Raw genomic sequence first — 56,537 nt, 5'->3', positions numbered from 1 at the left:
GAGAATCGGCTCATTGCTCTCTTTTAACTTCTGGGCAATCTCGGTCAGTTTGCGGGTGCGAATGTACTGACCTAAAGAGTGTCCGGTTTCCTTTTTAAACATCCGTTGCAGGTGCCATTTGGAGTAACCCGAGCGCTCTGACACTTTTTCCAGCGACAGGGGCGATTCAAGGTTATCTTCGATCCAGTCCAAAATGCTATGAATGGTGATAGCGTCAGTGTTGCGTCTGGACATCGTCTTACCTCTTTCTGTTTACGGCAAAATCTTTTTTAACAGAAGTTCAAGCGTTGCAACTTCGTTTGCCGTTAAGTTTTTTGTTAATTCCTGGTGCAGGTCCTGCCCAACAAGCTGATGACATTTCTCACAAATTTCAGCGCCTTCTGGCGTTAACTGGATAAGTACGCCGCGTTTGTCATGAGGATTCGGCAAACGGGCAATCCAGCCCCGGCAAAGCAATCGGTCAAGCATTCTGGTAAGCGCGCCCAGATCGACCGAAAGGATTTTCTTCAGCTCTACCGGTGTAATGCTGCCTTTGCAGCGGATAGAGCAGAGGACCCTGAACTGAGAGGAAGTAATGTCTTCAGGCGATAGATGCTCGTTGAGTAAGCGATCTTTTTTCTGATTAACCATGTGAATCAAATGCCCAAGCGGGATGATTTCATCGAAGAGGTCGCTTGTGATGTTCACAATGGTTGCCCTGGCAAGTACTTTAGTTGCGGTGGATATTATTTCTCACGCAATCATAAGTCAACTGAATGGATTAAGGGATGCCACGATTTGCTAAAACTCTGAACAGAGACTATCCAACTACAATTAAGAGGAAATTCTGTACAACGGGGTGACATAGCAAGAGATGCTGCGAAAACGCTATACTGCATCGCGTAGACTGCGAACTTATTCGTAAAACAGAGAAGGCTAGTATCTCATATGATTGAACTTTTTCAGGCAATCGGGCTTGGTCTGGTGGTGCTTTTACCGCTGGCAAACCCGCTCACAACCGTTGCCCTTTTTCTCGGATTAGCGGGAAATATGAACGCGGCAGAACGTAACCATCAGGCGCGAATGGCCTCTATTTATGTCTTCGCTATTATGATGGTGGCGTACTATGCCGGCCAACTGGTGATGAATACATTCGGCATTTCTATACCTGGCCTGCGTATCGCCGGGGGATTGATCGTCGCGTTTATCGGTTTCCGCATGCTTTTCCCGCAGCAGAAAGCCCACGAATCACCGGAAGCCTCCAGCAAATCAGAAGAGCTGGAAGATGAGCCGACCGCCAATATTGCGTTTGTGCCGCTGGCGATGCCGAGTACCGCAGGTCCTGGTACCATCGCGATGATTATCAGCTCGGCGTCCACCATTAAACACGGGGTCAGTTTCCCGGAATGGGTGGTAATGGTTTCGCCGCCGATTATCTTCGCGCTGGTGGGGATTATTCTGTGGGGCAGCCTGCGCAGTTCCGGGGCGATCATGCGCTGGGTGGGGAAAGGCGGCATTGAGGCCATTTCGCGCCTGATGGGGTTCCTGCTGGTGTGTATGGGCGTGCAGTTTATTATTAACGGCGTGGTGGAAATCATTAACACCTGGCCGGGCGCGTAATACAGGGAGCCGGGATTTTTAAGCCCGGCTCCCGAAACATCACGAGCGGTGCGCCTGCTCTTCTAATGACGCCGCGGGCCAGCGGCGGAATATAATGACAGCCCAAATCAACGCCGCAATGGCCGGAACCGCCCCGACGTAACCAATAGAGGCCATTGAAATGTGGCTACTTATCTGGCTTCCCAGCAGCGCACCCGCGCCAATACCAATATTAAAGATCCCGGAAAACAGCGACATCGCCACGTCGGTGGCATCCGGCGCCAGCGACAGCACTTTCACCTGCATTCCCAGGCCGATAATCATGATCGCAATTCCCCAGAAGACGCTTAATACCGCCAGGTGGCTGGCCTGATGAGACGCAGGTAACAGCAGCAGCAGGCAAATCAGCAGCAGGCCAATGGCGCTGGTGATGAGGCCAGAAGCGTGCAAATTACCCAGTTTCCCGAACAGAATGCTGCCAATGATGCCCGCGCCACCAAGGATCAGCAGCAGCATGGTGGCGAAATTCCCGCTCAGCCCGGCGACGTTTTGCACGAAGGGTTCGATATAGCTATACGCGGTGTAATGGGCGGTCACCACGACTACGGTCAGCAGATAAATGCTGACCAGCGCCGGGCGACGGAACAGCACGGGCAGGCTTTTCAGGGAACCCGAATGCTCGCTCGGCAGTTTGGGCAGCAGTTTAATCAGCGCCACCATGGTCAGCAGCGCGCCGATACCAATGGCCAGGAAAGTCGTTCGCCAGCCAAAATATTGCCCAACGACGCGGCCAATCGGAATGCCAAAAACCATCGCCAGCGCGGTACCGGTGGCAATCAGGCTCAGCGCCTGAGCCCGTTTTCCGGCAGGCGCCATGCGGATAGCCAGCGACGCGGTGATCGACCAGAACACGGCATGGGCAAATGCGATACCGATACGGCTGGCGACCAGCACGGTAAAGTTCCAGGCAAAGAAAGAGAGGAGATGGCTGGCGATAAACAGAACAAACAGGCCAATCAATAACTTACGGCGTTCCATCTGGCTGGTCAGCAGCATAAACGGCAGCGACATCAGCGCCACTACCCATGCATAGATAGTCAGCATGATACCGACCTGTGCCGTCGTCATCCCAAAGCTGTCGGCGATATCAGACAGCAGGCCCACCGGCACAAACTCGGTGGTATTAAAGATGAAGGCCGCGATGGCGAGCGTCACCACCCGGAGCCATGCGATGTGGCGCGAGACTGTGTTCGTTGTCATAGAATTTTCTGGGGTAGTTTGGAAAGGATGAGACGTGCGATCTTAAAGCCATTGCTGGTTGAATGACAATCATTTTGTGACTTAGATCTCATTTTGTATTGGTTAAATCAATGGCAGTCCCCGTGATTTTTTTACATCAGACTGCCGCAGTCCGCAGATTTGTGTCATTTTAACGATTGAACAGCGACAGGAGATCAAAATGCGGGAAATTGATATTTATCTGGTGGATGCGTTCAGTGAGCGTCCTTTTGAGGGAAATGCGGCAGCGGTATGTGTGCTGGAGAGCTGGCTGCCCGATGCAATATTACTGAAAATGGCCCAGCAGCATAACCAGTCAGAAACCGCATTTGTGGTCCAGCAACCGAGTGGTTTTGCGCTGCGCTGGTTTACCACACGCCAGGAAGTCAACCTGTGTGGGCACGCAACGCTTGCCACCGCGCACGTTATTTTTCAGCAGCTGCATTACCCGGAACGCACAATTCGCTTTGAAACCGCATCAGGCCAACTGACGGTCACGCGCGATGGTGAGTGGCTGACGCTTGATTTTCCCGTGGGCGAGACGCAACCCGCGACACCGCCTGCCGAGATGCTTGCCGCGCTGGGGATTACGGAGTATCTGAATGCACGTAAAGGCCGCGCCTGGGTTATTGAGCTTGAGAATCGCCAGCAGGTTGAGGCGGTGACGCCGAATATTAGCGCCATGATCCCCGATGAACATAAAGTGGCGATCACCGCACGTGGCGACGGCGCGTATGATTTTGTCAGCCGGTTCTTCTCGCCAGGTGAAGCTGTGTGGGAGGATCCGGTGACTGGCTCGTCGCATACTATGCTCATTCCCTACTGGGGCGAAAAACTGGGTAAAACGCAAATGCTGGCGCGCCAGGTTTCCGCGCGCGGCGGCGATGTGCGCTGTGAATGGCAGGGCAATCGGGTATTGATGGGTGGGAAAGCGTCCCTTTATTTGAAAGGAACGCTTTATTTTCCTGAGGTTACATTGGGAAGATAAAGACAGCGCCTGCGCATAACGCCAGAATACGGATGAGATACATGGGGATGGTGAAAATCCAAAATTCGGACATTTTGTATTTGCCCATTCCCATAATCATTGCTGGCATTCCGTCAATAGGCATATAGCCGCCGTTCCAGCCTGATATCGTTATCGCGACAGCAGCTGCCATCGGGCTTATACCTAATCCTGTACAGGCGGCAATGGCAATAGGGCCGAAAATGAAAATAGAGCCTATTGTTGAGCCGGTGAAGGTAGAGCAAGTGCTGGTTAATAACGCCAGAACAAGAATAAAGATGAACGGTGAAACGTTTGTTCCCAGAACCCCGGCTACAGCGTTACCGATCATCGCCGTCACACCTGTTCCCGCGAGTGCGTCAGCAACACCGATAACACATGCCGTCATGATAATTACCGGAGCGCCCATATTATCGCGTACCTCCTTAAAGTCGAGGACACCGATAATCAGTAAAAAACCTCCCGCCAGGCCTGGAATAATATAAGCAATATCGCCTAATGTGCTGATAAGCATCATGCCAACGACGCTGACGAAAAAAGCGCCGACAGTGCATTTTTCTTTCCAGGAAGGAAGAACATTTGCTGCATTTACTGATTGCGAGCCATCATTCTCAACGGTATCCGCAGTAGGGTGGGTTGGCAAAAAGCGGTAAGCAATTAAACTCCATGCAAAATATGCCGCTGACATAATTAGGTTAACCAGGGCAAATTTGATCATCGAAATTTCCTGGTTGATACCTGATGACTGTAATACGGATACAGTGACACCAAAAAGTAACGCCACATTAATCGGAATCAATGGGTGATTAGTAGCAAAACCTAATGGCATAACAAGTTTTGAGGTCGGTAGCTTCTGGCTATAAGGCAGCGATGCGATAAGCGACAGGATTAACACGTAATATCCCGTCGCACCCGTGCCCGCAAGGCTCGCGCCAAGCATGACGATCATCAGCAACAGTATATAGCTTTTAAAACCCCCGCGATTCAGATGTGACATCATCGCGGTTTTAATGCCCATGATAAGTTGTGTTTTTTGCAGCCCGGCCATTACCACCATAAAACCAGCAAGCATAATAACGGTTGAGTTAACAAAACCGGCGAAGGCCTGCTGAATAGTTGATACCTTGCATAACACCAGCAGTAAACAGGCAAGCAAAGGTGGTGCACCAAAGGGCATTTTGTCCGACATGATCAGCACGATCATCAGAACCAGTATTCCTAGCGCCAACATCATATCCATTGTCATTTTTTCTCTCCTTTTAGGCTTCCAGCATGTCGCGCGGCACCTTAAAGACCGCTTTGCGTACTGACGTAGCCGCGTCAATCGCGCACAGCGCCTGATGGGGTTCTTCTGGCATAAAGACGGCAAAATCACCGGCGTGTAGGGTGATGGAGACGTTGTTCTCAGGGAGCAGGGCGATAAACAGATCGGGCTTACGTTCTTCATCGCCTTTGTGAGCGATGGGCCGCGTTCCCGCATTAATGCCCTCACACCCGGTAATCACCACCTGAATATCGGCCCACAGATGGTGATACTCCGTATGCCGGAGATCGGCGGGCTGCGTGTCTGAAAGGCCCAGCGTGCAGAACCACCGGCATCCTTCAGGTTGCCAGCGACCGTCCTCTCTGGCGGATAACGCCTGTAACGAACACTCCGGGCGCAGCAGAATATTTTTCACCCCGGCGGGAAGCCCCGCCTGCGACAAATGGTTGAGATTGCCGATAATCATGATGCCCGCCCCTTAACCCACTCGGGGGAGATGCGCACGTACTTGATAGCCTGACGCCACCAGGTGTAAGCGATATGCAGCGAACCGTCCGGGCTTTGCTTGATGCTGGGGTAGGAGAACTCGCGGTTTAGCTTTTCCAGCGAATTGTTGGTCATGCAGTAGCCGTCGCCTTCATCGAGATTGCGCCGCCACGGCCAGCTTTTCCCGCCATCGGCAGAAATCGCCACTGTCATTGGCGCGCGCGGGGCACCCCAGAAAGCGGAGCGTCCAACGGCGGTGGGTTCTTTGCGGCTATCGTCGCCATCGTCGATTTCGTCATACAGCGACGCGCGGCGTTCCACTGCGCCAGCCGCGCTCATTGCGTTGTACACCAGCGCCAGCTCGCCGCTGGCAAGCGTCGTCACCTGAATAGACGAATTGTTGTTGGGCAGTTCAGTTGCTTGTGGCACCGACCAGCTCTCGCCGTGGTCCGCAGAATGGCTGATGTAGATGTTGTCCGCCCAACGACTGCGGAAGAGAGCAACCAGCGTACTGTCGCGCAGCATTGTGATATTCATATGAACGCAGCCGAGACTTTGCGGTACCTCGACATCGCGCCAGGAGTGACCACCGTCAGCGGAAATTTTCACTGCGCTGATATCATCATTGCCGACCCATTTTTCGCCGGGTTGGGTACGGCAATAAAAGACGGGCAGCAGCCAGTTACCGTTATCAAGCACCGTGATCGGCTGGCGAATGAACGTGCCGGGTTTATCGAGCAGGGTGGCAATCTCGCCCCAGGTTTGCCCAAGGTCGGTTGACTTACGATAGCGGACGATGGCCGTGTCCTGATTACCGGATATTTGTGCGGTCCACAGCAGCCACAGCACGTTATCGGGCGCGAGAAACAGTACCGGGTTCTGCTCTGAACGCGTGTCGTCGTGGGAGAGCTTGACCGCATCGCTCCACTGCGTTCCACCTGCGGGCAGCCGCGATCCCCAGACGGAAATATCGGCAATACCTTCCTGCGTTCCACCAAACCAGACGCACATTAATGCGCCATCCGGCAATGGCAGAATATTCGCCGCGTGGTTTTGCGGGCAGGACGAGGGCAGCATGGCGGTATACACACGCGAATCGTTTTCGGATGGTCGGATGACCCCGTCACGAATAAGGGCTACAGACATAGTTAGACTCCATCTTAAGGTCGGTAATAGATTTATTAATGCGAGTGCGATTCATGCGTTTCGATCTTTGTCGAAACTTTTTTATGTCTTCTTTCACGGAAAATATTGAGTGTCTCCACGCTTAATGAGAAAAATATCGCGAAGTAGAGATACTCTTTGGCAATATGAATGTTGAGGCTATCGGCAACCAGCAATACGCCGACAAATAATAAAAAGGTTAAGGCCAGTATTTTTATTGACGGTGTGGCGTTAACGAAATCACCAATGGTTTTCGCCGCAAACATCATGATGCCAACGGCAATCATCACGGCGGCAATCATAATAAATATATGTTGAGAAAGACCGACGGCGGTGATGACCGAATCCAGGCTAAATACGATATCGAGCAGCATTATCTGCACAATAGCACCGCACAGCGACAGCTGCCGCGACCCGCTGCCATGCGCGTCTTCCTGCGCGGGCGACAGCTCTTCGTGTATCTCCTGTATCGCTTTATAAATCAGGAACAACCCGCCGCCGAGCAGAATCAATGTGCGGAAGGAAACCTCCAGCGCTAGCACCGTAAAAAGCGGCTGGGTAATATGTGAAAGCCACGCAATGGATATCAGCAATAATATCCGCATAATCATCGCGCAGCTTAAACCCAGTTTACGCGCCATATTTTGCTGCGATAACGGCAGCTTTGCCACTACCAGTGAAAGAAAAATAATATTATCCACCCCGAGAATAATTTCCAGAAAGGTGAGGGTAAGTAAAGTGAGCCAAATGTCTGGCTGCAATAACCACAGCAACATGTGTTAATCCTTTAGTCTCTTTAATCTAATCTTAATGGAAACAGGTTGGCGAGCTGGATAATATAATTATTTTATTTGATATTATAATTGCGAATAATTTGTTTAATCTCGCTGAGTTGTTCCGACGTGAAATTAACCGCGTATCGGCTATCACCCACATCATGCCCAATAAGCTGCAATGCTTTTTTCACCGCAGCCGGAGAAAACGCCACTTTATAGAGCTCGGTACGCAGGCCCGTCACACTCTCTTGCGCCTGATAAGACCCTTCAATATCACCGGCATGGAAGCGAGACCAGATGGCATTGATTTCTCGCGGCGCGACGTTGGCGAGCCCGGAGATGCAGGCTGAACACCCCTCGACAAATCCTTTATGGATCAGCGAGTCCGGGCCGTTAAGCACATTAAAGCCGTCAATGTCGCGCACCGCATCGAGAAAACCCTTCAGGCTTTCGTGGCTTCCTGCGCTGTCTTTAATCCCAATGATATTGGGGTGCGACGCCAGGGCGCGCGCGGTTTCCGGCTGAATCGTATTGCCGGTGCGGGCCGGGATGTTATAGAGAAACATCGGAATGCTCAGCGCGTCGGCAATTGCGGTGTAATGGGCAATCAGCTCTTCTTGCTTCAGCGGCACGAAGAACGGGGTAATGACCGATACCGCATCTACGCCCATTTTCTCAATCTGCTGGCCCAGATGAATTGTTTCGCGCGTCGAGATCTCACCAATGTGCGCCACGACCGGTGCGCGGCCAGATACTTCATCCACGCAGGTTTGCGTAACGCTGAGTTTTTCCTGCTCGTTCAGCACAAAAAACTCGCCGTTGGTGCCGCCGCAAAAAATCGCGTTACCGGCTTCCAGTTGGCGATTCACCTGGACTTTTAACGCCGGAAGATTCAGACCGCCGGTCGCGGTAAATGGGGTGACGATGGCGGTTAATACACCTTCAATGGTTTTCGGCATGATTTATTCCTTAAATTTATGTTGCGGAAACAGTGTTTGGTAAATGGCCTGCACGTCCTGCTGATCAAGCTGGCAGGGGGCATTGTTCATCAGGCGTTTCACGTTCAATGCCGCCTCGCTAAGAGACGCAATATCTTCGGGCGGTACGCCTAGATCCGCGAGATTGTTGGGCAGTTTGAGTTGATTGACTAATGCCTGTAGCCAGGCCACCAGTGCGTGAGATTTCGCTTCCGCGCTCAGGGAGGTATCCGCGTCAGGAATGCAATCCCAGACCCGGGCAAATTTCTCAACCGCGTAAGGGCGTACGACGGCCATGCATGGCGCCAGCAAGATGGCATTCGCCACGCCGTGCGGAAGGTGATATTTCCCACCTAACGGGTAGGAGAGCGCATGAACCAGGTGCGTGCCCGCATGGGTAATCGCCACGCCGCCATAGTAAGACGCCCACAGCATTTCCAGTTTTGCGCGCAGATCCTGAGGATCGTTCACGGCGGGCTGAATATGCCGGAAAAGCTTACTTAGCCCGGTCAGGGCAGCGTTATCACTGACCGGGTTTGCCACGGTCGCGGTAAAACACTCCAGTAAGTGACAAAGCGCATCTATGCCTGTGGACGCTGCAATATGCGCAGGCATGCTGGTGGTCAGCTCGGGGAAAAGCGCCACGTAATCCGGTAGCAGCACCGGAGAAATAATACCCACCTTCGTGCTTTGCTCAGGGATCGCCAGAATCGCATTCGGCGTGGCTTCTGAACCGGTACCGGCGGTTGTAGGAATCAACCATGATTGCACCCGCTGCGTCGGTTTTTCACCGGCAAGCAGCGCATCCAGCCCCGGTGAATCAGGGTGACAAAGCACCGACAACAGTTTTGCGACATCCAGCACGCTGCCGCCGCCGACGCCCACCACCACATCAAACGAAGCGTTGCCGAGGTTCGCCATTTGCTGGCGCACATCATGATGCGTAGGCTCTGCGGGCACATTATCGTTAACGCTCACCTGCGGGCAGTGCTTTTCCAGTAAGGCGCGAATCTGCTGCACACCGTTAAGCTGCGCAATATTGCTGTCTGTGACCAGCAGCAATTTTCTAATGCCGGGTAAGAGCGATGTCAGGGAAGGGATTGCGCCTGCGCCGCTCAGTATGGTGCTGTTGATGATTACCACAAATAACCTCTCTTCTGGTGATTGAATTCAATCATGAAAAATGCCGTCGTCTACGTACCATGGCCTAATTTTATAATTTATCCGGGTGGTTAATAACTTGAGCTTGCTCACATTTAATCAAATGTGATTGAATATAATCATTCTCAACATAAACAACCCGGAGTGATGATGGAAAAGGGAATCAGTAAGCCGAGCATTCTCGTCGTGGCCGATGATTTCACGGGGGCCAACGACGCGGGGGTAAGTCTGGCGCAGGTGGGGCATACGGTTGATGTGGCCTTTGAAACGCCTTATCGCGGTGATGCCAGCGTATGGGTGATTAATAGCGACAGCCGGGCGATGGATCCTAAGCAGGCGGCGATGAAAATGACCTCGCTGATGCGCCATCTTCCCATGGCGAATAACCCGCCGCTCATGATTAAAAAGATAGACTCCACGCTGCGCGGCAATATCGGCGCGGAAATTGAAGCCCTGATGAGGGCCTGCGGTCTAACGGGCGCAGTGGTTGCTCCCGCATTTCCTCAGGCGGGAAGGACCACGGTGGACGGTGAGTGTCGGGTAAACGGCGTGCGGCTAACGGAAACCGAGTTTGCCAGCGATCCGAAAACCCCGGTAATGAGTGCCCGAATTACGGACATCATCCGGCTACAGACGGCCATTACATGCCAGCCCGTTACGGTTTCTCAGCTCAGCCATTTGTCTTGTGAGCAACCGTGGATTGGCGTGATGGATGCGCAGACGGACAACGACCTGGATCGCATCGCTGCCGCCGTGATGCAGGCTAAACAGCCGCTGCTGCTGGTCGGCTCCGCTGGTATTTGTAATGCCGTGGCCCGGCGCTCGGCGATAATGCCGCCACGCACCGTGCTGGCCATTATTGGTTCAATGAGCGAAATCGCTCAACAGCAGATTGCCACACTGCATTCACATCCACGCACCACAAAGATATACGTCGATGTTGAACACATTCTGGCAGGCGACGCCAGTGGCTATGGCGTGCGTATTGCTCAGGCCTTGCAGAAAGGAGACCACTGTATTGTCCACACCTGTACCGATTCTGTAGCAAGGCACCATATCGACACCCTTTGTCAGCGTTGGCAGATGAGTCGTACAGCGCTTGGCGAAAAGATTTGCCAGTTTCTCGGCGAACTCACCCGGCAGGTTTTGCTTCACGCAACGCCCGATGCGCTTTATCTCTCAGGTGGCGATGTGGCAATGGCGACGGCCAGCGCGTTAGGTGCGAGCGGGTTTCGTATTAGGAGAAACGTGGCGCAATGCGTTCCATATGGTCACTTTTTGGGCGGCGTCTGGTCACGTCCGGTGATGACGAAAGCAGGCGGGTTTGGCGATGAGACCACGTTGCGTCAGGTTCTGAATTTTATCGAGGAGAAAATGAGTGAATAATATTATTGCGGTAACCATGGGCGACCCGGCGGGTATTGGCCCGGAGATCATTATTAAATCCCTGACAGATGCCGGGCTTTCGGGCGCGCCGGTAGTGGTAGTAGGGTGCGTCCGCACGCTGCGACGTATTCTGGCGATGAATATCACGCCGCAGGCTGAGTTACGGGTCATTGAAAAGGTAAGCGACGCCCATTTTGCTCCCGGCGTGATTAACGTGATGGATGAGCCGCTGGCTAATCCCGATGCGCTGACACCCGGTGTGGTACAGGCTGCGGCAGGCGATTTAGCGTATCGCTGTATCAAACGTGCTACGGCCCTGGCCCTGGCAGGCGAGGTGAAAGCCATTGCCACGGCGCCGTTGAATAAAGAAGCTTTGCATCTTGGCGGGCATAACTATCCGGGCCATACGGAATTACTGGCGCATCTGACGGGCAGTGAAGAGTACGCGATGGTGCTCTATACCGATAAGCTCAAGGTTATTCATATTTCGACCCATATCTCACTGCGTAAATTCCTGGATACGCTGAACGGTGACCGGGTGAAGACGGTCATTCGTGTGGCGAACCACTTCCTGAAACGGGTTGGCATTGCGCGCCCACGTATTGCTGTGGCGGGTGTGAACCCGCATGCAGGGGAACACGGTTTATTTGGCACTGAGGAAATCGAGATTATCGCACCCGCGATTAAAGCAATGCAGGCCGAAGGTATCGATGTTACCGGCCCGTGCCCGCCGGATACCGTGTTTATGCAGTGCCACGACGGGCTGTACGATATGGTGGTCGCCATGTACCACGATCAGGGGCATATCCCGCTGAAACTGCTTGGTTTTTATGATGGTGTCAATATCACCGCCGGGCTGCCCTTTATTCGTACTTCTGCCGACCACGGCACCGCGTTTGATATTGCCTGGACAGGAAAAGCCAAGTCTGAGAGCATGGCGGTCTCCATCCAGTTAGCAATGCAGATTTCGCGGGAATAAAATGAAGGGATATAACCGGTTAGAGCAGATAATGGATTACCTGAAGAGCCACAATCTGGTCACCGTTGATGAGCTGGTGGCGGTAACTGATGCTTCACCGGCCACGATTCGTCGAGACCTGATAAAGCTCGATGAGCAGGGTGTTATCAGCCGAACACACGGCGGCGTGACGCTCAACCGGTTTATTCCTGCCCAACCGACGACCCATGAGAAAATGCAGCGCAGCCTGGCGGAAAAACACGCCATTGCCAGTGCCGCTGCATCGATGGTGAAGGCGGGGGATTCCGTCGTTCTTGACGCGGGTACAACCATGATTGAGCTCGCGCGGCAGATTACCCATTTACCCCTTCGCGTTATCACAAGCGACCTGCATATCGCGCTCTTTCTGGCGGAGTTCAAACAAATTGAAGTAACGATTATCGGCGGACGTATCGATGACTCCAGCCAGTCCTGTATTGGCGAACACGGTCGCAAATTGCTGCAAAATACCTGGCCGGACGTGGCGTTTTTAAGCTGTAACGGCTGGGATCTTGAGAAGGGTATTACAGCACCCACGGAAGAGAAAGCTGCGCTGAAGCGTGACCTTATCGCACATGCATCACGCAAAATTTTGCTGGCCGACAGTTCTAAATACGGGGCATGGTCGCTGTTCAATATTGCGCATCTTAACGAACTGACGGAAATTATTACGGATAATCAGCTTGATGGGCAGGCGCGTAGTGCGTTGACGCCTTTGTCTACAAGACTGATCATCGCGGACTAATCTGCTGGTGGCTCATCCAACAATTCAATAAACGCCTCTAACTGGCGGCTTTTTGCGCCACGCCGCCAGACCAGCCAGGTCGTCAGCCAGCGCCATTTCTCTGCCAGCGGCCAGGCCTCGACCTGATGATGTCCAGGCATACTTTCCAGCATACTGCGCGGCATCAATGCTAAACCCGCTCCGGCTATCACACAGGCCAGCATTCCGTGATAGGACTCCATCTCGTGAATTCTGCCGGGCGTTGCGTGATCGGCCTGAAACCAGCTCTCGAAATGGCGACGATAAGAGCAATTGGCCCGAAACGCGTAAATACTCGTGCCGTTGACGTCGCTGGCGCGGGAAATTTTAGGGTGGCCATTCGCCGCGACGATCATCATCTCTTCCTGATAAACCGGCATGCCTTCCAGGCCTGGATGCATCACCGGGCCGTCGACAAAAGCTGCACTCAGCGAGCCTTCTAAAACCCCATCGATCATGGTCCCAGAAGGGCCGGTCGCCAGATCAAACTGAATCTTCGGATAACGCTGGTTATAACGCGCCAGCGTTTCCGGAATGCGCACGGCGGCGGTGCTTTCCAGCGCGCCGAGGGAAAATAAACCCTGCGGTTCATCCCCGGCGACCACCATGCGGGCTTCATCGACCAGCGCGAGGATCTGCTGGCTGTAGCGCAGAAAACTGTGTCCGGCGGGGGAAAGACGCAGGCGCTGGCTCTCGCGAATAAACAGTTCAACGCCCAGATCTGCTTCAAGTTGGCGAATACGGGTGGTGAGGTTCGAGGGCACGCGGTGCACAACCTGCGCGGCCTGGGTAATACTGCCGGTTTGCGCGACGGCGTTGAACATCTCAAGCTGCGTCAGGTCCATAGTATTCTCAATTCGTGAATGGTGAGCTTAATATTATTCAGTTTTCATAAAGACAACAAGCGTCCAGAATGACAGCATCACATCACCGGATAAGAGAGAAGAGAATGACTTCACCTGCAACTCACGCGATTTCCATCAACCCGGCTAATGGCGAAACACTGTCGGCATTGCCGTGGGCAACACCCGCAGAGGTCGATGAATCTATCGTCCTTGCCGACGCGGGCTATCGTCAGTGGCGTAATACGCCTGTTGCTGAACGCGCAGAGGCATTACGCGCTGTAGGACGCGTACTGCGTCAACGTGGCGAAGAGATGGCACAAATGATGTCCCGCGAAATGGGCAAACCAATTTCTCAGGCGCGCGGGGAAGTGGCGAAATCGGCCAGTCTTTGCGACTGGTACGCCGAGCATGGCCCGGCGATGCTGAATACCGAATCCACGCTGGTGGAGGATAACAAAGCCGTTATTGAATATCGCCCACTTGGGCCGATTCTGGCAATTATGCCGTGGAACTTCCCGCTGTGGCAGGTGCTGCGCGGTGCGGTACCGATTCTGCTGGCCGGGAATAGCTATCTGTTAAAACACGCGCCTAACGTTATGGGCAGTGCCGAATTGATCGGCAAGATCTTCAATGAGGCGGGGCTTCCTGCGGGCGTCTTTGGCTGGATGAATGCTACTAATGAGGGCGTGACGCAGGCGATTAACGACGTGCGTATCGCCGCTGTAACGGTAACGGGAAGCGTGCGTGCAGGTCGTGCTATTGGTGCTCAGGCTGGTGCCGCACTAAAAAAATGCGTTCTTGAGCTGGGCGGTTCCGATCCCTTTATTGTGCTGGACGATGCGGATCTCGATATCGCGGTGCAGGCGGCCGTTATCGGGCGCTATCAGAATACCGGGCAAGTTTGCGCTGCGGCGAAACGCTTTATCGTCGAAGCCGGTATCGCAGATGCCTTTACGCGCCGGTTTGTCGCGGCAACCGAGCAACTAAAAATGGGCGATCCACTGGACGAGCAAAACTATTTAGGTCCAATGGCGCGCTTTGATCTGCGCGATGAACTGCATCAGCAGGTGCAGGCTACGCTTGCCGAAGGCGCGACGTTGTTGCTGGGGGGCGAAAAAATGGCCGGGGCGGGCAATTTCTATGCGCCGACCGTGCTGGGAAATGTCACGTCAGAGATGACAGCGTTTCGTCAGGAGATGTTTGGCCCTGTGGCGGCAATCACCGTGGCGCGCGATGCCGACCATGCTCTTGAACTGGCTAACGACAGCGAGTTTGGTCTTTCAGCGACCGTTTTCACTACCGATGATGCACAGGCGCAACGTTTTGCCGAACAGCTCGAATGTGGCGGGGTATTTATCAACGGTTATAGCGCCAGTGACGCGCGCGTGGCTTTCGGCGGCGTGAAGAAAAGCGGATTTGGTCGAGAACTGTCGCATTTTGGTTTGCATGAATTCTGCAACGTACAAACGGTGTGGAAGGACCGTCGATAATCTCGACAAAGGGTTATTGATCAACGCGTAAACAGGGATGGCGCGGCGTAAGATGGTTGTGGGTGCTTGAGGCTATCTGTCTCAGGCATTTGCAGGATGGCAGATAGAGAAAAGCCCCGAGTGATTTTTCAATCAACCCGAGGCCCCCTATATGTCAGCACATGTAGAGTGCCTCTTACAGACCGTAAGGTCAAGGAAAAGAGCGCTATGAAACAGTACAAAGGGATGTTACTGGCCCTGGTCATTATCTGTATTTCCGCCAATGTGGCGGTGCTGGTGATGAGAAAAGATCTCTGTGAGGTCCACATCCGAACTGGCCAAACGGAGGTTGCTGTTTTCACAGCGTGCAGTTCCGCGTAAGAGCACCGGCGGGGAGCGATCCCCGCCACTCTTTGTGTGCAAGGCATATCCACAACGCACCCAATTTTTCATCAGCCCGCTTCGTGCGGGCTTTCTTATGTTTCATCCATCATGCTCTGTTATACTTGCAGGCCGGAAATAGCCTGCGGGCAAGGAGTAGTAAGTGACTACGGTCATCGATAATGACATGCTGGCGTCGATTTTAGCCGACGTCAGGCCGCTGATTGGGCAAGGTAAAGTGGCGGATTATATTCCGGCACTGGCCCAGGTGAGCGGCAACAAGCTGGCGATTGCCATCAGCACGGTGGATGGCCAGCACTTCTCGGCGGGTGATGCCGAAGAACGTTTTTCCATCCAGTCCATCTCGAAAGTGCTCAGTCTGGTGGTGGCGATGAACCACTATTCGGAAGACGAAATCTGGCAGCGCGTCGGGAAAGATCCCTCCGGTCAGCCCTTTAACTCACTGTTACAGCTGGAAATCGAGCAGGGTATTCCTCGTAATCCGTTTATTAACGCGGGCGCCCTGGTTGTGTGCGATATGTTGCAAGGGCGTTTAAGTGCGCCGCGCATGCGTATGCTGGAGATTGTGCGCACGCTATGCGGCGTTGCGGATATTACCTACGATACGGTCGTGGCGCGATCCGAATTTGAGCACTCTGCGCGTAACGCGGCGATCGCCTGGCTCATGAAATCCTTCGGTAATTTTCATAATGATGTGGCGACGGTGCTGCAAAACTATTTTCACTACTGCGCGCTGAAAATGAGCTGCAACGAACTGGCGCGGGCATTTTTGTTCCTGGCGAATCAGGGCCGGGCACCGCATATTCACCATCCGATTATTTCGCCGATGCAGGCGCGGCAGGTTAATGCACTGATGGCGACCAGCGGCATGTATCAGAACGCAGGTGAGTTCGCCTGGCGTGTTGGATTGCCGGCGAAATCCGGCGTGGGGGGCGGTGTGGTGGCGATCGTGCCGCACGAGATGGCGATTGCCGTCTGGAGCCCGGAACTGGACGATGCCGGTAACTCACTGGCGGGCGTCGCGGTTCTGGAAAGGTTAACGCACAAGATTGGACGTTCAGTGTACTAATGGTTCCTCTCGATAATTTGTTTACACGTCTGGCACGCTCGCCGTTTCGTAGCCGTTTTAAACTCGGCGTAAAAGAGCGGCAGTATTGCTATGACAAAGGCCCAGACGTTATCGACAGTCATGCGGCGGATTTTATTGCCTCTCGACTCGCCCCGGCGCAGCCCAAAAACGATGGCAAGCAAACGCCAATGCGCGGGCATCCGGCGTTTATCGCCCAGCACGCCACGGCGACCTGCTGTCGCGGCTGTCTCGAAAAATGGCACAATATTCCAGCGGGAACGGCGCTTGATGATGCTCAGCAACACTATATTGTCGGCGTCATTCACCACTGGCTGGTGATTCAAATGAATAAGCCGCAATCATAAGTAAATGCGATGACGGCACCTCTTGTGCCGTTACGCGCCGCCAGTGATAGTGACATGAAATTCACGAAGGAGAGTTTCATGAGCCCGTCTGTCACCCTGCGCACGCTATCGCGTGACGATATCCTGCTGCATCTCAACGATCTAGCCGACATCCTGATTAACTGTGTAGAGGGTGGGGCATCGGTGAGCTTTATGCTGCCTTTTAGCCGGGATAAAGCGCTGGCGTTCTGGCAGCGTACAGCGGCGAGCGTGGCGGCGAATGAACGTATCTTACTTGCGGCGGTAGACGCGCAGCAGCGAATTGTCGGTACCGTCCAGCTTATTATCGATCAGCCCGAGAACCAGTCGCATCGTGCGGATGTTGCCAAACTGCTGGTTCATGAAGATGCCCGGCGTTTTGGTATAGCAAGTCAGTTGATGTTGCATCTGGAAACGGTGGCTCGTGATGCAGGCAAAAATGTGCTCGTACTTGATACCGCCACGGGAAGCGGGGCGGAGACGTTCTACCAGCGTGCTGGCTGGGAGAAGGTGGGGGAAATCCCGCGTTATGCGCTGATGCCTGCGGGGGAATTAACCGCGACCAGTGTGTTCTATAAATTCCTCTGAATTATGAATTAGTCCTCACATTTTGATCAAAACAGGGTTTCATTGTCTAAAAATCTGGTAAGTTATTACACCAATTCCACCAGGTTGTATGACTAATTAAAAAGGAAACGATTGTGAAGACTCTGAACCGCCAGGACTTCCCCGGTGCGCAGTACCCTGAACGTATCATTCAGTTTGGCGAAGGTAACTTCCTGCGCGCATTCGTTGACTGGCAAATCGACCTGCTGAACGAACACACCGATCTGAATGCCGGTGTGGTGATTGTTCGCCCGATTGCCAGTGATTTCCCGCCGTCACTCAGCACGCAGGATGGCCTGTACACGACCATCATTCGTGGTCTGAATGAGCAGGGCGAAGCCGTGAGCGATGCGCGTCTGATTCGTTCGGTTAATCGTGAAATCAGCGCTTATGCCGATTACGACGCTTTCCTGAAACTGGCACACAACCCGGACATGCGCTTTGTCTTCTCGAACACGACCGAAGCGGGTATCAGCTACCATGCAGGCGATAAATTTGATGACGCACCAGCTGTAAGCTATCCGGCCAAACTGACGCGTCTGCTGTTTGAACGCTACACGCATTTTAACGGTGCGGCAGATAAAGGCTGGGTTATCATTCCTTGCGAACTGATTGACTATAACGGTGACGCGCTGCATGAACTGGTGCTGCGTTACGCGCAGGAGTGGGCGCTGCCGGTGGAATTCGTAACCTGGCTGAATGAGTCCAACACCTTCTGCTCCACCCTGGTTGACCGTATTGTTACCGGTTACCCGCGTGATGAAGCAGCGGCTATTGAAGCGGAACTGGGTTACAAAGACGGCTTCCTCGATACCGCAGAGCACTTCTACCTGTTCGTTATTCAGGGGCCGAAATCGCTCGCCAGCGAACTGCGTCTCGACAAACTGTCGCTCAACGTGCTGATTGTTGATGACATCAAACCGTATAAAGAGCGTAAAGTGGCAATTCTGAACGGGGCGCACACGGCTCTGGTGCCGGTAGCCTACCAGGCAGGGCTCGATACGGTCGGTGAGGCGATGAATGACGCAGAAATTTGTGCATTCGTTGAAAAAGCGATTTACGACGAGATTATCCCGGTGCTCGATTTGCCGCGTGATGAGCTGGAGTCTTTTGCCAGCGCGGTTACCGGGCGTTTCCGTAATCCGTATATCAAGCATCAGCTGCTTTCCATCGCCCTGAACGGGATGACGAAATTCCGTACCCGTATTCTGCCGCAACTGCTGGCAGGGCAGAAGGCGACTGGCAAACTGCCTGCACGTTTAACTTTCGCGCTGGCGGCCCTGATTGCGTTCTATCGCGCAGAGCGTAACGGTGAAACGTATCCGGTACAGGATGATGCGCACTGGATTGAACGTTATCAGCAACTGTGGGCTCAGCACCGTGATCAGCTGATTAGCACCAGTGATTTGGTGAAAGCGGTGCTTTCTGTAAGTGACCATTGGGAGCAGGACCTGACTCAGGTTGTCGGCCTTGTCGAACAGGTGTCACTGGATCTCGACGCGATCCTGCTTCAGGGAATGCGTAAAGCCGTTCAGCCTTTGTGCTAACGGTATGATAACCAGACCCGGCGATTGCCGGGTTTTTTATTCAGCATCATTAGTTACAACATACATATTTTATCTGTCTGTAATCCACACTTAAACATCGTGCGTCGTCATTTTTGGCAGGAATGAAAGGGGATTGATTATACGCGACAACCGAGCAAATCGCTTGAATATGTGACCGCAATCACGTTTAATAAACAAGTTATTAACTTAATCGATAAATATATGATCGCGCGTCCTCATCAACACTGGCTGCCTCGCATTCTTGTCTGGCACGGCTCGGTGCTCCCCAAGATTTACTCTCGCTTGCTGCTTAATTTTCTGCTCTCCATTGTGGTGATCGCGATTTTGCCGTGGTACACCTCGCTGGGTATCAAACTCACCGTGGCGCCATTCAGTATTCTTGGTGTCGCCATTGCTATCTTCCTGGGGTTCAGAAATAACGCCTGCTACGCCCGTTATGTTGAAGCGCGGTTGCTGTGGGGGCAATTGATGATTGCTTCACGGTCTTTGCTGCGGGAAGTCAAAAATACGCTTCACGACGAGCCCAATATTGCGGAGTTTACCCGGCTACAAATCGCTTTTGCCCACAGTCTGCGGTTGTCATTACGCCGCCAGCCGGCGAAAGCGGTGCTGGCGAACTATCTTGATGAAAAGCAGCTGGCCCAGGTTTTGGCCGTTCAAACGCCCGCCAACCGCATTCTTCTGATGATGGGAGAGTGGCTGGCCGTTCGTCGCCGCGAAGGTAAACTGTCGGACATTCTGTTTCACAGCCTGAATAACCGGCTTAATGATATGTCGGGCGTACTGGCCGGGTGTGAGCGTATCGCCAATACGCCCGTACCGTTTGCCTATTCGCTGATCCTGCATCGCACCGTTTATCTGTTTTGCATCATGCTGCCGTTCGCGCTGGTTGTTGATTTGCACTACATGACGCCGTTCGTGTCGGTGCTGATCTCCTACACGTTTATCGCGCTGGATACGCTGGCGGAAGAGCTGGAAGAGCCGTTTGGCATGGAAGATAACGATCTGCCGCTGGACGCTATCTGCAACGCGATAGAGATAGAACTACTGCAAATGAACGATGAAACCGTGATCCCAACCAAACTGACTGCGGATAAGCACTATCAGCTCACGTAGTGCGCAAAAGTAAAAGAGGGGGACGCAGCCGTTTTTTATTGGCATACTCGTATTCATAACCTGCTGCGTTCGCCTTATGATGGTCACGCAGCATTAAGAAATCATTAAGGTTTTCCGTGTTAGATGGTCATAACCGGCATAAGGAGAATCAAAATGGAAAAAAGAATCGAAACCGCAGTGAACCTGATTATCTTCATTTCACTGTTTGCCACTGCCTGGGACTTATCGCTGGTCCAGGACTTCTCCTGGTAAAACCTGCCGATTCACTCCCTCGTTCTACACGAACGAGGGATGCTCGCGACTTCCCCATCACGAAAATACCCAACAAACATTGCTGACAATTTATTTAATTAAATAACTAAATAAATCTGTAATTATATAATAGTGCTAAAAATGTTATATGGATTTTAAAATATCGTAAAAATGCTTTACTATATTTATTCATGTTTCATCAATGCTATGTGATATTACTATTATGCCTGCAATTAAAAAGACAATTATCTCACTCACCTCTGTGGCGCTGTTTGTCAGTTCGGCAACCTGGGCTAATTCTGAAACCTCACAAAAAACCGATTTCCTGCTGATTGGCGGCGGTATTATGAGTGCCTCTCTGGGCACGTGGCTCCAGGAGTTGCAGCCAGACTGGAAGCAGGTCATGGTCGAGAAACTCGACGGCGTGGCGCTGGAATCTTCCAATGGCTGGAATAACGCCGGTACCGGCCACTCCGCCAATATGGAGCTGAACTATACGCCTGAACGTGCGGATGGTTCGATTGATGTCAGCAAAGCGCTGGATATTAACGAGCAGTTTATGATCTCTCGTCAATTCTGGACGGCGCAGGTGAAACGCGGCATTTTACGTGATCCGCACTCCTTTATTAATTCCACGCCACATATGAGTTTTGTCTGGGGCGATACCAACGTTAATTATTTGCAAAAGCGCTACGATGCGCTGCAAAAAACGACGTTGTTCCAGGGAATGAAATTCTCCACCGATCATCAGCAAATTCAGCAATGGGCTCCGCTGGTTATGCAAGGCCGCGATCCGCAGCAGAAAGTAGCCGCGACCTGGACTCCAGCCGGTACCGATGTGAACTACGGTGAAATTACCCGTCAGCTGATCGGCAGCCTGAAAAAAAGCCCGAATTTCTCTTTGCAAACCTCGTCTGAAGTGACGGAGTTTAAACGCAATGGCGATAACTCCTGGCACGTGACAATCAAAGATGTGAATAACGGTAAAGAGCACGCGATTGATGCAAAATATGTGTTTATTGGTGCTGGCGGCGGGGCGCTGAAATTACTGCAAAAAACCGGTATTCCTGAGGCCGATAATTATGCTGGCTTCCCGGTAGGTGGTTCGTTCCTGATGACTGAGAACCCGGCTATCACCAAAGAGCATTTGCAGAAAGTCTACGGCCAGGCGTCCGTCGGCGCGCCGCCGATGTCCGTACCGCACATTGATGCGCGTTTCATAGACGGTAAACGCGTGGTGCTGTTTGGGCCGTTTGCGACGTTCTCCACCAAGTTCCTTAAAAATGGCTCGTTCTTCGATTTGCTGAGCACCACTACAACCAGCAACGTCATGCCGATGACGCACGTGGGGCTGGATAACTTCGACCTCGTCAAATACCTGATTAGCCAGGTTATGCTGAGCGATGACGACCGTTTCGCTGCGCTGAAAGAGTACTATCCGCAGGCGCGTAAAGAAGACTGGAAACTGATTCAGGCGGGGCAGCGCGTGCAGATCATCCGTAAAGATGAAGACAAAGGCGGCGTGCTGAAGCTGGGTACGGAAGTGGTTGTTGATCAGCAACGCACCATTTCTGCGCTGCTGGGCGCGTCTCCGGGCGCCTCTACCGCTGCGCCTATTACCCTGAACGTGATCAAGAAAATGTTCCCGGAACAGTTCAGTTCAGAACAATGGCAGAGCAAAATCCGTGCGATCGTGCCAAGCTACGGCCAGGAGCTGAACGGTAACAGCGCGTTGACGCAACAGGTCTGGGACGATACCGCTGCTACACTGCAACTGGTTAAGCCGCCGGTCATTCAAATGAATACCGCCGAAGGTGACAATGTCACGCCTAAGGCAGCACAGCCGGAAGCATCTCCTCAGCACGATATGGCGCTGTAAAATTGCCTGATGCGCAATTTTGTAGGCCGGATAAGGCGTTTACACCGCATCCGGCAATAACACGTTAACAATCTGAAGTACGGCTTACATAACCCCGGTGGCGTATTGCTCCACCGGGGTTATTTTTTTGATGAGTTTGTTATCAAATAAAAACTGCTCGTAATGCTCATAGCGGGCTTTATCCAGCTTTGCCGGATCTTGCGCAAAGAGCGGCAGTGTTTTCATCCATGCCTGCTGATTCAGTTCGGTATTGAGCTCAGGATGCAGGCTGGCGAACGTTTTCCAGCTTTCCTGCGGATGCGCGTGCAGGTAGTCGCTGCCTTTTTTCAATGCCGCGAGGAATTTTTTAATCTTCGGTTCTTCAGCCGCGTCTTTATTTGCCACCAGAATCAGTTCATCGTAGGCGGGTACGCCGTAATCCTCGACGTTAAACACTACCGGCTCTTTCCCCTGAAGCTGAATTTCCAGCGCCTCGATGTTGCGATAGCCGCCAATCACCGCGTCCACTTTACCGGTCAGCAGGGCACTGGTTAACTGGAAGTTAACGTTGATAAGCTTCACCGCATCTGCTGGCGTATTGCTATGTTTCAGCATCGTATCAAGCGTAGCCTGCTCGATACCACTGACAGAATAGCCCACGCTTTTGCCTTTTAAATCAGCAGGCGATTTAATCGTTTTATCCAGCGCAATCACCGTATTCAGCGGCGTATTGATGAGTGTGCCTACACGCATCAGTGGTAAGCCCTGATCGGCAAAGAAGTGCAGCTGCGGTTGATAGGTGATTGCCAGATCGGCCTGTTTTGCCGCCACCAGGCGCGGAGGCAGCGCCGGATCGGAAGGCGGGATAATCGTAACGTCGAGGCCTTCCTCCTTAAATGCGCCGATTTGCTGTGCCACCATCACGGGGGCGTGGTCGGGGTTGATATACCAGTCCAGTACCAGCGTTACTTTCTCCAGCGCCCAGGCGTTTGGCGAAAGGGTGCTGGCAATAATCAGCGCAGAGAGAGCAGGTTTCAGTATTTTTGTTGTCATCGTAGTTTTCTCAATGGTTATCCGGAATCCAATAAATCAGGCGATGTAAAAGGGCATCAATGATCATCCACAGCGAGATGGTCATCAAAACGAGTATCAGAAGGGCGGCGAAGCAGATATCACTCTGCATGCGCGCGTTGGCGTTGAGCATCACGTAACCCAAACCTTCCGCCGAGCCAACCCATTCGCCAATGATGGCGCCGATGGGCGCAACGGCTGCCGCCATGCGCAGGCCGGAACCAAAAGCAGGCAGGGCAGCCATCAACTGAACGTGGCGAAGCAGTGTCCAGCGTGATGCCCCCATGGTGCGGGCCAGGTCGAGATAATCACCGCTCACCCGGCGCAAACCGTCAAACAGCGCCGACGTCACCGGGAAGAAGATAATCAGCACCGCCATGGTGACCTTGGCACTCATGCCAAAACCAAACCACAGTACCAGCAGCGGGGCGAGGGCGAAGACCGGGATCGCCTGGCTGGTTAATACCACCGGCATCACCCAGCGCTGAAGACGGAGAGAAAAGACCATGCACAGCGCCAGAATCGCCCCGAGCAGTACGCCAATCACCAGCCCACTGGCGATTTCCGCCAGGGTAATCAACGTGTGCCAGCCGAGGTAACGACCATTATCGTGCAGGGCCTGAACTACCGCCGTGGGTGAGGGCAGCAGGAATGCCGGAATAGAGCCGAGCGTCGCCAGCCACCATAACCCCACTAAGCCTGCAAACAGCGTCAGCCCGCGCCAGATACGTGATAAGAAAATCACAGAGCCCCCCGAATGAGCTGTTGCATAAGCTCACGTTGACTCTGGATAACCAGCGGATCGTCAAGCTCGCGTGGAGGTAGGCCAGCCATAACGTGGGAGTCATCGATACCGCCAGGATGTTTCGCCAGAACCAGAATGTGATGACTCAGGCGGCAGGCCTCTACGGGGTCGTGTGTGATCAGTAACACGGTACGATCAGCCAGCAATTCCGCCGCCAGCGCCTGAATCGTGGCGCGGGTAATCGCGTCCAGCGCGGAAAACGGCTCATCCATCAGGACAATCGGCTGCTGTTCGTAGAGGGTTCGGGCGATGGCGGCGCGCTGGCGCATCCCGCCGGATAACGTCTGCGGCAGGGCGCGGCCATAACTGCTTAGCCCCACACGCTCAAGCAGCTCTTGTGCCCATTGGCGATCGGCTTTTTCTCCGCGTAAACGCGCGCCCAGGCAAACATTCTGTTCAATGGTTAACCACGGATAGAGCAGATCGCGCTGACCCATCCAGGCGATTCGGCCTGCAAGCGGGCGACCATGTTCATCCGTCACGCTACCCGATGTGGGGGCTGCCAGCCCGGCAACAATGCGCAGCAGGCTGGTTTTACCCGCACCGCTGGCCCCCAGCAAGGAGACGAAATGCCCTGCCGGGATAGTCACGTTCAGGTTCTCGAATATCGTCTTTTTGCCATAACGCAGCGTAAGGTCTGTCAGTCTGATCGCGGGGGATTCATTCACTGCCTTCATGATTTCGCGTTCAGCCCCATCTGCCAGAACGCGCCTTCCAGCCGGGTGGCGGTGGTGAAGATAGACGAAAGCTCAGCGATACGGCTTTCCCCACCGCGCTGAGCCGCCAGATTTTCAAATAGCGTCAAAGAGGCTTGCACACCTTCCAGATAGCCCTCATCGCCATAGTTACGGATCCACGCGGCGTAGGGATTACCCTCAAAGACGGTCGCCGGATCGTTGAGCAGACACAGACCGATTTCCGCATAGCCCGCCACGCATGGCATCAGGGCGGTGAGCAGGTCGAGCACGTCGCCAGAATGCCCCACATCCAGCACGTAACGGGTGTAGTTCACCGTTTCGGCGGCTTCTTCCACCTGCGTAACGTCGGATTCCGTTAATCCCCATTGCTGGCAGTAGCTGATATGCAGCGGCAGTTCGTTAAGAATCGCGTTCAGTGATGCCGTCGCCGCGCGCATCTCCGGCAGGTTTTGCAGTTTGCTCACCAGCAGCGCGTAGGCGCGGGCGAAGTGAACTAAAAACAGGTAATCCTGGGTGAGATATCGGCGGAACGCAGGTTCAGGCAGGGTACCATCGCCCAACTGCTGGACAAATTCATGGGCGACATAATCGTGCCAGTGGTGACCCGCAAGCGTGCGAAGGCGTCCGTAAAGACCAGTTTCAAACAGGGGTAAAGACATGGGACCTCCAGGAATAAAGTGGAGATCCGGGCGCAATGAGGGAAGAACAGGAATTGGCTGTGTAAATAGATGGCTAACCCGTCCCTTCGCTGGCATGACCCAGATCAGGTTCTAAGGGTTCGGCTTGCGCCATCTCAGCCCATTACTGGACACCCCTCGGACAGGAGGTTTTATACGATATTTTGTCTGTGAATACAACGAGGGGGGAACGCTTACCGGAATGACTTCCGGCAAGCGTGCTGCTATCAGGCTTTAGGAATACGTAAAGTCTGGCCGGGATAAATTTTATCCGGGTGAGAAAGCATCGGACGGTTGGCTTCAAAGATTTTGTTGTACAGATTGGCGTTGCCGTAAACGTTTTTGGAGATAGCGCTCAGCGTATCGCCGGATTTCACGGTGTAGTAGGTGGCTTCATCCGCGCTATCGGCAGCGGTAATGTTATTCTCAACTTCACTGACTCCGGCAACGTTACCGACGGCGACCTGAATTTTCTCTTTCTCTTCCTGGGTTAGCCCGTCACCAGTGACGCTGGCTTTCCCGTCGACGACCGTCACCTGAACTTTATCCGCACCGGGAATATTGAGTTTCTTTAAATGCTCGGTGATTTTTTCGCCCTGGTCCTGATGCGAATCCGTCAGTTTGTCCCACAGTTTTTCACCTGCTTCTTTCACGAAGTTAAACAGTCCCATATCCGTTCTCCAGTAAAGAATGTCAGGGTAAGCATAGCAGATGAGGTGCGCTACGCCGGATTTGCGTAGCGCACAAAAGGCAGGATTAATGGCCCCAGCGAGTTTTCAGATAATTCACCGCCTGGCGAGTTTGCGGTTGGTTGAGGTTATCTTCCCGGAACAGAATCGTCCCGTTGATTTCCGGTATAGATTCATTGAGATCGATCTGCTTACTCAGCTCTGGTACGCCGCCATTCACCGCCCAGTCAGGTTCCTTTTTCGATGGTTCGCCCACTTTATACAGCGCCACGCCAATATACAGACGCGTTTTGGTCGGTTTCACCACATCCGCCCACCATTTTGCCAGCACATCATAACGCGCCGCATCGCGGGCAAACGGCCAGTAGAGCTGCGGAGCAATGTAGTCCAGCAAGCCTTGCTGCACCCAAAGGCGGGTATCGGCATAAGACTCATCGTAGGCGGCCGCACCGCGCGTATCCGACCCTAAAGGATCGTGCGAGCGGTTACGCCAGACGCCCGCCGGGCTTACGCCAAACTCGACGTCGGGTTTAAGCTGTTTGATGGTGCGTGAAACCTGCTCGATAAGCAGCTGCGTATTATGGCGTCGCCAGTCGGCTTTTGACGCATATTGTTGGCCGTATTGTCGCCAGGTCTGGTTATCGTTAAGCGTCGAACCGGGCGTTTCGGTATAGAAGTAGTCGTCAAACTGCACACCATCGACCGGATATTTTGCCACCACTTCCGCCACAATACTGGTTATCCAGTCGCGAGCTTCCGGGATACCAGGGTCAAGGACGAAACGATCGCTTGATGTGCGGATCCAGTCGCGATGCAGGACAAAAATACTGGCAGGTTGCTGTGAGAGCGTGCGATTAAGTTCGGCCACCGTTGTGGGTTTGGTGTTGGTTGTTACCCGGTACGGGTTGAACCAGGCATGTACTTTCATGCCGCGTTTATGGGCTTCATCCAGCATAAACTGCAACGGATCGTACCCAGGGTTCTCGCCAATCTTGCCGGTTAAGGTATCGGACCACGGCAAAATTTTTGAATCCCACAGGGCGGTGCCATCGGGTTTTACCTGGAAAAATACGGTATTGATACCGAGCTGTTTCAGGTTATCGAGCTTTGCCGTCAGCGCGTCTTTCTGTTTATTGATGCGAATGGCGGGGCTGCTGATATTGACCGAATTAACCGGCGGCCAGTCGAGCCGCGAGACCGTGGCCAGCCAGATACCGCGCATCGGTTCATTACTCTGCTGCGTTTTACCGGTGGGCTTTGATGTGTTGCCTGGTGATGTAACAAGTGAACTCGGTGGCTTAGACGAACAACTGACAACAAGTAATGCCGCGGCAACCAGCGTGCCTAGTTTTTTAACCTGAGTGACCGGGGAGACGCCCCGCAAAGAGATGATCATAAACGCCCGTTTTCTACTAGTCCCTTGAGAGGCGATATTCTCTTACGATTTGCAGGGGAAGGGAATCAGATCTTATCGTCTCGCCCCTGCAACCACGGGTTAAATCCGCCGTCCTGAGGTTCATTGTCTTCGAGGGAATCAAGATAGAGCGCTTCAACTTCCGCTCGCGCCCACGGCGTGCGGCGTAAAAACTTGAGGCTGGATTTAACGCTAGGGTCATTCTTAAAACAGTTAATGTTTACCAGCTTACCCAGTTTTTCCCAACCGTAGCGGGCTACCAGGGCATTAATTTGCATCTCCAGCGTAACGCCGTGCAAAGGATCCTTCGAATGTTGAGCGGTCATGAATATCCGATAAAGTGTGCGCAAAGAAGCGGGAAGGGTACAAGAAAGCGGGCATTGCGGCAATGAAATGAAAAGGGGCGTGAAACGCCCCTGAATACACTTACTCGAACAGCCTGCGGTGTAATGCAACGACGGCGCTATCGGCAGCGTCGCCCGGCAGCAGGAAGCTGAGATTATTATTAGAGGCACCGTGGCAAATCATACGCACCGCATGCTCGTCCAGTTCGGCGAAGGCATCACGACATACCCCCGTACCCTGATGAAGTTGATTACCTATCAGGGTGACCAGCGCCAGCCCGGTTTCAATCTCAACCCGGCAGTGGGAAGAGAGCGCGGTCAGCAGTGAGGTGGTTAAGGTGTGATCTTCCCCGGATGTCGCGCAGGTGGGATCGAGCGCCAGCGCAATGCTGCTTTCCGAAGTGGTCACCAGATCAATATCCACCTGATGCTGCGCCAGAATAGCAAACATCTCAGCAAAGAAAGCATAGGCTGGCTGCGTATGCAGACTGTGCAGTCTTAACAGGGTTTGCTTACGGCGAACAGCAATCGCACGATAAAGCGGCGGATTCTCTGTTTCACGACGCACCAGCGTACCGCCGGCAGCGGTATTTTTACTGCAACCGACAAACACCGGAATGTTCTTGCGCATCGCGGGCAGCAACGTTGCCGGGTGCAGCACTTTTGCCCCAAAGGCGGCCATGTCGCTGGCTTCAGCAAACGAGATATGGTCGATACGCTGGGCCTGCGGTACAACGCGTGGGTCGGTAGTATAGATACCGGCAACATCCGTCCAGATATCGACGCGTGTCGCCTGTAACGCTTCGCCCAGCAGGGATGCGGTGTAGTCGCTGCCACCGCGCCCCAGGGTCGTGGTATGCCCGGCGTAATCGCTACCGATAAAGCCCTGGGTGATCACAATAGCCTGTTCGATACGCGGACGCAGGTGCATTTCCACCTGTTCGGCGACCTGGCTGAGATCCGGTTCTGCACAACCGTAAACGTCATTGGTGCGAATCACTTTGCGCGCGTCAAACCATTCAGCCTGGGCCTCACGTTCACGAAGCACTTCGGCAAACAGCAGGCTCGACATCAGTTCACCGTGGCTCACCAATTCATCGCTTAATGCAGCCGATGGCGTTGCCTGCGCGATTTCAGCAAGACGAGCAATATTTTCAAGCAGTTGGTCTATTTCTTTGCTGATAACCGTTGGCTGTTTCAGGCGGGAAATAATGTTGTACTGGATGGTGCGAAGGGTATCGATTTTATCCATACGGTCGGCACTTTCCAGCCCTTCAGAAAGCTCGACTAACAGATTAGTGACACCGGCGGAGGCAGATAATACGACCAGGCGTACCTGTTCATCTGCAAGAACAATACTGGCACTGCGATTCATCGCGTCAAAGTCAGCAACGCTGGTACCGCCAAATTTGGCAACGACGAATTGTGGATAAATGCGTGTCATAACAATCTCATATCAGGGCGCCATTAAAGATGGCTAGAAAATTTTCATTCTCGGCATAAGGGAAGTGACTTCGCCTTACGAAATGTCCGCCCGCGAACATTTCTGGTGACAACCCAGGATTAACATCCCGTTGTCGATAACGTGTATGCCTCTTACGCGTTACCGGTGTGATGCGCATTAGTTCTTTTATTAGCGTGTAGTGCAAATAAGCGCGCCATAGTAAGTGATTTATCTTTTAGGGTCGACGTTTTTATTATATTTATCGATAAACTAGCCAAAAAGAATGCCTTATCAGCAATTCACCGACGTTAATAAGAGTAAAAGTGTGTAAAGAAAGCATAAAGCCATGACAATTTGATGGTTTACATGACGTTGTACGCATTCTGGCCTGTAGTTACATTTTGCCTGAAATGGTAACGAATTTTAAAGTATGTGAACAACGGAAGCTTACGTTATACACTGATTCAGAAGGGAAAAATCCTAATGAAAACATCGCTAAAATAAATGATTGAGTCCTACGCTAAAACCACTTATATTAGCCGCGTTTTTTTACAGGCAGTCCCTTTAACCTTAATTCAACCCGGCGTTATTAATACCCGAGGTTGTGGGAGTGATATGATGACGGATAAAGTCCGTATTGATACTTTAAGTGCTAATTCATTACCACAAAGCAATGATACCTTTTTAGCAAGACAAGCTGAGTTTGAATCCAATGTTCGAAGTTATCCACGTAAACTGCCGCTGGCGATTGCCAAAGCGCAGGGCGTTTGGATCACCGACGTTGAAAATAATCAATATCTTGATTGTCTGGCAGGCGCTGGCACCCTGGCGCTGGGTCATAATCATCCTGACGTGCTTCAAAGCATTCAAAGTGTCATCAGCAGCGGCTTACCGTTACATACGCTTGACCTTACCACACCTTTAAAAGATGAATTTTCATCTTATTTACTCTCTTTATTGCCGGGTCAGGGCAAAGAGTACTGCCTGCAATTTACCGGCCCATCCGGCGCTGACGCCGTAGAAGCTGCGCTCAAGCTGGCGAAAAAAGTGACCGGTCGTTCCAGCATTATCAGCTTCTCTGGCGGCTACCACGGGATGACGCATGGCGCGCTTTCCGTCACCGGTAACCTGTCACCGAAAGAAGCCGTTTCCAACATGATGCCGGAAGTGCAGTTCATGCCGTATCCGCATCAGTACCGCTGCCCGCTGGGCATTGGCGGTGACGCGGGTGTTAAAGCGTTGACGTACTACTTCGAAAACCTGATTAACGACGTGGAAAGCGGCGTGCGTAAACCGGCTGCGGTGATCCTCGAAGCGGTACAGGGCGAGGGTGGTGTTAACCCGGCTCCGGTCGAGTGGCTGCAACGCATTCGTAAAGTTACCCAGGAACACGGCATTCTGCTGATTATCGATGAAGTACAGGCGGGCTTTGCACGTACCGGTAAACTGTTCGCCTTCGAACATGCGGGTATTGAGCCAGACATCATCGTGATGTCTAAAGCTGTCGGTGGCGGTCTGCCGCTGGCTGTGCTGGGTATTAAGAAACAGTTCGACGCCTGGGCACCGGGCCACCACACGGGTACCTTCCGTGGTAACCAGCTGGCAATGGCCACGGGCCTGACCACGCTGAAGATCCTGAAAGACGACAACATTGCTGACAAAGTCGCCGCCCAGGGCGAGTGGCTGAAAGGCAAACTGGCTGAACTGCAAAAACGTTATCCGGTAATCGGTCACGTTCGCGGTCTGGGTCTGATGATCGGCCTGGAAATCGTGAAGCCGAACGAAGCGAAAGATCACATGGGTTGCTACCCGGCGGATGGCGAGCTTTCCGCGCTGTTGCAGAAAAAATGCTTTGAGTCCGGTCTGATTCTGGAGCGTGGCGGTCGTAACGGTTGCGTACTGCGTCTGCTGCCGTCTCTGCTGATCACCAATGCTGAGCTGGAAATTTTCCTCGATAAATTTGAAAACGCCTTGCTGGGCGCTGGCGTGAAGCCGGTTTAATCGGAGTTAATGAACGTGTCAGAGAATAACCCGATTCTGTCCGGTTCGGCGCAAAGTATTGCCGCTTACCAGGACGCCATCGAGCAAAGCAGCAAAGCGGTTGTTGAATGGTTAAAACAGCCTGAGATGTATCAGGGTAAAACCGTCGATCAGCTGCGCGAGCGTATTCATCTGAACTTCACCGCAGAGGGCCTGGGTAACCAGGCCACTATTGCGCGTGCAGTTGAGTACTTCCTTAAAGACAGTCTTTCTGTGCACCACGCCCAGTGTGTGGCGCATCTGCACTGCCCGAGCCTGGTAATCAGCCAGGCTGCAGAAGTGCTGATCAACGCCACAAACCAGAGCATGGACTCCTGGGATCAAAGCCCGTCAGCCACCATCATCGAGATGAAGCTGATCGAATGGCTGCGCGAGCAGGTAGGTTATCCGGCTGGCGATGCTGGCGTATTCACCAGCGGCGGCACCCAGAGCAACCTGATGGGGCTGATGCTGGCGCGCGATGCTTTCTTTGCTCGCCAGGGGCATTCCATTCAGCAGAATGGTTTGACCGGCGATCTCAGCAAAATCAAAGTGTTCTGCTCTGAAAGCGCACACTTCTCTGTGCAGAAGAATATGGCACTGATGGGCCTGGGCTATCGCTCTGTAACTCAGGTGAAAACCGACGCATTTTCTCGCATGGACATGGCCGACCTGAAAGCCAAACTGGCGCAGGCGAAAGCCAACGGCGAGCAGGTGTTGGCGATTGTCGCTACGGCGGGAACCACCGACGCCGGTGCTATCGATCCGCTGGTCGAGATAACGGAACTGGCCGCAGCCGAAAAGATCTGGGTCCACGTGGATGCCGCATGGGGCGGGGCGCTGCTGCTTTCTGAGAAGTATCGTCACTACCTGAATGGCCTGGAATCCGCAGACTCCGTTACGCTGGATTTCCACAAGCAGTTCTTCCAGACCATCAGCTGCGGCGCGTTCCTGCTGAAGGATGCGCGTCATTATGAACTGATGCGTTACCAGGCGGCGTACCTGAACTCTGATTTCGATGAAGAGCATGGCGTGCCGAACCTGGTGTCCAAATCACTGCAAACCACCCGTCGTTTTGATGCGTTGAAACTGTGGATGGGCCTTGAAGCGCTGGGTAAAAAGCAGTACGCCGAAATCATTGATAACGGTGTAACCCTGGCGCAGCAGGTTGCGGAATTTGTTTCCGCGCAGCCGCACCTGGAACTGGTAATGCAGCCACAGCTGGCAAGCGTGTTGTTCCGCTTCCGTCCGGAATCGGGCGATGCTGCATTTGTTGCTTTGCTCAACCAGCGTATCGGCGACGTGCTGCTGGCATCTGGCGCGGCTAACGTGGGCGTTACGGAAGCTGACGGTGTGACGTGCCTGAAACTGACGCTGCTGAACCCGACCGTTTGCCTGGAGGATGTAAAAGTTCTGCTGGCGAGCGTGAAAGATACGGCTGAGACGTTGTTAAGTCGTTAATCTTCGAAAGAAAATATAAAGCCTCTGTTTACCCAGAGGCTTTTTTTTTGGTTCTTTTAGTTTAAGTACAAATAACCACACAATTATTACCATTTTGGTTGAAAATTCCTATTTAAAGACGTGTACTGGTCGATGCCATCCGGTTTAGTTCAAATATGCATTCAATTATTTCAATTAATACTACGCTTAAATAGAACGTTGGTTTTATAAGTCATGACCTGAATGTATCTAAGTTAACAAATAGTGGAGATTGAAATGGCTAATTATCAACATATTGAAGAGAGGCAATACGATCCTCTTTATCCGACGGTGAATACATCTGTTTTCAAGAAAATCTCCTGGAGTGCCGTGTTCGCCGGTGTTGTTATCTCCATTGTGATTTATTTACTTCTTATTATTTTAGGTTCAGCAATTGGCGCCACCACGGTTGACCCGCTTCAGGAAGAGAATCCACTGGATGGGCTGGCTACCGGAGCCGCGATATGGACGGGAATTAGCATGATAATTTCCGCAGCAGTAGGCGGTTTTGTTGGTGGCTGGCTCGCTTATCGTCACGGCTCGCTGCATGGCGTGCTTGTGTTTGGCGTCAATACCTTAATTTGTACAACTTTCTTACTGATGTTAGCGAATAGCGCGACAACCGGTGCGCTGAATATTGTTGGCTCAGGAATGCAGGCCGTGGGCAGCGGTATTAAATCGGTTGCGCCTTCGGTTGTAAGGGAGGCGAAAGAAAAATTGGATGAAAATAATATCAACCTCGATGATTTTCAAAATCAACTGGAACTGACATTAAGACAGACCGGTAAACCGGAATTGCAGCCTGAAGCTCTCGAGCAAAACGCACGTAATGAGGGGGAAATGGCACAACATCAGGTTAATCAGGGTGGAGATATTACTCAATTCATCAAAGGTCTTGCCGATAGAAATAGTGCAACATTCGAAGCAGCGGATCGTCAGGCGCTGAAAAATATTATCATTGCGCGTACTGGTAAAAGTGATGCCGAAGCTGAACAGATGGTTAATCAGGCAGAGCAAAATTATCAGGCAGCTCGTCAAAAATATGAGGAGTTGAAAAAAGAGGCTGCGCAAAAAGCGCGTGAGGCTGCTGATAAAGCCGCAGCTGCCGCCGCGAAAGCCAGTTGGTACAGTTTCTTTATGCTTATTGTGATGGGCGTAGTTGCTGGCGCCATGGGGAGAGTGGGGTATCGCCGCCAGACCCGCACGGTCGTCACAACATCACCGCTGTAAGTATTGCCTTTTTATAAAAACCGACCCCAGGGTCGGTTTTTGCTATTTTTTTATCGTGTGAGCGGAACGGAAAAGGTACTTCAAAAGGGAAGTAATTCAAAATTCACCACATGCTGATTGGTGTGGCAGCACGAGTGAACCATTTAGTAATAGACCTACCAATCCTATTTAACATAATATACATTATGCGCACCAATGCGAAAGAAGATGCATTCTGCCGTTCTGCGACCGTAAACTCTCTTGGTCTGGTCAAATCTTTACGGCTATGGTGGCTTTGCTCTATCATCACTGGCGCAGTTGTAGCAATTATGCAAAGCGGATGGCCGCACCGGTTCCTCACCAGTTCCGGGTGGCAAATCGTCTGCGATGACACAGGACGGATAAGTTTTGCAGTAACGCAATGGCTCATCAACCTTACTTGCCTCTTGCTGTGAAACGAACCCGGATTTCCTGAGCTCGTCAAAGTCTCAGGGTTGCCTGCAACTGCATCAAAAGAAACTGGTCATAAGTTTGTTCAAAGACTGCCGAAATGCTCATCATCGGTAAACAACCCGGCGCGTTCAACAAAGGCATTCAGCGCCTGTATTCCCTTATCAAATTCTTCACGCTGAGTGAGCCACTGCCCCAAAACCTCTTTAACACAGTGCTGGCACAAATCCAGCCGCAACCGGCCGCCATCGCCAAAAACGGAGCCATAACCAGCTCTGTGGTCAATAGTCAGGAACTCCTGAAATTCCAGATCATCCTTTTCTGCCCGGCGACGGCATCGATCGCAAGTTTTTGCTGACAAAGATAAAGTTTTTTCCGGCGTAAAATGCTGCATATGAATCTCCGGTGGGAAGCTACCTGGCCGCAATCTACTACGAAAAAAAATGAAACCAACGCTGCGGCCAGGTCAACACCGGACAGCAATAAAACAAGTTTTATCACTGACCGGTGTTAAGATAAAAACATAATACACGCCCTACATACCTGACGACATTAAAACCGGATATACCATCACGTCACCCCGTCGCCACCATCACCGCGCGCGCTCCTCGTGGGAACTCGGTGCGTGCGCGGCGCTGGCGCGCCTGACTTTTTTCGCCTGTAACACGACAAGAATATCCGTCTTATTCTTCTCGTCAGATGAACTGGTGAGCCAGCCTTTTGGCAGAAAACTAAATCCGGTATCGGCGTTCGTGACCTTCGACTCAGCCAGACCACCCAGCAAAATGATATCCCCGTCAGCCGCTGATACCTCCGTATTGACCTCGCGCTTAATCAGCGTCGGGCTGTTATTGACGCCCGTATCCGTCTTCGCAAAGCTGGAAAGCTGTTGCCTGATTACGAGGTCAATATTGTCAGTCCGGATTTGCGGTTTCACGTCCAAAATAACGCCGCTGGAACGGTATTCAATCGACTGTATCGGCCTGTTATCGGCGTAACTCACCTGGCCCAGCACCGGAACCTCATTACCGACTGAAAACGTGGCTGATGCGCCATCCTTCACCCTGAGCCTCGGCGAACTGACGACATGAAAACGGCTGTCCGTCCTGAACAACTCATACAACGCATCGAGAGAGCCTGTATTCACCCGGATAAAGTTGTCAAAACCACCCGATGCGCCAATCTGAATATTCAGCTTACCGGAAAGCAGCTTCGCCGCCAGTGCCAACCCTGAGCCGTTACGCTCGCTGGTCTGAACCTCAAACACGTAAGCGGCCACAATCACTTCCTCAGAAGCGGTATCAATCAGCGGTAACAGCGTCTGCAACCGCTTAATTTCTGACTTCCGGCCATAATAAACCAGCACATCCCCGGTACGGTTCATGAAGTCCGATGCCGTACCCGCTACAGCCGCTTCCGGTGATATCTGCCCGGACGGTAACGAATTACGCTGGCTGTTAAACTGCCCGGTAAACTGCCCGGCCAGAATGTCAGAAAGATACGCCACGGAACGGAAGCGCGGACGATAAACAAAGGTCTCCTGCGGTGGCACATACGCTTTCGGCGTGAACGGCGCCACGTAGTCAATGCCCTGTTTGTTATAAATCGCAATGTTCATATTGCCGAGATAGCGCTTAATAAATGCCCGTTCATCGATATCCGGCGTGATACGGAACGTCACCACCTTATCGGATTTGGCAAGCTCCGGGTCAAGCATAAACGGCTTATCGAACACCTGAACGTAAATCATGTTCAGCGCCTGCGGCAGCGGAACAGCGTTGAGCTCCAGACTGACGCCCTTCGCCATAACCAGCCCCGGAACCAGTAAAAAAAGTAAACCTGTTATCAGCTTCATCGTATCGCCCCTGAATAAACCGTCACCGTTTCGCCGTCGATTTCACCCGTCATCATCATGCCGTCAAAGCTGAACTGCGAAGCCGGCTCTATACGCAATCTGCCTGACGTGTCTGCAACAACAACCCATGCCTGACCATCGCGTTTAAGCCGTCCGGCAAGTCGCCATTTGTCCGACACAACGGGCTTAGCTGGCGCGGTAGGTACAAAAGACGCTGAATTATTTGCGGCGGGTAAATCTTTAGTCTGCTGTTCAGGCTCTGAATTACCGTTAGACGTAAAGAACCAGAACAGATAAAAAATGGCAATCACCGCCAGAATCAGTAACCCAGCGGCTTTAAACCACAGCATTTTGGAACTGAAAATATTCTGGCGTTTATCCGTGACAAGCTCCCTTCCCTGCCCGTTTTCATGGGATTTATATAAAGGAAATATCGCCCTGTCATATTTATTCTGATAACTGTTCGTCAGGTTAGACTTAAACAGTTTAATGCCCGTAAATACGTCCACCCGGTAGCGGTTGTGCAACCCCAGCGCCACATGCTTACTCATGCGGTACGTGGTTTCCACCCGGTCTTTGATGAATCGCGGAAGGTTGGCAACGGACTGATTCATAACCACTAAATCACAGGTAATACCCGTTTTTTCATCGGCAAAATGACGATGTTCAGCAATGAAAGAACGATGATTGGCAGGGATGCCCTTATCGTTCTCCCATATACGCCATGCTTCATCAATACAAATTAAATCCCCCGGACGACAGAACGTATCCTCCGCAATGCCTGAGTCTGTTTTGTAAGGGAAAAAGTTATCGTTCTGAACGTCTTCATTCTGAACAAGTAAAATTTCACCAAGAGACTCCCTGTCTGCCTTTTTAATATCAACGCAGTAATCATAAATACTTTGCGTGGCAAGGCCGTAAATATTACTGACAATGCGACGCCCCGCGATACAGGCGGGAATAATGACGCTTGCCACTACTTCGTAAGATTTACCGCTACCCGGAATGCCCACATACGCAGAAATAGCCATAAATTAACCAATCAGAGGAATGCGACGAATAATAAAACGCGTTAACAATGCTGAAAACATCAATTTAATTCCTTCCGTGACCATAAACATATTCACGAAAAACCATACGCTGTCAGGCAGTGAGGAAAATAACCCGGCAATATCAACAGATTTTGGCAACAGTGACGCCAGAACCGGAACAAACGCCTGTACGACAAAATACAGGCCAAAAAACAGAATGAATTTAACAACCACAGTTCGTAGCACAAAACCAAGCGCCACGTTAAAGGCTGAAACCAGAATACCGAACATAACGCCTCCCTCACGCCGTCAGAATGATACGCAGAGAAATAATGCCCCAGATAAGCAGGAATACCGCTTTCAAAAGGGGCCTGATTTTTTCCAGAAGTTCGCAGTGTGAATCAATGGAATATTTATTATCCCAGAGTTCGAACGACCACACAGGGCACTGTACATCCTTCGATGAAATACTCAGGTTTTTAATGTCCGGCATTAATTCCGTAATCGGCTTGAGAATTTCCTCACCAGTAGGCGGCTTTTCAAGTTCCGGCGATTTAATGCCGGGGTCTTCGCCTAAATCAACAGAAATATCGGTATCTGTACCTGTACCAGGGTGTACACCTGTATCCGTTCCTGCACCGGGTCTGGCATTAACCCACGACTGAGGAACGACAACCGGACTATAAAGCAAACCCTTATCAAGTTTTACGCCAACTGCATTAGCTGCAGCCGTCAGTTCAGCTGCCGTAAAAGGTTTATCAAGCGGTATACCCTGATATCCCTCCTGAACAACAGTCTGACCTGCAAGGCCATTAATAAGATTAACCAGCGCAGCCGGGTTTAACAGTTCCTCCGGCTTGAAATCTATATTATCAATAACCTCACCATTAATTACCTGAGGTAAGTTTGATGTATCAAAATTTGTATTAAAAAATATCTGGTCTTTAACGTCCTGAACATCATTAGTTGTTTTATACACAGCCTTCTCAGGGTGGCAAATACTTTTCCACTGCGTTTTGGGATTATCAGCCGTACTGCCCGGCACAGGTACTTTCTCGCTTTTACATAAATCCCATGAATTTTCAAGCGTAACTGTTGTTGTCGCAACAGATAAAACCACAGTTACAATCGATGAATATCCACCAAAATAAGGGTTCGGCTTTACATACTGAAAGTCTTTAACAGAAACCGAATAAACCTTAAAATTTCTGGGCATTCTGATATGTAAGTTATTGTCGTCAGACGCCTCATGATAAGTCACATTGGAATGAGAATAACCATTAATCGACTTATAAAGCGCAATCATTACAGGATTATCGCTAACAAGAACAGCATCTCCCTTTGTATCCCTGATATCAGCCGAATAAGGATATTTAGTACCTTTCACTGACACACGATATACATCATTCGGGAATGGCTGACTTATCGGCGGTGGTGCATCAACATTATAATATGTAGGCGCAACCTGAACAGGTTTAACCTGCTGATTATACGGGTCTATCGTATCCTGAATTTTCTTTGCAGAAAAGCCAGTAGCATCAGAGGGCAGATAAACAGCAACAGGGCTTTTAGGTGAAGGTGCAACATAAGAAGTAACAGTAGCACCATTGGGCAAATTAAGTAAATAAGATCCATCATCCTGTTTTATTCCACTTGTAATATATTCAACAGCTTTTGCGCCCTGCTTTAAAGCAAGGTCAGCAACGGAAATAACGCCCGCCGCCTGCCCCAGCAATCCCCATGTTGTCTGTCCGGCAGCCATCATATTACTGCCAAAACTTGAAATACCCGTAGATATCGAATCGTCAATCGTATGCTTCGCAAGCCCATAAGCAGCCGCGAAAACTGACGTTCCGGTACAAAGCTGAGGATTACCCACTTTCTCGCCACACATGCGGATTGAATCAAAAACGTCAGGACGTTCGCGTATAACCTCCGCAGCGACAGCAATACCCGCGCCCATACCAAGAGAACTGGCACCCGTTGCAAATACACGCCCCGCAGATTGAGAAACAACCTGAGCTTCACGGGTTTCAACCATTTGCTGAATTACACGTCCAAATCCGTCTGCTGTTACTGCATCAGCGTGTACACCGGATGAAACCATTAAGGACAATATAGTAATACCTAACTTTCCAAACCCTGAATGACCGCCCAGGCGCATAAAAGCCCCCATAAAAAACACATAAAATCAAAAAGATATTGAGCCATAAATATAAAGGGGCTGTTACGCCCCTTACCTTTATGAATTAAGCGCCACGAACCATACGCAAAATCCAGCGGACACCCGCAGAACCTGCATACAGAACAATAAGAGAACCCGCTACCGCCATAATCCCGGTCAGGACGGAACCGAAATTAACGCTATTGGTCAGCGGCGAAAGGTCAATACCTTTACCACCAACAACATCACCTTCAGCAGCAAATACAGCAGGTGCAGCTACAGCCAGAGTAAAAGCACCAATACGGGTTAAAGCCTGTTTAGTCTTACCAAACATAAAAACTCCTTTTATGCATTTCTTATGTGTTTAAGAATTTCACCTATTCCCTTTGCAAAGAGCCACAGGAAAAAGGTTGTCGTAAAAGCCAGTCCCCAGAATTGCGCCGCGACTGAATAATCAATATCGGGAACAGGCTTATCCTGAGTAACTACCGAAGACTGTAATTTAACAACTTCTGACTTCGGTAATTTCAAAGTCACTTCATCACATCCGTCAGGGCTACCAAAGCTCATATTCGGATTGCAATATTTAGTCTTAATGATTATCTCATCTGACATAATAATTTATTAGATTTAACGAAACCTTATTGACACACACCTATCCCTTTATCTCTATAATGCCGCCGTCAGAAGAAAAATTATAAGTTACACCTTCCCTGCCCTCCATTGACCACGCGCGAACATACACGGGAATTTGAACTAATTTCCCGATAAAAGTATTCGCCTGATTCATTAGGCCTGCATTCACAAGATTTTGTGAAACTCGAATAATAATTTGGTCCTGCTTTGTACCACCAAAACCATCAGGTATTTCAAGGCCAATACCGATTTCATTATAATAGCCCTGACCATTCACCTTGTTTCTCTGACGAGCGCCAAGCATCTTACCTTTAACAAACAACCCATAATTTGACATTCATATTCTCCACTTTAGGCAACTTTTAAATGACTTGCTTTATGATACCAGTCTGGAATTTTACAATCAGAAACAACAACATCTCTTTTATTTTTCACAATAACAGGGCTGAATTTTGCTATATTGCAACGTTGAGCGATATCAATGCCTATTTTTCTAAGTCTTGCTCTGTGCGTCTGTACTTGTTTTTTATTAAAATCGAATGAATGTCCATGCATCCACTGTATTGCATACATAGCTGTAGTGTTTGCCGACCTTGTACTATCGACAACACCCTGAGAGATTAAATGTTCACTGATAGTATCAAAATCCATAGCAGTCACCGATAATGTTTTATCAAGATTAACAAATTGGTTATGTAATTCGTTCAAGCATGAGTAATCTGATAAGCCCCAATATAAATAATGATATTTTTGTAGAAATCTAGATTTTAACTTTTGCTCAAATCTTACAATGCCATTTTCTGAACAATACTCAACTATTTTAATTAAGTAGTTATATTCTTTAGAGTTATCACCAAATTTTGATTTTATTTTTTGTAGTGAATGCAATGCTAGTTCATGTGCTTTGTTATATACTGTTGGGTAAATAAGGCTGGCATTTCCTTTCTTAGATAACCAGTCAACAGATTTACCATTACTATGGAGCCGTGGAACGCTATTTCTGTATGGTAATGTAGACAGGCCTGAAATATAGGCGTCTTCGTTACCTTTTCCAACAGAACGATTTGAAGTAATGTGTAACTCTCTGATGCATGCACCGTCAGCGACTAATGAAACAGCTTCATTTTCTTTCCCTTGCCTTGGCATTAACCGAGTACATTTTGTAAAAACTGGCAAACCAAGAGAAGAAAGAATTTCGTTGTAAACATAAACGCAGGCATCAACACTCTTAAGACCAAAAAGATTATCAAGCCTCCCCCAACGTGACGGGTTACCTGAGACCTTAAGCAATGATCCTCGTATTGAGATCGAAATGACATCACAAAAGGATCCCTTATGCTGGAATGTGGGCTGGCTTAGTGCTGAAGCCTCGCCGCTTTCAAGATGTATACGCTGATAAGCAACATCGCTCAGTATCGGCAACTGATAGCCGAAATCCTGTTCGATAGTTAACCAGTCGTAAAACATAGAATCTCTCAGTTTGTCCAGGTGAACCGCAAGGCTCAGTATTGATACTAATCGGTGTCAACAATGCTATTACCAAACATACTGAACGTCAACAATACTGACACCAAAAAACATCACAACTGACACTTAAAGTTCAGCATTGAAAAAAGGAGGTTAAGATTGAGACCTTATAACCAGTACGAGAAGACCGAAGACATGGCAGCAGACAAAGAGTGCGCGGAACGTATACGCCTATCCATTATTCAAAATTTCACGTATGACGATATTGAAAATGAGACGGGTATCAGCGTCAGTACCCTCAAAAGGCTGGCGTCTGGTGAAAGAGAACCAAAATTGATAGAAATCAGACAAATAGCTAAAGCGACAGGAAAAAATCCAGTGTGGCTTGCATTTGGTGAGTCAACCCTGCCTTCGCCTGAGGGAGTTAGCGAAGATATGACAGCTTTTGGTTACGGTGTTGATTTTAAGCTACAAGGTCATGCCGCAGGTGAAGCTGCCGCAAAAACGCGCCTTATGGCAGCGATCCGAGACATAGACAAAGATGATGTTGTTTTTCTTGAAAAATTTATAGACCTACTGAATCTGGATCGCACAATAAACAGTGTTAAAACCAAACGCTACAATTACACAACAGAAGAAGAAACGCTGAAGATGCTAAACCTTCCGCAGCCGAAGGGGAAAAAGTGAAAATACCGTGGGAAACCACGGTAAAGTTCGGGTGTCACTGAACCCCGAACCGCTGCGCGGTAGAAAGATATACCCCAATACAAGATAGCAATAAGGAAGTCAGTGATGTTAAAAATTGAAACAGAAATAGTAAAATTAATAGTTGGAAACAGCGATTTTTTAATAGAAATACCGAAATCTTTGTATAACTCTATATCTGAAAAAAACAAAAAATCTCAATTAACAAGCATCAAAAATAACGAAGCAGAAAAAATAGAGTGTTTTTTAAGAGGGATGCTCTATTTTGATGAAAAACCGCCAAGCAAACGGCAAATGGAGTATATATTAACAATATCAGAAAAATTAAATATAAAACTCAACAAAAAAATATTTAGTAGCACATCAGCCGCAAGTGATTTCATAGATAAGTATAAAATCCCATTTGATGCGAAAGTAAAAGAGGATGAATTAAAATGGATTGAATATCAAAAAAGCGATGAGTATAAGATACTTCTAAAAGTAGAAGCCATAATAAAAAGACACATTATAAGATATAGCACAACAAAGAAAAAACTACTTGCAAATCAAATGATTATAGAGTCAAAAACCCTAGCTGAAACAGCTAGCGCAATTGGTGTTACGGAATCAACGATAAATAAATATTTGGCTGAAATAGAAAAAATAGACGAGCAAGTAAGTGCGGGAATAAGCTCTTGGTTAGTTTTTCATCATACCATAGCCAATATGATGTTCATAAACAAAGAGAGTTTAAGCCCTAGTGAATGGAGAGATACTATTATACGTTTATCTATGCACAATAAATGGTATGAAAAAGATTGGTTTTTTATTGAGGAATAAAATTGGTACGCACAATGACGTTATGCTAAAGAGGCCGCTGCGGGATTCGATTTTCGCAGCGGCCTTTTCAACATAACGAGTCGTACATTATGCGCACCAATGCGAAAGAAGATGCATTCTGCCGTTCTGCGACCGTAAACTCTCTTGGTCTGGTCAAATCTTTACGGCTATGGTGGCTTTGCTCTATCATCACTGGCGCAGTTGTAGCAATTATGCAAAGCGGATGGCCGCACCGGTTCCTCACCAGTTCCGGGTGGCAAATCGTCTGCGATGACACAGGACGGATAAGTTTTGCAGTAACGCAATGGCTCATCAACCTTACTTGCCTCTTGCTGTGAAACGAACCCGGATTTCCTGAGCTCGTCAAAGTCTCAGGGTTGCCTGCAACTGCATCAAAAGAAACTGGTCATAAGTTTGTTCAAAGACTGCCGAAATGCTCATCATCGGTAAACAACCCGGCGCGTTCAACAAAGGCATTCAGCGCCTGTATTCCCTTATCAAATTCTTCACGCTGAGTGAGCCACTGCCCCAAAACCTCTTTAACACAGTGCTGGCACAAATCCAGCCGCAACCGGCCGCCATCGCCAAAAACGGAGCCATAACCAGCTCTGTGGTCAATAGTCAGGAACTCCTGAAATTCCAGATCATCCTTTTCTGCCCGGCGACGGCATCGATCGCAAGTTTTTGCTGACAAAGATAAAGTTTTTTCCGGCGTAAAATGCTGCATATGAATCTCCGGTGGGAAGCTACCTGGCCGCAATCTACTACGAAAAAAAATGAAACCAACGCTGCGGCCAGGTCAACACCGGACAGCAATAAAACAAGTTTTATCACTGACCGGTGTTAAGATAAAAACATAATACACGCCCTACATACCTGACGACATTAAAACCGGATATACCATCACGTCACCCCGTCGCCACCATCACCGCGCGCGCTCCTCGTGGGAACTCGGTGCGTGCGCGGCGCTGGCGCGCCTGACTTTTTTCGCCTGTAACACGACAAGAATATCCGTCTTATTCTTCTCGTCAGATGAACTGGTGAGCCAGCCTTTTGGCAGAAAACTAAATCCGGTATCGGCGTTCGTGACCTTCGACTCAGCCAGACCACCCAGCAAAATGATATCCCCGTCAGCCGCTGATACCTCCGTATTGACCTCGCGCTTAATCAGCGTCGGGCTGTTATTGACGCCCGTATCCGTCTTCGCAAAGCTGGAAAGCTGTTGCCTGATTACGAGGTCAATATTGTCAGTCCGGATTTGCGGTTTCACGTCCAAAATAACGCCGCTGGAACGGTATTCAATCGACTGTATCGGCCTGTTATCGGCGTAACTCACCTGGCCCAGCACCGGAACCTCATTACCGACTGAAAACGTGGCTGATGCGCCATCCTTCACCCTGAGCCTCGGCGAACTGACGACATGAAAACGGCTGTCCGTCCTGAACAACTCATACAACGCATCGAGAGAGCCTGTATTCACCCGGATAAAGTTGTCAAAACCACCCGATGCGCCAATCTGAATATTCAGCTTACCGGAAAGCAGCTTCGCCGCCAGTGCCAACCCTGAGCCGTTACGCTCGCTGGTCTGAACCTCAAACACGTAAGCGGCCACAATCACTTCCTCAGAAGCGGTATCAATCAGCGGTAACAGCGTCTGCAACCGCTTAATTTCTGACTTCCGGCCATAATAAACCAGCACATCCCCGGTACGGTTCATGAAGTCCGATGCCGTACCCGCTACAGCCGCTTCCGGTGATATCTGCCCGGACGGTAACGAATTACGCTGGCTGTTAAACTGCCCGGTAAACTGCCCGGCCAGAATGTCAGAAAGATACGCCACGGAACGGAAGCGCGGACGATAAACAAAGGTCTCCTGCGGTGGCACATACGCTTTCGGCGTGAACGGCGCCACGTAGTCAATGCCCTGTTTGTTATAAATCGCAATGTTCATATTGCCGAGATAGCGCTTAATAAATGCCCGTTCATCGATATCCGGCGTGATACGGAACGTCACCACCTTATCGGATTTGGCAAGCTCCGGGTCAAGCATAAACGGCTTATCGAACACCTGAACGTAAATCATGTTCAGCGCCTGCGGCAGCGGAACAGCGTTGAGCTCCAGACTGACGCCCTTCGCCATAACCAGCCCCGGAACCAGTAAAAAAAGTAAACCTGTTATCAGCTTCATCGTATCGCCCCTGAATAAACCGTCACCGTTTCGCCGTCGATTTCACCCGTCATCATCATGCCGTCAAAGCTGAACTGCGAAGCCGGCTCTATACGCAATCTGCCTGACGTGTCTGCAACAACAACCCATGCCTGACCATCGCGTTTAAGCCGTCCGGCAAGTCGCCATTTGTCCGACACAACGGGCTTAGCTGGCGCGGTAGGTACAAAAGACGCTGAATTATTTGCGGCGGGTAAATCTTTAGTCTGCTGTTCAGGCTCTGAATTACCGTTAGACGTAAAGAACCAGAACAGATAAAAAATGGCAATCACCGCCAGAATCAGTAACCCAGCGGCTTTAAACCACAGCATTTTGGAACTGAAAATATTCTGGCGTTTATCCGTGACAAGCTCCCTTCCCTGCCCGTTTTCATGGGATTTATATAAAGGAAATATCGCCCTGTCATATTTATTCTGATAACTGTTCGTCAGGTTAGACTTAAACAGTTTAATGCCCGTAAATACGTCCACCCGGTAGCGGTTGTGCAACCCCAGCGCCACATGCTTACTCATGCGGTACGTGGTTTCCACCCGGTCTTTGATGAATCGCGGAAGGTTGGCAACGGACTGATTCATAACCACTAAATCACAGGTAATACCCGTTTTTTCATCGGCAAAATGACGATGTTCAGCAATGAAAGAACGATGATTGGCAGGGATGCCCTTATCGTTCTCCCATATACGCCATGCTTCATCAATACAAATTAAATCCCCCGGACGACAGAACGTATCCTCCGCAATGCCTGAGTCTGTTTTGTAAGGGAAAAAGTTATCGTTCTGAACGTCTTCATTCTGAACAAGTAAAATTTCACCAAGAGACTCCCTGTCTGCCTTTTTAATATCAACGCAGTAATCATAAATACTTTGCGTGGCAAGGCCGTAAATATTACTGACAATGCGACGCCCCGCGATACAGGCGGGAATAATGACGCTTGCCACTACTTCGTAAGATTTACCGCTACCCGGAATGCCCACATACGCAGAAATAGCCATAAATTAACCAATCAGAGGAATGCGACGAATAATAAAACGCGTTAACAATGCTGAAAACATCAATTTAATTCCTTCCGTGACCATAAACATATTCACGAAAAACCATACGCTGTCAGGCAGTGAGGAAAATAACCCGGCAATATCAACAGATTTTGGCAACAGTGACGCCAGAACCGGAACAAACGCCTGTACGACAAAATACAGGCCAAAAAACAGAATGAATTTAACAACCACAGTTCGTAGCACAAAACCAAGCGCCACGTTAAAGGCTGAAACCAGAATACCGAACATAACGCCTCCCTCACGCCGTCAGAATGATACGCAGAGAAATAATGCCCCAGATAAGCAGGAATACCGCTTTCAAAAGGGGCCTGATTTTTTCCAGAAGTTCGCAGTGTGAATCAATGGAATATTTATTATCCCAGAGTTCGAACGACCACACAGGGCACTGTACATCCTTCGATGAAATACTCAGGTTTTTAATGTCCGGCATTAATTCCGTAATCGGCTTGAGAATTTCCTCACCAGTAGGCGGCTTTTCAAGTTCCGGCGATTTAATGCCGGGGTCTTCGCCTAAATCAACAGAAATATCGGTATCTGTACCTGTACCAGGGTGTACACCTGTATCCGTTCCTGCACCGGGTCTGGCATTAACCCACGACTGAGGAACGACAACCGGACTATAAAGCAAACCCTTATCAAGTTTTACGCCAACTGCATTAGCTGCAGCCGTCAGTTCAGCTGCCGTAAAAGGTTTATCAAGCGGTATACCCTGATATCCCTCCTGAACAACAGTCTGACCTGCAAGGCCATTAATAAGATTAACCAGCGCAGCCGGGTTTAACAGTTCCTCCGGCTTGAAATCTATATTATCAATAACCTCACCATTAATTACCTGAGGTAAGTTTGATGTATCAAAATTTGTATTAAAAAATATCTGGTCTTTAACGTCCTGAACATCATTAGTTGTTTTATACACAGCCTTCTCAGGGTGGCAAATACTTTTCCACTGCGTTTTGGGATTATCAGCCGTACTGCCCGGCACAGGTACTTTCTCGCTTTTACATAAATCCCATGAATTTTCAAGCGTAACTGTTGTTGTCGCAACAGATAAAACCACAGTTACAATCGATGAATATCCACCAAAATAAGGGTTCGGCTTTACATACTGAAAGTCTTTAACAGAAACCGAATAAACCTTAAAATTTCTGGGCATTCTGATATGTAAGTTATTGTCGTCAGACGCCTCATGATAAGTCACATTGGAATGAGAATAACCATTAATCGACTTATAAAGCGCAATCATTACAGGATTATCGCTAACAAGAACAGCATCTCCCTTTGTATCCCTGATATCAGCCGAATAAGGATATTTAGTACCTTTCACTGACACACGATATACATCATTCGGGAATGGCTGACTTATCGGCGGTGGTGCATCAACATTATAATATGTAGGCGCAACCTGAACAGGTTTAACCTGCTGATTATACGGGTCTATCGTATCCTGAATTTTCTTTGCAGAAAAGCCAGTAGCATCAGAGGGCAGATAAACAGCAACAGGGCTTTTAGGTGAAGGTGCAACATAAGAAGTAACAGTAGCACCATTGGGCAAATTAAGTAAATAAGATCCATCATCCTGTTTTATTCCACTTGTAATATATTCAACAGCTTTTGCGCCCTGCTTTAAAGCAAGGTCAGCAACGGAAATAACGCCCGCCGCCTGCCCCAGCAATCCCCATGTTGTCTGTCCGGCAGCCATCATATTACTGCCAAAACTTGAAATACCCGTAGATATCGAATCGTCAATCGTATGCTTCGCAAGCCCATAAGCAGCCGCGAAAACTGACGTTCCGGTACAAAGCTGAGGATTACCCACTTTCTCGCCACACATGCGGATTGAATCAAAAACGTCAGGACGTTCGCGTATAACCTCCGCAGCGACAGCAATACCCGCGCCCATACCAAGAGAACTGGCACCCGTTGCAAATACACGCCCCGCAGATTGAGAAACAACCTGAGCTTCACGGGTTTCAACCATTTGCTGAATTACACGTCCAAATCCGTCTGCTGTTACTGCATCAGCGTGTACACCGGATGAAACCATTAAGGACAATATAGTAATACCTAACTTTCCAAACCCTGAATGACCGCCCAGGCGCATAAAAGCCCCCATAAAAAACACATAAAATCAAAAAGATATTGAGCCATAAATATAAAGGGGCTGTTACGCCCCTTACCTTTATGAATTAAGCGCCACGAACCATACGCAAAATCCAGCGGACACCCGCAGAACCTGCATACAGAACAATAAGAGAACCCGCTACCGCCATAATCCCGGTCAGGACGGAACCGAAATTAACGCTATTGGTCAGCGGCGAAAGGTCAATACCTTTACCACCAACAACATCACCTTCAGCAGCAAATACAGCAGGTGCAGCTACAGCCAGAGTAAAAGCACCAATACGGGTTAAAGCCTGTTTAGTCTTACCAAACATAAAAACTCCTTTTATGCATTTCTTATGTGTTTAAGAATTTCACCTATTCCCTTTGCAAAGAGCCACAGGAAAAAGGTTGTCGTAAAAGCCAGTCCCCAGAATTGCGCCGCGACTGAATAATCAATATCGGGAACAGGCTTATCCTGAGTAACTACCGAAGACTGTAATTTAACAACTTCTGACTTCGGTAATTTCAAAGTCACTTCATCACATCCGTCAGGGCTACCAAAGCTCATATTCGGATTGCAATATTTAGTCTTAATGATTATCTCATCTGACATAATAATTTATTAGATTTAACGAAACCTTATTGACACACACCTATCCCTTTATCTCTATAATGCCGCCGTCAGAAGAAAAATTATAAGTTACACCTTCCCTGCCCTCCATTGACCACGCGCGAACATACACGGGAATTTGAACTAATTTCCCGATAAAAGTATTCGCCTGATTCATTAGGCCTGCATTCACAAGATTTTGTGAAACTCGAATAATAATTTGGTCCTGCTTTGTACCACCAAAACCATCAGGTATTTCAAGGCCAATACCGATTTCATTATAATAGCCCTGACCATTCACCTTGTTTCTCTGACGAGCGCCAAGCATCTTACCTTTAACAAACAACCCATAATTTGACATTCATATTCTCCACTTTAGGCAACTTTTAAATGACTTGCTTTATGATACCAGTCTGGAATTTTACAATCAGAAACAACAACATCTCTTTTATTTTTCACAATAACAGGGCTGAATTTTGCTATATTGCAACGTTGAGCGATATCAATGCCTATTTTTCTAAGTCTTGCTCTGTGCGTCTGTACTTGTTTTTTATTAAAATCGAATGAATGTCCATGCATCCACTGTATTGCATACATAGCTGTAGTGTTTGCCGACCTTGTACTATCGACAACACCCTGAGAGATTAAATGTTCACTGATAGTATCAAAATCCATAGCAGTCACCGATAATGTTTTATCAAGATTAACAAATTGGTTATGTAATTCGTTCAAGCATGAGTAATCTGATAAGCCCCAATATAAATAATGATATTTTTGTAGAAATCTAGATTTTAACTTTTGCTCAAATCTTACAATGCCATTTTCTGAACAATACTCAACTATTTTAATTAAGTAGTTATATTCTTTAGAGTTATCACCAAATTTTGATTTTATTTTTTGTAGTGAATGCAATGCTAGTTCATGTGCTTTGTTATATACTGTTGGGTAAATAAGGCTGGCATTTCCTTTCTTAGATAACCAGTCAACAGATTTACCATTACTATGGAGCCGTGGAACGCTATTTCTGTATGGTAATGTAGACAGGCCTGAAATATAGGCGTCTTCGTTACCTTTTCCAACAGAACGATTTGAAGTAATGTGTAACTCTCTGATGCATGCACCGTCAGCGACTAATGAAACAGCTTCATTTTCTTTCCCTTGCCTTGGCATTAACCGAGTACATTTTGTAAAAACTGGCAAACCAAGAGAAGAAAGAATTTCGTTGTAAACATAAACGCAGGCATCAACACTCTTAAGACCAAAAAGATTATCAAGCCTCCCCCAACGTGACGGGTTACCTGAGACCTTAAGCAATGATCCTCGTATTGAGATCGAAATGACATCACAAAAGGATCCCTTATGCTGGAATGTGGGCTGGCTTAGTGCTGAAGCCTCGCCGCTTTCAAGATGTATACGCTGATAAGCAACATCGCTCAGTATCGGCAACTGATAGCCGAAATCCTGTTCGATAGTTAACCAGTCGTAAAACATAGAATCTCTCAGTTTGTCCAGGTGAACCGCAAGGCTCAGTATTGATACTAATCGGTGTCAACAATGCTATTACCAAACATACTGAACGTCAACAATACTGACACCAAAAAACATCACAACTGACACTTAAAGTTCAGCATTGAAAAAAGGAGGTTAAGATTGAGACCTTATAACCAGTACGAGAAGACCGAAGACATGGCAGCAGACAAAGAGTGCGCGGAACGTATACGCCTATCCATTATTCAAAATTTCACGTATGACGATATTGAAAATGAGACGGGTATCAGCGTCAGTACCCTCAAAAGGCTGGCGTCTGGTGAAAGAGAACCAAAATTGATAGAAATCAGACAAATAGCTAAAGCGACAGGAAAAAATCCAGTGTGGCTTGCATTTGGTGAGTCAACCCTGCCTTCGCCTGAGGGAGTTAGCGAAGATATGACAGCTTTTGGTTACGGTGTTGATTTTAAGCTACAAGGTCATGCCGCAGGTGAAGCTGCCGCAAAAACGCGCCTTATGGCAGCGATCCGAGACATAGACAAAGATGATGTTGTTTTTCTTGAAAAATTTATAGACCTACTGAATCTGGATCGCACAATAAACAGTGTTAAAACCAAACGCTACAATTACACAACAGAAGAAGAAACGCTGAAGATGCTAAACCTTCCGCAGCCGAAGGGGAAAAAGTGAAAATACCGTGGGAAACCACGGTAAAGTTCGGGTGTCACTGAACCCCGAACCGCTGCGCGGTAGAAAGATATACCCCAATACAAGATAGCAATAAGGAAGTCAGTGATGTTAAAAATTGAAACAGAAATAGTAAAATTAATAGTTGGAAACAGCGATTTTTTAATAGAAATACCGAAATCTTTGTATAACTCTATATCTGAAAAAAACAAAAAATCTCAATTAACAAGCATCAAAAATAACGAAGCAGAAAAAATAGAGTGTTTTTTAAGAGGGATGCTCTATTTTGATGAAAAACCGCCAAGCAAACGGCAAATGGAGTATATATTAACAATATCAGAAAAATTAAATATAAAACTCAACAAAAAAATATTTAGTAGCACATCAGCCGCAAGTGATTTCATAGATAAGTATAAAATCCCATTTGATGCGAAAGTAAAAGAGGATGAATTAAAATGGATTGAATATCAAAAAAGCGATGAGTATAAGATACTTCTAAAAGTAGAAGCCATAATAAAAAGACACATTATAAGATATAGCACAACAAAGAAAAAACTACTTGCAAATCAAATGATTATAGAGTCAAAAACCCTAGCTGAAACAGCTAGCGCAATTGGTGTTACGGAATCAACGATAAATAAATATTTGGCTGAAATAGAAAAAATAGACGAGCAAGTAAGTGCGGGAATAAGCTCTTGGTTAGTTTTTCATCATACCATAGCCAATATGATGTTCATAAACAAAGAGAGTTTAAGCCCTAGTGAATGGAGAGATACTATTATACGTTTATCTATGCACAATAAATGGTATGAAAAAGATTGGTTTTTTATTGAGGAATAAAATTGGTACGCACAATGACGTTATGCTAAAGAGGCCGCTGCGGGATTCGATTTTCGCAGCGGCCTTTTCAACATAACGAGTCGTACATTATGCGCACCAACATAGAACCAGGCAGAATCCGGTGTTTTGTGGTTATGATTGCCCAGGTCGTTTATCCCCGCCAAAAGCCCATTTTTCCTTCAAACTCATCTCTCCCGGCTTAACCGCCCATGCAACCTCAGCACATTGGTCTGGATTGCCATCGCCACGTTCTCTGGGAAATCTGTCGGTAATGCAGTCGTCACGTTATCCAGTGCTGCGGGAATCTGCTCTGCAAACTCATTCAGGATTTCACGCATCTGTACTTCCGGGAATTTCAGTGCCTTTGCTGTCGCCAAAAAATGTCGCGGATAAATTTTATCGATTGCCGTTTTTCTGCCTTTGGATGCATTAAGCCCCATGGCCAGTTTCAAATCGCTGATATGTATTCCCGTACCGCCAAGAACCGGAAATGCCGAAATGATGTCGTAAAATGGTGTGAGCCGATAACTGCCGCCAGCCTGAATAAATACGGAGAAATTTTTTGCATGGCCATCCGTTGCGCCAATCAACCACTGGAACACCTGAAACTTCATAAAATCATAGCGATCTTTCAGCGCCTCGCTGGACCCCATCAAAAAAGCCATGATTTGCGCGATACCCGGGCCTCCGTCAGATTCGTATTTGACTGATGACGGTAAACCGAATGTCTGGCACATATCTTCCTGCGGCAAGCGGAGTAAAACTGACCGTTCAGTATTCCAGCGTCTGTCGAAGCGTTCGACCGCCAACGCGCGCACCCTTCCCGCTTTGATGATTTCGGGGCCGGGAACATTCAACCCGAGTTGTTTCGCCAGCAGCAGACAAAAATATTCATTATCAACGCTTTGGCTAAGATCGAGCGTCGCATTAGGCTGTCTGATTTCGCCAATCGGCAATTTGATAATGTGCGTCGTTGGCGTTATTCCCTTCGGAATACACCAGTCAGCGCCCATTTTGAGCAGCGCGGTTTTTTCCTGCGCGCCGGCAACGGAGATGCGAAAGTCATTTTCTGCGTTAATCATTCCTAACGGGATATCTGATTTATAAGCCGACAACACCTCTTCAAGCTTTGCCTCACTTAATTTCTCCCATGTCATAACCGGATTTGTCACCGCTTCATCCTCCGGTAATAACGTCACTGCGCCTACGCTATCTCGACCGACTTCTGACAATAAATCAAAAGGTTGCTTTGATTTTGCGCGATAACGTTTAACGATCCTGTCGCGCACGATCGGGCTATCAGGCAGCAGGTTATCGAAGAAGTTAAAAACCGCATCCGAGGTGATATTCCCCACCTGCAACGGTAGCGAAAGTGACAATGGCCTGGCATAACGATTGGCTAACCATTCCGGCGCATATTTAAACGTATGCGCACCGTTGGCCAGTTTCGTTAACTCACCGACTCGCTGATTGTTCATCCATGTGACAAGTTTAGGCATTACCACTCCAGATCCTGTTGGTCAGTAGATTCAGGCGCAGCGTCTTTTGTTTCGCATAGCGTCATTGAGAGCTCAAGTGACTGTAAAATCTTAAAAAAAGTCGTCAGCGTGGTGTTATCCGGGTTATTTTCGAAATTGGAAATGGTCGCCTGCTTTATGCCGATTTTTTTCGCCAGCTCGCTCTGCGTCCAGCCATTTTGCTGACGAACCAGTTTCATTGCATTCGCTAATTGCGTTGGGCTGTAGATCATCGGGAAGCTCTTCATGTCATTCGTCCACAGGAAAGTTATCCGCGCAAAGGGATATTTATGTTTTTATCCCTTCTTGAGGATAAAGTCAATCTGTGAACTCATTTTATCCGCTATACGGGATAATTGCAGTGATATCCGCGATCGCGGATAGAAGAGAAGAATTAAAAAACGGCGCTGATGCGCCGTTTGAGGTTAATCTTTAGTTTGAACCCAAAATGCGTGAATTAACCCCGGAATATACCCAAGAAGCGTGAGGATAATATTTAATATAAATGCCCAGCCGAAGCCTTTACCAATTAATACACCCAACGGCGGCAAAATGATCGTAATAACGATTCTCCAGAATCCCATATTAACTCCCTATTATCATCTTAATAGCACACAACTAAGCATAGCTGACTCTGCCGGGAATGCACTCTAAATCATCCAGTTACGCTGCGATGAAGAGACAATTCAGAGTTTTCTACCCTGCTCAATCATAAAGAGAATATAGGTAAATACTTAACAATATATTAAAGCCGCATGCCCTTAACGACATGCGGCTTGTTACGGATTACCAGCTGTATTTCACACCCAGCATCCCTTGAGTATCGCTATAGCCTTTATCACCTAATTGCACACCGACATTCCCCCACAGGCTGAGGTTATTATTCATTTTCGCCTCAACCCCGGTACGCACTTCACCCAGATTTCGTGCGCCATCGCGACTTACGGTTTGCCCGTCCATCTTCACGGCGTAGACTTTGCTGTTATAGATCCAGTTCGCTTCGATGTAAGGCTGGAACTCACGCTGTTTGCCATCGTCACGCTGATGATGACTGTTCAGATAAGTTTTCACCCCGAGTCGCGTTTGCACGTTTCCGTCGCCTTCCGTTTCAATGCGCGTTCCATCGTTCCGGGTATGGTCAGAATCTTTCACACCCATCCAGGTGATTTGCGCCTGCGGCTGAACGTACCATGTATTCAGCGTTCCTTCGCTGCCGCTAAAGGTTCCCGCTTCAAAGGTATAACCTCCTTCAATAGATGCCGTCACGCCGCGAGAGTTATAGTCATCATCTGAACGGTTATCGGAACTTACGCTGTTATCAAACCAGTTATAAAGGGCCCAGCTGTCAACATAAGCGCCGGTCTTATCTGTATCGTTCTGATACCAGGTCGCATACAGCCCAACGCTGTAACCGCTGATGCGCCCATCCGATTTATAACCTACGCGGTTACTTTGTGTATTACTGTGCTGATTGGCGTAGCCTGCCATGATGCCGAGATGCCAGCGATCCTGCGCAGTGCTGCTCCACTGCGCCAAATCGCCGCCTAACTGCAATACATAGCGGTTAGCCTGCGTTTTTAACTGGCCGTCTCCGGCGCTGGAACGTTCGTGTCCTCCGACATGACGCATCCACATACTGGTTGCCGAATCCTGCGCGCGCAGGGAATCGGTATACTGCGGTTCACCCAGACGGTCGTGTAAGCGATGACTAAACAGCGTATTTGCTGCGGCAATGTTGCTGATATAGCTCCCGGCTTCCGGGCGAACCACTGATGGACCTTCCGGATCCACAACAGGTGGATTATCAATGGGGTCGGGCGTATCCGGTGGCGTCACGCCGTCCCATTTACTGGTCAGATACCAGTTTTTTGCGTCATTACCCTTCCCTTTAGCCAGCGTGTAGACGTAAGCCCCTGCTTCTACAGTTCCTGTGGTTAGCGCGAAGTTACCCGCAGAATTACCGCCAACTTCAACGAGTTCAATACCGTTGACCGTTTGTGCGCCAACGCCGCCAATATTATCAACCCGAACGCGGGTATTGCCCTGCGTATCGCCTTTTACGTTCATTTTATCCGTAGGGGAATTATCGCCACCCAGCGTCGTGTTGAACGTCATCAGGCCATTGTTGCCGGTATAGTTGCCGTTAACGGTCAGTACATTGCCCGGTTTTCCTCCTTCGCTGTTCATTTGAACCGTGCCGCCATTATCCAGGTTGCCGCCAACAGTGGTTTTCGCGACGCGCAGTGTCCCCCCGGACATAACATTCACATCCCCTGCGGTGGTGACATTTCCCGACATAACACCGCTGTTATGGATATTGATATGTTGACTTGCCATATCAATGGCAGCGCCAGAACCGAAAGCAATTTCACCGGCCACGATATCCGTCGTCCCCTGATACGCTGCAGAATCGTTGTTGAAGGTTAAGATCCCGGTGCCCAGTTTGGTCACATCACCGCTGCCGGTGATGCTGTGCGTCATTGCCCAGCCACGTTCGGTGGCAATAGTGAGCAGGCCATTATTGATAACGGAAGCATCGCCCAGGTTTTTCTGTTCGTTGACGCTCAATGCGCTACCTGCGTCGATGTTAAATTGCCCCGCAAAGCGGCTATTATCGCCATCCAGCTCAA

60 protein-coding genes and 1 riboswitch (2 of these 61 cut by a window edge) are annotated in these 56,537 nt (G+C 49.5%); of the genes, 20 read left to right on the top strand and 40 right to left on the bottom strand.

Translation table 11 applies throughout. From position 1 onward, the window contains the following. Both marA and marR read right to left on the bottom strand, forming a co-directional pair. Positions 1-234 carry the 5' portion of an MDR efflux pump AcrAB transcriptional activator MarA gene (gene marA, locus G163CM_RS06355; RefSeq protein WP_108474241.1) on the bottom strand. The gene continues 150 nt to the left of window position 1, outside the view, so 234 of the gene's 384 nt are visible here — the first part of the coding sequence; its start codon is at positions 232-234; its stop codon lies beyond the left edge, outside the window. 18 nt (positions 235-252) lie between these two features. After that, entirely contained in the window at positions 253-687 is a 435-nt protein-coding gene (gene marR / locus G163CM_RS06350) for a multiple antibiotic resistance transcriptional regulator MarR (protein ID WP_015964434.1), read from the bottom strand. A gap of 240 nt (positions 688-927) precedes the next feature. Between marR and G163CM_RS06345 the strand changes: the two genes are divergently transcribed. Further along, entirely contained in the window at positions 928-1,599 is a 672-nt protein-coding gene (locus G163CM_RS06345; protein ID WP_015964433.1) for a MarC family NAAT transporter, read from the top strand. Between the two features lie 39 nt (positions 1,600-1,638). Here G163CM_RS06345 and G163CM_RS06340 read toward each other — a convergent pair whose 3' ends face one another. Beyond that, complete coding sequence (locus G163CM_RS06340; RefSeq protein ID WP_231827285.1) at positions 1,639-2,838, bottom strand: sugar transporter; 1,200 nt, start codon at positions 2,836-2,838, stop codon at positions 1,639-1,641. A gap of 199 nt (positions 2,839-3,037) precedes the next feature. Between G163CM_RS06340 and G163CM_RS06335 the strand changes: the two genes are divergently transcribed. Beyond that, a complete protein-coding gene (locus G163CM_RS06335) occupies positions 3,038-3,844 on the top strand; it encodes a PhzF family phenazine biosynthesis protein (protein ID WP_231827284.1) in 807 nt (268 codons plus the stop codon). Here the strand turns inward: G163CM_RS06335 and G163CM_RS06330 are convergent. From G163CM_RS06330 to G163CM_RS06305, 6 genes are all read right to left on the bottom strand, one after another. After that, on the bottom strand, positions 3,828-5,108 hold the full coding sequence (locus G163CM_RS06330; RefSeq protein ID WP_231827283.1) for an SLC13 family permease: 1,281 nt from the start codon (positions 5,106-5,108) through the stop codon (positions 3,828-3,830). The two genes, G163CM_RS06335 and G163CM_RS06330, sit on opposite strands and share 17 nt — an antisense overlap. A gap of 13 nt (positions 5,109-5,121) precedes the next feature. After that, a complete protein-coding gene (locus tag G163CM_RS06325; RefSeq protein ID WP_231827282.1) occupies positions 5,122-5,592 on the bottom strand; it encodes a NanQ anomerase/TabA/YiaL family protein in 471 nt (156 codons plus the stop codon). Further along, positions 5,589-6,758: a sialidase family protein gene (locus G163CM_RS06320; RefSeq protein WP_231827281.1), complete on the bottom strand. Its 1,170-nt coding sequence runs from the start codon at positions 6,756-6,758 to the stop codon at positions 5,589-5,591. Before G163CM_RS06320 ends, G163CM_RS06325 begins: the two co-directional genes overlap by 4 nt. A 35-nt stretch (positions 6,759-6,793) precedes the next feature. Next, positions 6,794-7,552 carry a TerC family protein gene (locus G163CM_RS06315; protein ID WP_231827280.1) on the bottom strand — a complete coding sequence of 253 codons (759 nt, stop codon included), beginning with the start codon at positions 7,550-7,552 and terminating at the stop codon, positions 6,794-6,796. Between the two features lie 71 nt (positions 7,553-7,623). Then, complete coding sequence (locus G163CM_RS06310) at positions 7,624-8,511, bottom strand: dihydrodipicolinate synthase family protein (protein WP_231827279.1); 888 nt, start codon at positions 8,509-8,511, stop codon at positions 7,624-7,626. A gap of 3 nt (positions 8,512-8,514) precedes the next feature. Beyond that, positions 8,515-9,672, bottom strand: a complete 1,158-nt coding sequence (locus tag G163CM_RS06305) for an iron-containing alcohol dehydrogenase (RefSeq protein ID WP_231827278.1) — start codon at positions 9,670-9,672, stop codon at positions 8,515-8,517. Positions 9,673-9,840: 168 nt separating this feature from the next. Here G163CM_RS06305 and dtnK point away from each other — a divergent pair, with 168 nt between their 5' ends. The 3 genes from dtnK to G163CM_RS06290 are packed head-to-tail and all read left to right on the top strand — an operon-like array spanning position 9,841 to position 12,818. Then, on the top strand, positions 9,841-11,076 hold the full coding sequence (gene dtnK, locus G163CM_RS06300) for a D-threonate kinase (RefSeq protein WP_231827277.1): 1,236 nt from the start codon (positions 9,841-9,843) through the stop codon (positions 11,074-11,076). Beyond that, the gene (locus G163CM_RS06295) at positions 11,069-12,055 is read left to right on the top strand and encodes a D-threonate 4-phosphate dehydrogenase (RefSeq protein WP_231827276.1); all 987 of its coding nucleotides are present in this window, start codon (positions 11,069-11,071) and stop codon (positions 12,053-12,055) included. The genes dtnK and G163CM_RS06295 overlap by 8 nt, the downstream gene beginning before the upstream one ends. 1 nt (position 12,056) lies before the next feature. Continuing rightward, positions 12,057-12,818 carry a DeoR/GlpR family DNA-binding transcription regulator gene (locus G163CM_RS06290; RefSeq protein ID WP_231827275.1) on the top strand — a complete coding sequence of 254 codons (762 nt, stop codon included), beginning with the start codon at positions 12,057-12,059 and terminating at the stop codon, positions 12,816-12,818. Here G163CM_RS06290 and ptrR read toward each other — a convergent pair. Beyond that, positions 12,815-13,681: a putrescine utilization regulator PtrR gene (gene ptrR / locus G163CM_RS06285; protein ID WP_231827274.1), complete on the bottom strand. Its 867-nt coding sequence runs from the start codon at positions 13,679-13,681 to the stop codon at positions 12,815-12,817. The two genes, G163CM_RS06290 and ptrR, sit on opposite strands and share 4 nt — an antisense overlap. A gap of 104 nt (positions 13,682-13,785) precedes the next feature. On the opposite strand from ptrR, the gene sad reads away from it, so the two are divergent. From sad to mqo, 8 genes are all read left to right on the top strand, one after another. Beyond that, entirely contained in the window at positions 13,786-15,171 is a 1,386-nt protein-coding gene (gene sad, locus G163CM_RS06280) for a succinate-semialdehyde dehydrogenase (RefSeq protein WP_231827273.1), read from the top strand. A 207-nt stretch (positions 15,172-15,378) separates the two neighbouring features. Beyond that, positions 15,379-15,531, top strand: a complete 153-nt coding sequence (locus G163CM_RS06275) for a Hok/Gef family protein (RefSeq protein WP_231827272.1) — start codon at positions 15,379-15,381, stop codon at positions 15,529-15,531. 163 nt (positions 15,532-15,694) lie between these two features. Further along, on the top strand, positions 15,695-16,621 hold the full coding sequence (glsB, locus tag G163CM_RS06270; RefSeq protein ID WP_231827271.1) for a glutaminase B: 927 nt from the start codon (positions 15,695-15,697) through the stop codon (positions 16,619-16,621). After that, positions 16,621-16,986 (top strand): DUF4186 domain-containing protein, encoded by a 366-nt coding sequence (locus G163CM_RS06265; protein WP_231827270.1) that lies wholly within the window; start codon positions 16,621-16,623, stop codon positions 16,984-16,986. Before glsB ends, G163CM_RS06265 begins: the two co-directional genes overlap by 1 nt. A gap of 78 nt (positions 16,987-17,064) precedes the next feature. Then, complete coding sequence (locus G163CM_RS06260) at positions 17,065-17,592, top strand: GNAT family N-acetyltransferase (protein ID WP_231827269.1); 528 nt, start codon at positions 17,065-17,067, stop codon at positions 17,590-17,592. A gap of 113 nt (positions 17,593-17,705) precedes the next feature. Continuing rightward, positions 17,706-19,157 carry a tagaturonate reductase gene (locus G163CM_RS06255; protein ID WP_015964414.1) on the top strand — a complete coding sequence of 484 codons (1,452 nt, stop codon included), beginning with the start codon at positions 17,706-17,708 and terminating at the stop codon, positions 19,155-19,157. A gap of 222 nt (positions 19,158-19,379) precedes the next feature. Continuing rightward, complete coding sequence (locus tag G163CM_RS06250) at positions 19,380-20,294, top strand: bestrophin family protein (protein WP_231827268.1); 915 nt, start codon at positions 19,380-19,382, stop codon at positions 20,292-20,294. 454 nt (positions 20,295-20,748) lie between these two features. After that, positions 20,749-22,425 carry a malate dehydrogenase (quinone) gene (gene mqo / locus G163CM_RS06245; RefSeq protein WP_420851393.1) on the top strand — a complete coding sequence of 559 codons (1,677 nt, stop codon included), beginning with the start codon at positions 20,749-20,751 and terminating at the stop codon, positions 22,423-22,425. 84 nt (positions 22,426-22,509) lie between these two features. Here mqo and G163CM_RS06240 read toward each other — a convergent pair whose 3' ends face one another. From G163CM_RS06240 to lysC, 8 genes are all read right to left on the bottom strand, one after another. Beyond that, positions 22,510-23,457, bottom strand: a complete 948-nt coding sequence (locus G163CM_RS06240) for an ABC transporter substrate-binding protein (protein ID WP_231827266.1) — start codon at positions 23,455-23,457, stop codon at positions 22,510-22,512. 10 nt (positions 23,458-23,467) lie between these two features. Further along, positions 23,468-24,220 carry an ABC transporter permease gene (locus G163CM_RS06235; RefSeq protein WP_231827265.1) on the bottom strand — a complete coding sequence of 251 codons (753 nt, stop codon included), beginning with the start codon at positions 24,218-24,220 and terminating at the stop codon, positions 23,468-23,470. Continuing rightward, positions 24,217-24,957, bottom strand: a complete 741-nt coding sequence (locus G163CM_RS06230; RefSeq protein WP_231827264.1) for an ABC transporter ATP-binding protein — start codon at positions 24,955-24,957, stop codon at positions 24,217-24,219. The genes G163CM_RS06235 and G163CM_RS06230 overlap by 4 nt, the downstream gene beginning before the upstream one ends. Continuing rightward, positions 24,954-25,637 (bottom strand): thiaminase II, encoded by a 684-nt coding sequence (tenA, locus tag G163CM_RS06225; RefSeq protein WP_231827263.1) that lies wholly within the window; start codon positions 25,635-25,637, stop codon positions 24,954-24,956. Before tenA ends, G163CM_RS06230 begins: the two co-directional genes overlap by 4 nt. 64 nt (positions 25,638-25,701) lie before the next feature. Then, a riboswitch (TPP riboswitch) is annotated at positions 25,702-25,804 on the bottom strand. Positions 25,805-25,882: 78 nt separating this feature from the next. Next, positions 25,883-26,326: a peptidoglycan-binding protein LysM gene (gene lysM / locus G163CM_RS06220; protein ID WP_231827262.1), complete on the bottom strand. Its 444-nt coding sequence runs from the start codon at positions 26,324-26,326 to the stop codon at positions 25,883-25,885. A gap of 85 nt (positions 26,327-26,411) precedes the next feature. Next, positions 26,412-27,740 carry a glycoside hydrolase family 10-like protein gene (locus tag G163CM_RS06215; RefSeq protein WP_231827261.1) on the bottom strand — a complete coding sequence of 443 codons (1,329 nt, stop codon included), beginning with the start codon at positions 27,738-27,740 and terminating at the stop codon, positions 26,412-26,414. 65 nt (positions 27,741-27,805) lie between these two features. Then, the gene (locus tag G163CM_RS06210; RefSeq protein ID WP_231827260.1) at positions 27,806-28,084 is read right to left on the bottom strand and encodes a VF530 family protein; all 279 of its coding nucleotides are present in this window, start codon (positions 28,082-28,084) and stop codon (positions 27,806-27,808) included. Positions 28,085-28,184: 100 nt separating this feature from the next. Continuing rightward, entirely contained in the window at positions 28,185-29,546 is a 1,362-nt protein-coding gene (lysC, locus tag G163CM_RS06205) for a lysine-sensitive aspartokinase 3 (RefSeq protein ID WP_231827259.1), read from the bottom strand. Between the two features lie 615 nt (positions 29,547-30,161). Here lysC and G163CM_RS06200 point away from each other — a divergent pair. The 3 genes from G163CM_RS06200 to G163CM_RS06190 all read left to right on the top strand — a co-directional run bounded on the left by G163CM_RS06200 (position 30,162) and on the right by G163CM_RS06190 (position 34,274). Then, positions 30,162-31,547 carry a diaminobutyrate--2-oxoglutarate transaminase gene (locus G163CM_RS06200; protein ID WP_041686241.1) on the top strand — a complete coding sequence of 462 codons (1,386 nt, stop codon included), beginning with the start codon at positions 30,162-30,164 and terminating at the stop codon, positions 31,545-31,547. 15 nt (positions 31,548-31,562) lie between these two features. Beyond that, positions 31,563-33,026: a pyridoxal phosphate-dependent decarboxylase family protein gene (locus tag G163CM_RS06195; protein WP_231827258.1), complete on the top strand. Its 1,464-nt coding sequence runs from the start codon at positions 31,563-31,565 to the stop codon at positions 33,024-33,026. Between the two features lie 255 nt (positions 33,027-33,281). Continuing rightward, positions 33,282-34,274, top strand: coding sequence for a flagellar export protein FliJ (locus G163CM_RS06190; protein WP_231827257.1), 993 nt, complete (start codon positions 33,282-33,284; stop codon positions 34,272-34,274). A 514-nt stretch (positions 34,275-34,788) separates the two neighbouring features. Here the strand turns inward: G163CM_RS06190 and G163CM_RS06185 are convergent. The 9 genes from G163CM_RS06185 to G163CM_RS06145 all read right to left on the bottom strand — a co-directional run bounded on the left by G163CM_RS06185 (position 34,789) and on the right by G163CM_RS06145 (position 41,856). Beyond that, positions 34,789-35,097, bottom strand: coding sequence for a type II toxin-antitoxin system CcdA family antitoxin (locus G163CM_RS06185; protein WP_005165732.1), 309 nt, complete (start codon positions 35,095-35,097; stop codon positions 34,789-34,791). 198 nt (positions 35,098-35,295) lie between these two features. Then, positions 35,296-36,558, bottom strand: a complete 1,263-nt coding sequence (locus tag G163CM_RS06180; protein WP_231827256.1) for a type II secretion system protein GspD — start codon at positions 36,556-36,558, stop codon at positions 35,296-35,298. Beyond that, complete coding sequence (locus G163CM_RS06175) at positions 36,555-37,589, bottom strand: zonular occludens toxin family protein (RefSeq protein WP_231827255.1); 1,035 nt, start codon at positions 37,587-37,589, stop codon at positions 36,555-36,557. Before G163CM_RS06175 ends, G163CM_RS06180 begins: the two co-directional genes overlap by 4 nt. A gap of 3 nt (positions 37,590-37,592) precedes the next feature. Beyond that, positions 37,593-37,880: a DUF2523 family protein gene (locus G163CM_RS06170; RefSeq protein WP_151103004.1), complete on the bottom strand. Its 288-nt coding sequence runs from the start codon at positions 37,878-37,880 to the stop codon at positions 37,593-37,595. Positions 37,881-37,890: 10 nt separating this feature from the next. After that, positions 37,891-39,753, bottom strand: a complete 1,863-nt coding sequence (locus G163CM_RS06165) for a hypothetical protein (protein ID WP_231827254.1) — start codon at positions 39,751-39,753, stop codon at positions 37,891-37,893. Positions 39,754-39,838: 85 nt separating this feature from the next. Then, positions 39,839-40,087, bottom strand: a complete 249-nt coding sequence (locus G163CM_RS06160) for a hypothetical protein (protein WP_231827253.1) — start codon at positions 40,085-40,087, stop codon at positions 39,839-39,841. 11 nt (positions 40,088-40,098) lie between these two features. Then, positions 40,099-40,368, bottom strand: coding sequence for a hypothetical protein (locus tag G163CM_RS06155; RefSeq protein WP_231827252.1), 270 nt, complete (start codon positions 40,366-40,368; stop codon positions 40,099-40,101). Positions 40,369-40,408: 40 nt separating this feature from the next. After that, entirely contained in the window at positions 40,409-40,726 is a 318-nt protein-coding gene (locus tag G163CM_RS06150) for a DNA-binding protein (protein WP_151103012.1), read from the bottom strand. Between the two features lie 14 nt (positions 40,727-40,740). Continuing rightward, a complete protein-coding gene (locus tag G163CM_RS06145; RefSeq protein ID WP_231827251.1) occupies positions 40,741-41,856 on the bottom strand; it encodes a phage/plasmid replication domain-containing protein in 1,116 nt (371 codons plus the stop codon). A gap of 195 nt (positions 41,857-42,051) precedes the next feature. Between G163CM_RS06145 and G163CM_RS06140 the strand changes: the two genes are divergently transcribed. Both G163CM_RS06140 and G163CM_RS06135 read left to right on the top strand, forming a co-directional pair. Further along, the gene (locus tag G163CM_RS06140; protein WP_231827250.1) at positions 42,052-42,543 is read left to right on the top strand and encodes a helix-turn-helix domain-containing protein; all 492 of its coding nucleotides are present in this window, start codon (positions 42,052-42,054) and stop codon (positions 42,541-42,543) included. A gap of 105 nt (positions 42,544-42,648) precedes the next feature. Continuing rightward, positions 42,649-43,380 (top strand): hypothetical protein, encoded by a 732-nt coding sequence (locus tag G163CM_RS06135; protein ID WP_231827249.1) that lies wholly within the window; start codon positions 42,649-42,651, stop codon positions 43,378-43,380. Positions 43,381-43,798: 418 nt separating this feature from the next. Here G163CM_RS06135 and G163CM_RS06130 read toward each other — a convergent pair whose 3' ends face one another. The 9 genes from G163CM_RS06130 to G163CM_RS06090 form a co-directional block, all read right to left on the bottom strand. After that, positions 43,799-44,107, bottom strand: a complete 309-nt coding sequence (locus tag G163CM_RS06130; protein ID WP_005165732.1) for a type II toxin-antitoxin system CcdA family antitoxin — start codon at positions 44,105-44,107, stop codon at positions 43,799-43,801. A 198-nt stretch (positions 44,108-44,305) separates the two neighbouring features. Continuing rightward, positions 44,306-45,568, bottom strand: a complete 1,263-nt coding sequence (locus G163CM_RS06125; RefSeq protein WP_231827256.1) for a type II secretion system protein GspD — start codon at positions 45,566-45,568, stop codon at positions 44,306-44,308. Further along, positions 45,565-46,599: a zonular occludens toxin family protein gene (locus G163CM_RS06120; RefSeq protein WP_231827255.1), complete on the bottom strand. Its 1,035-nt coding sequence runs from the start codon at positions 46,597-46,599 to the stop codon at positions 45,565-45,567. The genes G163CM_RS06125 and G163CM_RS06120 overlap by 4 nt, the downstream gene beginning before the upstream one ends. Before the next feature lie 3 nt (positions 46,600-46,602). Further along, positions 46,603-46,890 (bottom strand): DUF2523 family protein, encoded by a 288-nt coding sequence (locus tag G163CM_RS06115; RefSeq protein WP_151103004.1) that lies wholly within the window; start codon positions 46,888-46,890, stop codon positions 46,603-46,605. A gap of 10 nt (positions 46,891-46,900) precedes the next feature. Next, positions 46,901-48,763, bottom strand: coding sequence for a hypothetical protein (locus tag G163CM_RS06110; protein ID WP_231827254.1), 1,863 nt, complete (start codon positions 48,761-48,763; stop codon positions 46,901-46,903). Between the two features lie 85 nt (positions 48,764-48,848). Then, entirely contained in the window at positions 48,849-49,097 is a 249-nt protein-coding gene (locus tag G163CM_RS06105; RefSeq protein WP_231827253.1) for a hypothetical protein, read from the bottom strand. Between the two features lie 11 nt (positions 49,098-49,108). Then, positions 49,109-49,378 carry a hypothetical protein gene (locus G163CM_RS06100; protein WP_231827252.1) on the bottom strand — a complete coding sequence of 90 codons (270 nt, stop codon included), beginning with the start codon at positions 49,376-49,378 and terminating at the stop codon, positions 49,109-49,111. A 40-nt stretch (positions 49,379-49,418) separates the two neighbouring features. Beyond that, positions 49,419-49,736, bottom strand: coding sequence for a DNA-binding protein (locus G163CM_RS06095; protein WP_151103012.1), 318 nt, complete (start codon positions 49,734-49,736; stop codon positions 49,419-49,421). 14 nt (positions 49,737-49,750) lie between these two features. Then, positions 49,751-50,866, bottom strand: coding sequence for a phage/plasmid replication domain-containing protein (locus G163CM_RS06090; RefSeq protein WP_231827251.1), 1,116 nt, complete (start codon positions 50,864-50,866; stop codon positions 49,751-49,753). 195 nt (positions 50,867-51,061) lie between these two features. On the opposite strand from G163CM_RS06090, the gene G163CM_RS06085 reads away from it, so the two are divergent. After that, positions 51,062-51,553 carry a helix-turn-helix domain-containing protein gene (locus G163CM_RS06085; RefSeq protein WP_231827250.1) on the top strand — a complete coding sequence of 164 codons (492 nt, stop codon included), beginning with the start codon at positions 51,062-51,064 and terminating at the stop codon, positions 51,551-51,553. 105 nt (positions 51,554-51,658) lie between these two features. Beyond that, the gene (locus G163CM_RS06080; protein ID WP_231827249.1) at positions 51,659-52,390 is read left to right on the top strand and encodes a hypothetical protein; all 732 of its coding nucleotides are present in this window, start codon (positions 51,659-51,661) and stop codon (positions 52,388-52,390) included. A 185-nt stretch (positions 52,391-52,575) separates the two neighbouring features. Here G163CM_RS06080 and G163CM_RS06075 read toward each other — a convergent pair whose 3' ends face one another. The 4 genes from G163CM_RS06075 to G163CM_RS06060 form a co-directional block, all read right to left on the bottom strand. Further along, positions 52,576-53,889 (bottom strand): type II toxin-antitoxin system HipA family toxin, encoded by a 1,314-nt coding sequence (locus G163CM_RS06075; RefSeq protein ID WP_231827248.1) that lies wholly within the window; start codon positions 53,887-53,889, stop codon positions 52,576-52,578. Beyond that, positions 53,889-54,155: a type II toxin-antitoxin system antitoxin HipB gene (gene hipB, locus G163CM_RS06070; RefSeq protein ID WP_015964395.1), complete on the bottom strand. Its 267-nt coding sequence runs from the start codon at positions 54,153-54,155 to the stop codon at positions 53,889-53,891. The genes G163CM_RS06075 and hipB overlap by 1 nt, the downstream gene beginning before the upstream one ends. 177 nt (positions 54,156-54,332) lie before the next feature. Continuing rightward, positions 54,333-54,491, bottom strand: a complete 159-nt coding sequence (locus G163CM_RS06065) for a YqaE/Pmp3 family membrane protein (protein ID WP_015964394.1) — start codon at positions 54,489-54,491, stop codon at positions 54,333-54,335. Between the two features lie 202 nt (positions 54,492-54,693). Beyond that, positions 54,694-56,537, bottom strand: partial view of an ECSE_1600 family autotransporter gene (locus G163CM_RS06060; RefSeq protein ID WP_231827247.1) — the 3' portion only. The gene runs 3,577 nt beyond the window's last position; the window shows 1,844 of its 5,421 coding nt (coding positions 3,578-5,421); its start codon lies off the right edge, out of view; its stop codon occupies positions 54,694-54,696.

It is taken from the genome of Pseudocitrobacter corydidari, from assembly GCF_021172065.1.
Taxonomy (GTDB): Bacteria; Pseudomonadota; Gammaproteobacteria; order Enterobacterales; family Enterobacteriaceae; genus Pseudocitrobacter; species Pseudocitrobacter corydidari.
This window is presented reverse-complemented; position numbering and strand designations above follow the sequence as displayed.

What these genes read in the sequence shown, in the direction of transcription:
- G163CM_RS06345 (WP_015964433.1), top strand. Translation starts at nt 928, where the DNA reads ATGATTGAACTTTTTCAGGCAATCGGGCTTGGTCTGGTGGTGCTTTTA.
- G163CM_RS06340 (WP_231827285.1), bottom strand. Translation starts at nt 2,838, where the DNA reads ATGACAACGAACACAGTCTCGCGCCACATCGCATGGCTCCGGGTGGTG.
- G163CM_RS06335 (WP_231827284.1), top strand. Translation starts at nt 3,038, where the DNA reads ATGCGGGAAATTGATATTTATCTGGTGGATGCGTTCAGTGAGCGTCCT.
- G163CM_RS06330 (WP_231827283.1), bottom strand. Translation starts at nt 5,108, where the DNA reads ATGACAATGGATATGATGTTGGCGCTAGGAATACTGGTTCTGATGATC.
- G163CM_RS06325 (WP_231827282.1), bottom strand. Translation starts at nt 5,592, where the DNA reads ATGATTATCGGCAATCTCAACCATTTGTCGCAGGCGGGGCTTCCCGCC.
- G163CM_RS06320 (WP_231827281.1), bottom strand. Translation starts at nt 6,758, where the DNA reads ATGTCTGTAGCCCTTATTCGTGACGGGGTCATCCGACCATCCGAAAAC.
- G163CM_RS06315 (WP_231827280.1), bottom strand. Translation starts at nt 7,552, where the DNA reads ATGTTGCTGTGGTTATTGCAGCCAGACATTTGGCTCACTTTACTTACC.
- G163CM_RS06310 (WP_231827279.1), bottom strand. Translation starts at nt 8,511, where the DNA reads ATGCCGAAAACCATTGAAGGTGTATTAACCGCCATCGTCACCCCATTT.
- dtnK (WP_231827277.1), top strand. Translation starts at nt 9,841, where the DNA reads ATGGAAAAGGGAATCAGTAAGCCGAGCATTCTCGTCGTGGCCGATGAT.
- G163CM_RS06290 (WP_231827275.1), top strand. Translation starts at nt 12,057, where the DNA reads ATGAAGGGATATAACCGGTTAGAGCAGATAATGGATTACCTGAAGAGC.
- ptrR (WP_231827274.1), bottom strand. Translation starts at nt 13,681, where the DNA reads ATGGACCTGACGCAGCTTGAGATGTTCAACGCCGTCGCGCAAACCGGC.
- sad (WP_231827273.1), top strand. Translation starts at nt 13,786, where the DNA reads ATGACTTCACCTGCAACTCACGCGATTTCCATCAACCCGGCTAATGGC.
- G163CM_RS06275 (WP_231827272.1), top strand. Translation starts at nt 15,379, where the DNA reads ATGAAACAGTACAAAGGGATGTTACTGGCCCTGGTCATTATCTGTATT.
- G163CM_RS06265 (WP_231827270.1), top strand. Translation starts at nt 16,621, where the DNA reads ATGGTTCCTCTCGATAATTTGTTTACACGTCTGGCACGCTCGCCGTTT.
- G163CM_RS06260 (WP_231827269.1), top strand. Translation starts at nt 17,065, where the DNA reads ATGAGCCCGTCTGTCACCCTGCGCACGCTATCGCGTGACGATATCCTG.
- G163CM_RS06250 (WP_231827268.1), top strand. Translation starts at nt 19,380, where the DNA reads ATGATCGCGCGTCCTCATCAACACTGGCTGCCTCGCATTCTTGTCTGG.
- mqo (WP_420851393.1), top strand. Translation starts at nt 20,749, where the DNA reads ATGCTATGTGATATTACTATTATGCCTGCAATTAAAAAGACAATTATC.
- G163CM_RS06240 (WP_231827266.1), bottom strand. Translation starts at nt 23,457, where the DNA reads ATGACAACAAAAATACTGAAACCTGCTCTCTCTGCGCTGATTATTGCC.
- G163CM_RS06230 (WP_231827264.1), bottom strand. Translation starts at nt 24,957, where the DNA reads ATGAAGGCAGTGAATGAATCCCCCGCGATCAGACTGACAGACCTTACG.
- tenA (WP_231827263.1), bottom strand. Translation starts at nt 25,637, where the DNA reads ATGTCTTTACCCCTGTTTGAAACTGGTCTTTACGGACGCCTTCGCACG.
- lysM (WP_231827262.1), bottom strand. Translation starts at nt 26,326, where the DNA reads ATGGGACTGTTTAACTTCGTGAAAGAAGCAGGTGAAAAACTGTGGGAC.
- G163CM_RS06215 (WP_231827261.1), bottom strand. Translation starts at nt 27,740, where the DNA reads ATGATCATCTCTTTGCGGGGCGTCTCCCCGGTCACTCAGGTTAAAAAA.
- G163CM_RS06210 (WP_231827260.1), bottom strand. Translation starts at nt 28,084, where the DNA reads ATGACCGCTCAACATTCGAAGGATCCTTTGCACGGCGTTACGCTGGAG.
- lysC (WP_231827259.1), bottom strand. Translation starts at nt 29,546, where the DNA reads ATGACACGCATTTATCCACAATTCGTCGTTGCCAAATTTGGCGGTACC.
- G163CM_RS06200 (WP_041686241.1), top strand. Translation starts at nt 30,162, where the DNA reads ATGATGACGGATAAAGTCCGTATTGATACTTTAAGTGCTAATTCATTA.
- G163CM_RS06190 (WP_231827257.1), top strand. Translation starts at nt 33,282, where the DNA reads ATGGCTAATTATCAACATATTGAAGAGAGGCAATACGATCCTCTTTAT.
- G163CM_RS06185 (WP_005165732.1), bottom strand. Translation starts at nt 35,097, where the DNA reads ATGCAGCATTTTACGCCGGAAAAAACTTTATCTTTGTCAGCAAAAACT.
- G163CM_RS06180 (WP_231827256.1), bottom strand. Translation starts at nt 36,558, where the DNA reads ATGAAGCTGATAACAGGTTTACTTTTTTTACTGGTTCCGGGGCTGGTT.
- G163CM_RS06175 (WP_231827255.1), bottom strand. Translation starts at nt 37,589, where the DNA reads ATGGCTATTTCTGCGTATGTGGGCATTCCGGGTAGCGGTAAATCTTAC.
- G163CM_RS06170 (WP_151103004.1), bottom strand. Translation starts at nt 37,880, where the DNA reads ATGTTCGGTATTCTGGTTTCAGCCTTTAACGTGGCGCTTGGTTTTGTG.
- G163CM_RS06165 (WP_231827254.1), bottom strand. Translation starts at nt 39,753, where the DNA reads ATGCGCCTGGGCGGTCATTCAGGGTTTGGAAAGTTAGGTATTACTATA.
- G163CM_RS06160 (WP_231827253.1), bottom strand. Translation starts at nt 40,087, where the DNA reads ATGTTTGGTAAGACTAAACAGGCTTTAACCCGTATTGGTGCTTTTACT.
- G163CM_RS06155 (WP_231827252.1), bottom strand. Translation starts at nt 40,368, where the DNA reads ATGTCAGATGAGATAATCATTAAGACTAAATATTGCAATCCGAATATG.
- G163CM_RS06150 (WP_151103012.1), bottom strand. Translation starts at nt 40,726, where the DNA reads ATGTCAAATTATGGGTTGTTTGTTAAAGGTAAGATGCTTGGCGCTCGT.
- G163CM_RS06145 (WP_231827251.1), bottom strand. Translation starts at nt 41,856, where the DNA reads ATGTTTTACGACTGGTTAACTATCGAACAGGATTTCGGCTATCAGTTG.
- G163CM_RS06140 (WP_231827250.1), top strand. Translation starts at nt 42,052, where the DNA reads ATGGCAGCAGACAAAGAGTGCGCGGAACGTATACGCCTATCCATTATT.
- G163CM_RS06135 (WP_231827249.1), top strand. Translation starts at nt 42,649, where the DNA reads ATGTTAAAAATTGAAACAGAAATAGTAAAATTAATAGTTGGAAACAGC.
- G163CM_RS06130 (WP_005165732.1), bottom strand. Translation starts at nt 44,107, where the DNA reads ATGCAGCATTTTACGCCGGAAAAAACTTTATCTTTGTCAGCAAAAACT.
- G163CM_RS06125 (WP_231827256.1), bottom strand. Translation starts at nt 45,568, where the DNA reads ATGAAGCTGATAACAGGTTTACTTTTTTTACTGGTTCCGGGGCTGGTT.
- G163CM_RS06120 (WP_231827255.1), bottom strand. Translation starts at nt 46,599, where the DNA reads ATGGCTATTTCTGCGTATGTGGGCATTCCGGGTAGCGGTAAATCTTAC.
- G163CM_RS06115 (WP_151103004.1), bottom strand. Translation starts at nt 46,890, where the DNA reads ATGTTCGGTATTCTGGTTTCAGCCTTTAACGTGGCGCTTGGTTTTGTG.
- G163CM_RS06110 (WP_231827254.1), bottom strand. Translation starts at nt 48,763, where the DNA reads ATGCGCCTGGGCGGTCATTCAGGGTTTGGAAAGTTAGGTATTACTATA.
- G163CM_RS06105 (WP_231827253.1), bottom strand. Translation starts at nt 49,097, where the DNA reads ATGTTTGGTAAGACTAAACAGGCTTTAACCCGTATTGGTGCTTTTACT.
- G163CM_RS06100 (WP_231827252.1), bottom strand. Translation starts at nt 49,378, where the DNA reads ATGTCAGATGAGATAATCATTAAGACTAAATATTGCAATCCGAATATG.
- G163CM_RS06095 (WP_151103012.1), bottom strand. Translation starts at nt 49,736, where the DNA reads ATGTCAAATTATGGGTTGTTTGTTAAAGGTAAGATGCTTGGCGCTCGT.
- G163CM_RS06090 (WP_231827251.1), bottom strand. Translation starts at nt 50,866, where the DNA reads ATGTTTTACGACTGGTTAACTATCGAACAGGATTTCGGCTATCAGTTG.
- G163CM_RS06085 (WP_231827250.1), top strand. Translation starts at nt 51,062, where the DNA reads ATGGCAGCAGACAAAGAGTGCGCGGAACGTATACGCCTATCCATTATT.
- G163CM_RS06080 (WP_231827249.1), top strand. Translation starts at nt 51,659, where the DNA reads ATGTTAAAAATTGAAACAGAAATAGTAAAATTAATAGTTGGAAACAGC.
- G163CM_RS06075 (WP_231827248.1), bottom strand. Translation starts at nt 53,889, where the DNA reads ATGCCTAAACTTGTCACATGGATGAACAATCAGCGAGTCGGTGAGTTA.
- hipB (WP_015964395.1), bottom strand. Translation starts at nt 54,155, where the DNA reads ATGAAGAGCTTCCCGATGATCTACAGCCCAACGCAATTAGCGAATGCA.
- G163CM_RS06065 (WP_015964394.1), bottom strand. Translation starts at nt 54,491, where the DNA reads ATGGGATTCTGGAGAATCGTTATTACGATCATTTTGCCGCCGTTGGGT.